This is a genomic window from Rickettsia endosymbiont of Cardiosporidium cionae, assembly GCF_015476335.1.
Classification (GTDB): domain Bacteria; phylum Pseudomonadota; class Alphaproteobacteria; order Rickettsiales; family Rickettsiaceae; genus JADHZC01.
Genome location: NZ_JADAQY010000001.1, coordinates 230,686 through 288,356 on the forward strand (window position 1 = coordinate 230,686; position 57,671 = coordinate 288,356).

Consider the following 57,671-nt stretch of genomic DNA (forward strand, 5'->3'; position numbering starts at 1 on the left):
TTTCAATTTAAATAATATTTACAAGTTTAAATCCAGTAAAATGTCTGAATAATATATTTTCATATTATTCAGCTTTGAATATTCTAGTATAAACTGCGGAATGTTGGTTTCAATAAATTCTGAGCTGGCCTTTTTAAGATTTTGATTTAATATTTGTTTAATTTGTAATCGGTACTGGTCTAGCTCTATCCTAATATTAACATAAGATACATTTTTTACTGAAGCTGGCATTTGAGTGACAAAATAAAAATCCCCTAAGTTATTGCTATAAGTCAGACCATTACCTTGAAAAGAAGATGGATTATTTTCTATTAGTTCAGTATCTCTAAATTTTGTTCTTAAAGGAATATATGGGTATTTTCCTTTATCATCCAATTGCCAAATAAATATCTTAGCATCTGAAACAAATTTACGATTTCTAGAAAATACTTTACCAAATATAATAATCTTATTACTATAATGGTTCTCCACTTCACCAGTTGACCTTAATAAATTGTTATTAGTAGCAAAATTTTTAGGTTCATAATTATTAATAGTATTTTTTTCTATTCCAGATATATAAACATTAACATTCACATCATTTACCGCCGCATTTACTGCAGCATTGACATTTGTAGTATTACCTGATGTATCACCGTTAGCTAGACACATATATATAAAACTACTAAATACACAAAATATTGTAAAAATTCTTAAACTATGTTTTAAAATAAATAACATAAAAGTAATATCTATAACTTATTAAAATATAACATTATACTAATAACTATAGTATAGATAATCTTAGTAGAAGTATTATACATTGTATAAATCCTGTATTAAATCATTCATGTAGTATAAACCACACGACTTTGAATTAATCCATCTTGCTCCTATCAATGCCCCATTAGCAAGAGCAGACCTATTCATAAATTGATGTTTAATTTCAATTAGTTCATTATCATCAGCGAATAATACCGAATGAATACCAGTAACTCCACCTGCCCTTATGCTAGATAGACTAATATTGTTATTTAATAATTTTTTTTTAAATTGATCACATTTTGTGAATCTCATACCATTTTTTTTATTAATCCTGGCTGATAGTACAGAATCCGCTACTAAAAATGATGTGCCTGAAGGAGAATCTCTTTTTTGTTTATGGTGTATATCAATAATTCCTACATCATGCTCTTTTAATATAGCTGCTATTTTTGCTGAAAAAATACTAATTAAATTCATACCGATACTAGTATTTTCTGTATATAATATCGGTATTAACTTTGAAGCTTTATTAATTAAACTAAAATGTTTTGCAGCCAAACCTGTTGTGCCTATTACTAGCTTAGTCCTGGATTTTGTAGCATAATATAATAAATCAGCAACTATATTAGGAGTAGAAAAATCTAATACAATATCTGAATTCTCACAAAATACTTCTAGATCTGAAACAGAGTTTTTACTATTAAATAACCCAGTGATTAGATATTCATTAGTACTGCTATTATTAATTATAGTTATAATAGATTGACATAATTTACCTGTATAACCACAAAAACCTAATTTAATAGCCATTTTAATATATCATGTAGCATTCATTTCACATAATCTCAACTAAATATTACTGATAAATATTCCATTTTTTTAACAATTTATCAATAGTACCATTTTTTTGTAAATGATTTATAGCATCATCAATCATAATCCTAAATGGATATTTTTTACGCATAGCAATTGAGAATTTAGTTTTGGCTTCATTTAAGATAAAATATGTAAGTTCTGGATGTGTATCAATAAAAACTTCTGCTTGTGATTGTTCTAAAATTATTGCATTTGTTTTATCACGCAATAAAGCTTGAATTGATAATAAATTATTACCAAAAAAATCTACATGGGATTTATATCTTTTAGTAATATTACGCGCAATATTAGCAAATATAGTACCCAACTGTACTGAAATAATTTTATCACCCAAATCAGCAACACTACTATAACCAGATCGTTTTTTAAAAATCAACACAGGTACTGTTTCTAGATAAGGTATAGAAAAATCAACTCTTTTTTTACGTTCTTTAGTTACACTAAGCCCTGCAATAACTAAATCTACTTTTTTACTTACTAAGCTAGTAATTAATCCTGAAAAATCAATATCTTTAAATACTAATTTCATATCAAAAGACTTAGCTATCTCCTTCATAAGGTCTATATCAAAACCTACTATTTGTGAATTTTGTATAAATTCATAAGGAGGATTATCCGCACTAGTACCAACCACTAAAACTTCATTTCTAGAATCTTGAACTTCACTACATCCAATAACAAACAACAAAAAAATAGATACCAGCTTATCCAAAAAAATATATCTTAAAAACTTGAACATAAATTATTGATGTTAAGTGCTAATAAAACCACAAATAAAGAAAACAACTAGATTATATATTAATATTAAATCTAAAGATATATCATATATCAAATGATTCTAAGAATTTTAATAAATCAGCAAATTTTTTTGGGATATCCTGAAAAAATTCCATTATCTTACCACTAGATGGATGTTGAAACTCAATATAAAAGGCATGTAATAGCTGTTCTGTATATAAATTAAGTAAATCACTAATGCTAGAAGATAGTTTAGGTAGATATGTAGTAGCACTTCCTCTATACACAGAATCTCCTACTATAGAATGCTTGATATACTCCATATGTACTCTAATCTGATGCGTTCTCCCAGTTTCTAATCTACATTCTACTAAACTAAATAAATCATTATAAAAATATTTTAATAACTTATAATGGGTAGTAGCATTTCTACCTTTAATATGGCGCACGGCCATCTTTTTGCGATTATGCTTACTCCTAGCAATAGGAAAATTAATACAACCTTGAGAATTAATTTTGCCCCAAATTAATGCATAATATTTTCTAGCAAATGATCTATTTTGTATTTGATGTGATAAATTAACATGTGATTTATTATTTTTGGCTACAACCATTAACCCTGAAGTATTCCTATCTAACCTGTGCACTATTCCTGGCCTTACTATACCACCTATATTCGATAATTCATCACTATGCTGCATCAAAGCATTAACTAGTGTATCATTGTAATGTGCCGCACCTGGATGAACTGTAAGTCCTGTAGGTTTATTCACAATAATTAAATCGCCATCTTCATATAGAATATCTATTTCAATATCTTTTGCTGTGATATCTACAACTTCCTGTAAATCTAACTTTAAACTAATCAAATCATCTGTGTTGATTAAGGTAGAAGAATCATTAGCTAAATGAGCATTTAAAGTAACATTATTATTTTTTATTAATTGCTGTATTTTGGTTCTAGAAATATGAGTATACATTAAAGATAAAGCTTTATCCAATCTCATTTTGTGGTATAAATTAGATACTCTAAATTCTAAATATTTCAACATATTTTATGATTTAAATAGATATAAAAACTGATATTTGATACAATTCGTAAGATATTACAAATATTACTAAGCATAAAAATATTCTACCAGGATAGCAGTATAATAGTAGTTACTTCTTATAAGTCAATTCTGTAAGTAATTTAAATCAACGCAATTTATCTTTCAGCATTTAGTTTATGAATTTCTCTAAAAATAAGCTTTTATATTTCAAATTTTTAAAAGAAGTTGATATTCAATATTATTTCACCAAAAAAAATTGTCTAAGTAATTTAAAAATAACACTAGATAAAAAACAAAATCAACTCAGTAGCGGCAATTTAAGTTGTAGTAAAACAAGATCTTTAAACACAATCAATAATATTCATTACAATATGGTAGGTCACTCAGAAAAAGAATTACAAGATCTAGATAAAAAAACTGTAGAAACTATAGAAATCATAAGAGATAAAATAAAGGATATTTCAGATATAAAACATCTTAAAAAGATGATCCTAAATTTTGATAAATGTGAATTAAAAAAATTTGCATCTAATACAGTATTCAGCGATGGTAACAATAACGCAAAAATTATGTTAATAGGTGAAGCTCCAGGAGCAAATGAAGATAAATACGGTATACCATTTTGTGGAGAGAGTGGAAAATTATTAGACCAAATGTTATCCAGCATCAATATTACAAGATCTAAAAATGCATATATAACTAATACTATATTTTGGCGCCCTCCTGGTAACAGAAAGCCAAGTAGATCAGAAACAGAAATCACAAAACCTTTTGTAGAAAAACATATTAGTTTAATCGATCCTAAACTACTAATATTCGTCGGTAGTACAGCAACCAATACCCTGATGCAAACTAATGATCCTATTAGTAAAATACAAGGAAATTTTTACTCTTATAATAATAGATACCTGAAAAAATCAATATGTACAACAATAATATACCATCCTTCATATTTATTAAGAAATCCTATTAAAAAAAAAGAAACTTGGTTTACTCTAATTAAAATAAAAGAATTTATACAAAAACATAATATATAAAAAATAAATAATTTGTAAAACTTGATATATTCATCAAAATTTTTAATAGTAAAGTATCTTATTTATGAACAAACAAAGTACAAAATTAAATAATCTTATTGAAGAGTTTATTACTGATAATAGCTATACAAAGCTGGACATTAAAAATTTTACTGCTTATATGCTACATAAAAAAGAAAGTTTAATTCCGGTATTAAATTTTCTAAAATTGAACACATATACAAAATTTACTATATTAACAGATCTATTCGTAACAGATTTTATTTCAAAACAAGAAAGATTTGAAATAACATATAATCTATTGAGTTTAAAACTAAATCAAAGACTAATATTAAAATTATCTACGATAGAAAATAAATATGTACCATCTATTGTTTCAGTATTTAAATCTGCATGTTGGTATGAAAGAGAAGCTTTTGACATGTTTGGTGTATTATTTGAAGGATTAACCGATAAAAGAAGAATACTCACAGACTATAATTTTGTAGGGCATCCATTACGTAAGGACTTTCCGCTAACTGGCCATCTAGAACTAAGATACGATACAGATCTCAATACAACAATATATGAACCTGTTAAATTAGAACAGGAATTTAGAGAATTTGACTTCGTATCACCCTGGAAGGGGCCTCAAAAATCTATATTACCAGGAGATGAAAAAGCTACTAAAAAACTAGGTAATGACTGATTGATCTAAGAATCATCTGTTTATAACTAATCTACTTAACTATTTGTGAAGCATATCCTTTAGTATCAAATTTACTTCTTCTACTGTTAGTATGACTATCATTGCTATTTCTCCTATTGTGAATTCATTTTGAAACAGTGAACTTGCTATCTAAAAAGTCATCTCTGTAGGAAAGCACTGCAAAAGTAGTGATGTCACTGATATAGCTATTACGTATATCAATATTTTTAGTGATGAGTTGAAGTTAATATGCTGACCATAAATTTATAGCTAATATTGACAATATTGAGAAAAATCATTCAAAAAAAATCAATTCCTATTTGCTAACATTAAAACTATAATATTAATTCCTCCTTAATGTAATTTATGAATAATTTTGGTGATGTGTTTTAGATTCTTTCTAACTTATCAATTTTCAGACTATCTGTTCATCACATTTATGTAAACTTAAAAAATAATTTGCTAATCTTAGACTCTTTTATATACTTCATGTTTTCTGCTGCAATTTACTAATTTTCGTTTTTTATATAGTTTTAAGACTTAAATACAACAACTAGTAGTTAAAATAAATTATTCTATATGATACAAAAACTTTATAATTGTTAAAGCTTTTTAAGCTTAATATAGTATCCATATTAGTAATCCTTTATATTAATACAATCAATCTCTTACTTATATGGATAATAAAACTGATAAAAAAAATAATGAAAGTTCAAATGCTATTACAGAGCATGCTAAGTTGGAAGAAGATACTAATTCTGTAAGATCTACTTCTTCAGAATATGGTGTTCAGAATGAAAATGAAACTCAGTATAAAAAATCTTATACAGGCAGCGAAATTGAAACAGTAAGTTCGTATGTAAGTTATACACCTAAAGAATTAGCAAAAATCAACGAAGAATTTTTGGAAGCATTTACAAGTGCCTTCTCTGAGAAGGATAGAAGTATTTTACAAAGTGTGCCAGAAATGTATGAATCACTTCAAGAGTATTATACCAATGATCGTACAATGCCAAATGCCTGGACTTCCTTAGTAGCAGAAGTAATGGATGAGATTAATCAAGATTCAGCTATGAAGTTACTGAATCTTGATAGGTTAACACACGATAGAAGGAAAATTGAGGATATAGGATATATTTTTTTAAAAGCAGTACATGCCAAACATTATGAAGTAGCTAACAAGATATTGCAGGATGGCAATGTTAACACTGCTTTACAAGAAGATTATCTGTACAACTCTGCACTAGAACAGGATACAGAAACATTTAAGTTTATTTTGAATAGTTTAGAGGATAAAGATTTTGTTGCAAATAACAGCAAAAAAATATTTTATATGGCAAGTAGGTATATTGGTGATGATGAAATATGCTATTTTCGTCCTGAGTTAATAAAGTTCATTACTGAAGAATTAATAAAATCTCTTGGTATTAAGGAAGCTCTAAAAGAATGTATCAGAAATTCAATAGATTTTGGAGGTAGTCATTGTACTGAACATCAGTTTTTTTCTGCTGTATTGTCGGCTTTTCCAAAACTTCAAAATAAGATTTCAGCAGAAGAAATGTTAACAAAACTTGAAAATGAAGAAAATTATTATCTAAATATAGAAGATAGTGGAATATTGACCTTAAACGAAGAAAATACCGAAAAATGCCTAGGAGAAATACTCATGGAAGCAGATATTGAAAATTGCTAAAAACTTGTTAATTAATCAACATAATAAAATGTTTAACTTGTTTAAGATACCAAAGGTTTCAAAGAGAAATACTCGGATAATAAACCTTTAATAGCAATGAGCACACGAAGATTCTTCTTAGAAATCAAGATCAGATTCTATTAGATATATTGGCAATGCTACTTACAGATACAGAAGGTAATGTCGCTCTGCTGTTTGCATCAATAAAAATAAGCTCGTTATTGCAAATAACGATGTAAAATATACATATGCACAAGATGTTTTAGATATTTTAAAGAATTTCACTTCTCCTACAAAGGACAAATATGTTGAAGAATTTTTTAAAAAAATGTTTAGAAAAATTACGAAATAATTACGAAATTAGAAGAATATAAAATCGAAGATTTATACATAGGAAGTGTAAAGGATGAGCTACTACAATTAAAGAGTGCTAAATAGCCCACAATAACGGGTAGCATCTTTAATAAATTACAATCTTTGTACAGAATGCCTTTGATCTGACAAAAGAAACGATATCAAAAAAGAAAAATTGTAGAAAGTATCAAAAAGAGAGAATGTAGTAGAAGAAGAAATATCGAAAAAATACTAGAAGAAATATATAGAAACATATAATGATTATGAGGGATTACAAAGATATTTTCCAAATTATTACCTGTAAGAGACTATAATCTTTGTTATTAAGTGGTAAATTAATGTTCTACTGACCTATGTGATAGAGTATCATGCTCTGTTAAACCGGTTATCACATTATTCATAGAATATATCCTAGATAATGTACGTTGAAATTCATTGATATATTTACCTGATATATATATAAATTTAGGATCTATTGTTAAGGTCAGATAAAGCCTTGTATCATTAAAGTAGCTGCTATCAATAAAATTAATAAATTTTATAATCATATTTTCTTCATATTCTTCTATAATTCTTATATTTTCTAATATTATTAATCTAAAATATTGGGTAATATGCATGTAATCTGCATAACCTAATGTTTTATTGAATAATTCATTAAAATCTGTAAATAATATATTTTTACTCATATTTTTAAAATAAAGATTTTTATGAATAATATTTATTGTTCCAGGTAATAACTTTAAATTGAGCTGGGTTTTGATATCACTTATCACCTGATTACTATATTGATTAATTGGGTATAGTACACGATTAATATATCGGTGTATTTTAGATATCCTGTAATCTCGATTGTAATTAAAATGGTATATCAAAAAATTTTTATTTAATATTTCAATAAAAGGTTTAAATGCATTATACTGTATGCCGTCTTTATATAGATTAGACGGAGCAATATTATTTGTTGTAAAAATGAATACATGCTTTTTAATAAGATATTGAAATAATCTCATAACAAGCATTGCGTCAGTGATGTCTCTTATTTCAAACTCATCTATACAAAATAATTTGATCTTATACTGCTCTGTAATTACAGATGCTAACTTGGCTATCACATTTATTTCTGGAATATTATGTATGAATTTTAAGTTAAGATGTACAAGTTCCATGAACTGATAATAATGTAAAAATTTTTTCTTACCTTTCACACGATTAAAAAACATTCTCATAATCATAGTTTTACCACTGCCTACTGTTCCATGCAGATATACTCCTCTATATTTATTACCATTTCTTCTGAATAATTTTAGTATTTTAAATAAAAAATTATCACCGTTATTTAGCTCTGTAAGAATCAGATCTAAAAGCTTAAGCATTTTTTGTTGAACAAAATTTAATTTTTGCATATCATCTAACTAGATCTAGTAAATAGTAAAAATTGTTGAATTAACAAGCAATTAGTGATAATTAATATGTTATACTGAATTAGATATAATCTCTATAACAAATACTACATATTCTATAACAATCACCAATATACATTAAGGAAATTAATTATTCATAAAGATATTTTATTATTTGACATAATTTAAAATAAAACATAGAATAACAGGCTCCTAAGGTTTGTTTGTAGCGGTACATATTTGGTATATATGGCTAGATTTCTGTAAATACACAAAGTCTTACTTAGTAAAATGTTGTATAGCTGTACATTGCTATAATCAATAATAATGCGGGATAGAGCAGTTTGGAAGCTTGTCAGGCTCATAACCTGGAGGTCGTAGGTTCAAATCCTACTCCCGCAACCACATCCATTCGTTTTATTTCTTATTTATCAGCAATTTATCACCATGTTAGTATAATATACCTTAATTTATTAATAAATATTGATTAAATTTTTCATTTATATTATAATTGTTAGTAATAAAGCAATCATTAATATACTTAATCAATATTATGCATGTAATTGGTTATTCACAAAACACATTATCCAATCCAAGATGGAATCTTACTAATAATGATACTGATGGAAATACAGATACTACAACTTCTAGCAGTGTCAGGACAACAAACTTACCAGTATTTCCGTTAAATGATACTGATAGAAATACATATACTACAACTTCTAGCAGTGTCAGAACAACAAACTTACCAGTATTTCCGTTAAATGATACTGATAGAAATACAGATACTCCAACTTCTAGCAGTGTCAGAACAACAAACTTACTAGTATTTCCGTTAAATGATACTGATAGAAATACATATACTACAACTTCTGATAGTTTCCGGACAACAAACTTACCAGTATTTCCGTTAAATGATACTGATAGAAATACAGATACTACAACTTCTGATAGTTTCCGGACAACAAACTTACCAGTGTTTCCGTTAAATGATACTGATAGAAATACAGAGACTACAACTTCTAATAGTTTCCGGACAACAAACTTACCAGTGTTTCCGTTAAATGATACTGATAGAAATACAGATACTACAACTTCTGATAGTTTCCGGACAACAAACTTACCAGTGTTTTCGTTAAATGATACTGATAGAAATACAGATACTACAACTTATGATAGTTTCCGGACAACAAACTTACCAGTGTTTCCGTTAAATGATACTGATAGAAATACAGATACTACAACTTCTAATAGTTTTCGGACAACAAACTTACCAGTATTTCCGTTAAATGCTACTGATAGAAATACAGATACTACAACTTCTAGCAGTGTCAGAACAACAAACTTACCAGTGTTTCCGTTAAATGATACTGATAGAAATACAGATACTACAACTTCTAATAGTTTTCGGACAACAAACTTACCAGTATTTCCGTTAAATGATACTGATAGAAATACAGATACTACAACTTCTGATAGTTTCCGGACAACAAACTTACCAGTGTTTCCGTTAAATGATACTGATAGAAATACAGATACTACAACTTCTGATAGTTTCCGGACAACAAACTTACCAGTATTCTCATTAAATGAAACTGATAGAAATACAGATACTACAACTTCTAATAGTTTCCGGACAACAAACTTACCAGTATTCTCATTAAATGATACTGATAGAAATACATATACTACAACTTCTAGCAGTGTCAGAACAACAAACTTACTAGTATTTCCGTTAAATGATACTGATAGAAATACATATACTACAACTTCTAATAGTAATCAGATGATAGATCAACAAGAGTTATTATCATCTGAAACTGCATTTCACAATATATTAGACAATAATCCTAGCCTATCAAGAGAAAATCGAGCAATAAACTTGCCAGCATTCCCATTAAATGATACTGATGGCAACCCAGGTACTATAATTTCTAATAATAATCAAACAGTGTTACCACAATTAAATGAGGAAAATAATAGACTAACATTTGTACCTAGCAATGGTGTATCAACAATATACTACCCACCACGATATTTATATTTGCCAGAAAACACAGATACTACGACTTCTAGCAATGTCTGGACAACAAACTTACCAGTATTCCCATTTAATGAAACTGATAGAAACACATATACTACAATTTTTAGCGATGGCCGGACAAGAAACTTTCTATCATTTCCATTAAATGAAACTGATGGAAACACATATACTACAATTTTTAGCGATGGCCGGACAAGAAACTTACTATCATTCCCATTAAATGAAACTGATCATAATATTTATGAGAATACTTTAAAGCCACAAATAACGCAAATAATAACCCATACTATAGCTGAAGATAATGCTGAAAACATGAATGCACTGCTTTCATTAGTACAGAATGATGAAATTAAATATAAAATTATTAATGATAAAATAATACATGGCAATGAATTAAGTCACTCAAACCTTTTCTTAAATGCTATAGTAAATAAATCGGAAAAGATAATTAATCTATTGTTACAACATAAAATAGATATGGAGCAAACTACTGGGGTAATATTTGGTAGCAACTCTATGCTACATCTATTGGCATCAAATGATGAAGACATAAGCGGAATTGGCATATATGATACTCAAGAAATTGCCGAACAAAATATAGAGATTATAAATAAAGAAAAAAGAATAATTAATCGGATTTTTGATTATCTGGTATCAAATTTCTTGGAGGATACTCAAAAAAATATCTTAAATTTGAAAAACACTCAAGGAAACTCTGTAATACATACATTATCAATTAATAAAAAAAATTATCTACTAAAAATGTTTACAGAAAATGATCAAATACAAAGAAAAATAAATTTTAATATTACAAATAACGATGGTGAAACTCCACTAACATCTGCAATTAAGTCAAATAATGAAGTTGCAAAGGAATTATTAGAAAATATTAATCAAAATCAATAATCTAGTAATTTGAATAATTTAGAATTAATAGTTAATAATTTTGCCATGACAATGTTTGTATTTTTTATTAGATCCACAAGGGCAAGGGCTATTTCTAGAAATTTTTTTCTTTACTAAAGGTGAGAGCTGACCTTTAGCAGATAAATCATCCTTATTATCAATATTTCTGTGCATAGTAATATTTGACAAATTATCATTCTTAAATTCACTAATATTATTTGCTAAATACTCGATATCAATATTCAGATAACATAACCTACTGACAAGTAACTGATACAAATTAGTCAACATGATTTCAAATAATTTAAAAGCTTCTTTCTTATATTCATATAAAGGATCTTGCTGAGCGTAAGATCTCAAATATATACCCTGCCTTAAGTGATCTAAACTACTAAGATGTTCTTTCCACACTTGATCTAAAGTACTAATAACAAGATACCTACAAGCTTTTGAAAATAATTCTATACCATATTTTTTTTGCTTAGCAACATAGATATTTGTAATGCTATGGTTCAAGATATCAATTATCTCTGTAGGTTCGCTATATTTTTCCTTTAAATCTTCAACAGAAATTTTTATTGAAAATAAGTTATATAGTATTTTCGATAATTCTTCTAGATTCCATTCTTCTTGATGGCTATTTTTAGGAATATACTGAAAAACGATAGCTGGTAACGCCTGAGAAATCATGTTATTCACTAGTATTGTAATATCTTCATTTTCTATAGCGTCATTTCTTTGATTATAAAATATCTTACGTTGCTCATTCATTACATCGTCAAATTTCAATAAGGATTTTCTCATTTCATAATGATTTGCCTCCACTTTTTTCTGAGCTTTTTCAAGGGAACTACTAATCATAGGGTGATATATTGCTTCTCCATCTTTTAACCCTATTTTTCTTAAAATATTTGAAATACGCTCTGAAGCAAAAATTCTAACTAAATCATCCTCTAAAGAAAGGAAAAATTTGCTCATACCAGGGTCACCCTGGCGGCCAGATCTACCCCTTAATTGATTATCGATTCTACGACTTTCATGCCTTTCTGTACCTATTACGTAAAGCCCTCCTAAATCTATTACCATCTTTTTTTCTTGCGAAACCTGGGTACAGATATCTTCCTTTTTTTGTATAGTAATATCTTTTTTACTACTACGAGCTAGTGAATTAATAATCATCTCTTCATTACCTCCTAGCATTATATCAGTCCCCCTTCCTGCCATATTAGTGGCTATAGTTACGGATTTATAACGACCTGCTTGAGCAATAATATGTGCTTCTTGCTCATGGTTTTTAGCATTCAGCACATTATGTTTTATAGCATTTTTATACAATATTTCTGAAATAGTCTCTGACTGTTCTATATTTACAGTACCAATTAAAACTGGTTGTCCTTTAGCATGCAATTCTTGTACTAGCTTTAGTATTGCTGCATATTTTTCCTTTTTAGAACCATATATTTCGTCATCAAGATCCTTTCTTTTGCTTTTATTATGGGTAGGAACAGATATCACGTCTAAATTATATATATCTTTAAACTCTGCTGCTTCTGTCATTGCTGTCCCAGTCATGCCTGATAATTTATCATACATACGAAAATAATTTTGAAAAGTGATTGAAGCAAGCGTCTGACTTTCTTCTTGTATAGGAACCTTTTCTTTAATTTCTATAGCTTGGTGTAGCCCTTCTGAATATCTACGACCTTCCAATGCTCTACCTGTAAATTCATCAATTATCATAATTTTAGAATCTTTAACAAGGTAATCTACATCTTTAGTCAATATAAAATGCGCCTTCAAGGATTGGGTAATGTAATGCACCAAATATAAATTTTCTAAATCATATAAAGAATGACCAGCTGTAGTAATAATTTTAGCAGTTTTTAACATATTTTCTACTCTATTAATGCCAGATTCTGTAAGATTAATAGATTTAACTTTTTCGTCTTTTTCAAAATCTTTATCACTAAGAGAATTGACTACAGCATCTATTTTGCTATAAAGATCTAATTTATCATTTATTGAACCAGATATAATAAGAGGAGTCCTAGATTCATCAATTAATATGGAATCTATTTCATCAATAATTGCATAATTTAAATTGCTTTGTACTCTGCAATCAGATGAAAATTGCATATTATCGCGCAAATAATCAAATCCTAATTCATTATTAGTAGCATATAATATATCGCATTTATAAGCTTTTTGCCGCTCTACATTATTTGTTTCAGATGTAATACACCCAACAGTTAAACCCAAAAACTGGAAAATCTGTCCCATCCATAAAGAATCTCTCCTAGCAAGATAATCATTAACTGTCACTATATGTACAGAATTACCTAAAACTGCATTTAGATAAGCAGATAATGTTGCTACTAAAGTTTTACCTTCTCCTGTTTGCATCTCAGCTATTGTACCTTTGTGCAAAATTATACCACCTACTAACTGTACGTCAAAATGTCTCTGACCAATAACCCTTTTAGCAGCTTCCCTTACTAAGGCAAAAGCTTCATGTAATAAAGCATCTGTACATGACTTACTGTTCATTAGTTTATCTTTTAACATACGCGTTATATTAGAAAATTCGTAATCTTGAAGGTCTAACATTCTGCACTCTAAAGAATTAATATGATCTACATGAGTACGAAGCTTATTAACTAACCTATCATTTGAAGTACCAAAAATTTTCGACAATATCTTTCTCACAGTATAACCACAATTAATCTGTAAATAGGAATAAACTATATAAATATTTTACATAATTAATGCTTGTAATATAACAAAGTAAATCTTAACAAACAATAACCATATTAGCAAATTACATTCCCCATATAAAGTAGAATATAATAACCGTCATAAATTATTGAAGTTGACTTTAATATGAATTCAAGATACAAATGTGGGTGGCGTGTTCATTAAGGATCACTAAAATATTTCTTAGATTTTGAGATACTTGGTATAGAATAATATGAAAACTAAAATTAAAAATATAAAGAATACATCAATAATAGTCTTGATTTTTGCATGTATTGCATTATGTATCATAGCAAATTTTAACTTCACGTTTGCTGCAAAACCTGAAACAATAGCTACTTATAACTGTAAAGATGGCAAAACTGTTAATATCACTTTAGAAGATTTATTAGAAGGAGCATCACGTGATGAATATAAAAAATATGAAAAAGAATGGAATGCAGAAAACAACAAAAGTAAACAAAATCTGATCTTAAATTTGGTTGTATACCGTAAGTTACAGTCCGAAATACAAAAATCTAACCTAGAAAAGTCAGATGAGTTTAAAAAAATCCTAGATCAAGCAAAAAAAAGTATATTATTAGAAATATTCATAAAAAAAACTGTGGAAAATTTAGTTACTAATGAAATGATAGAAACAACATACCAAGATGTTGTAAAATCTCTCAGAGAAAATAGAAGTACAGAGGTGAATCTCAGACAAATATTGGTGGATACTGAAGCACAAGCTAAAGAAGTAGTAAATAAATTAAAAAAAGGGGCTAATTTTATAGAATTAAGCAAAAAATATAATTCTAAAAAAAATCAAGCTGAAAATGTTAACAATATAATTGAAACTGGTTATATGCAAAAAGGTCAGTTTATAAGCAACGAATATGAAAAGATAGCATTTATACTGAAAAAAAATGAATTTTCTAACCCTATAAAAACTGACTTAGGTTGGTATGTAATACAAATGATAGACTCAAGGAGTGTAGCACTGCCTTCAGAAGAACAATTAAGAGAATATGCAAAAGATGCCACTAATAAAAAAGTTGCTGATAATTATATCAAAACCATAACTCTAGAAGAAGAGTCAAAAATAGTTTTTAAGTTCTAGCAGTGATTATTGGATTATTAAAATAAATTGACAATCTTATAGATTACTATTAGTTAGTATATATTAAAATATAAAACTATAGTCTATCTTCTTGCATAAGCTTAGTTTCTACCATAATTTTGAAAATTAATATAGAAATTGATGCGTCCTAGTATGATTTCTTTTATAACTAAGTAACAAATTTAGCATGTAAATTATGAGATTATGGCAAAAAGTTATTATAGGATTGGTTCTCGGTATATTATCTGGTATATATTATCCACAATACTCAAAATTGCTAGAACCACTCGGAGTCATGTTTCTAAACCTGATTAAAATGACTATACTACCATTAATATTTTTCACTATTATTTCTGGTATAACAAGCGTTAGTGATCCTAGGTCTCTTGGAAGAGTAGGCGCAAAATCAATATTTGCATATTTTAGTACTACCTTTTTTGCAGTAATATTTGGATTATGTGTAGCAATAATATTAAAACCAGGTAAAGGGTTAGATCTAGGCATTGAATTCTTAAACTATACTCCAAATATGACTAGCCATTTCGATTTAGTATATTTTATAGTCAACATAATACCTAATAATATTGTAAATTCTTTTACAAATAACAACATATTACAAGTAGTGTTTTTTGCGATTTTTACGGGTATTACTATAAATAAAATGCAGTCAAAAAATGCCGCAATAAAAAATTCTGTTGCAGTGCTTTCTAAATTATTCATAAAAATGATATCTCAGATAATTTTATTGTCACCCTATGGATCATTTGTTTTAACTGCATGTGTCATTGCAAACCAAGGAACAAGTATAATTTTTTGTTTATCTAAGCTGATAATAGCTATTGTTATAGCTATGATATTACAGTATATAATATTTGGCATACTTATAGTATTATTTGCGCGTATTTCACCAATACCTTTTTACAAAAAAAGTATAGATTATCAGTTAATAGCATTTTCTACTGGTAGCAGTAAAGCAAGTTTAGCAACTACTATGGATGTATGTATTAATAAACTTGGTATTTCTAATTCTAGTACTTCTTTTATCTTACCTCTTGGTGCATCTATGAACATGGACGGCATGGCCATAAATTTAGGATTAACTACTATATTTTTTGCTCAAACATTAGGCATAACACTCTCTTATAACGATTATATCATTATAATAATGATGGCAACACTAGGATCCATAGGGGGGGCAGGTATCCCGGGGGCTTCTTTAATAATGTTACCTATGGTACTATCATCAGTTAATATTAATATAGATAGCATAGCACTAATAGCAGGTATAGATAGGATTCTTGATTTATTAAGAACCGTTATTAATATAACAGGAGATGCAACTATTACTTTGATAATAGACAAAACTGAAGGCACTTTAGATGAAAAAACATATTATAATAATTTGTAAATGTTTAATATAGAGATAAAATACTGTTTTGTGTTATAATGTATAGTTGTATATATTCTGGATGGTTCTGCATATAAAAATAGAAGCCTATATGTTTAAAAATATAGTTGTACCAATTGATTTGCTGGATAATTGTTCTCGTAGTCAGTCTGTAATGTCTTCTGCATTGAAAATGGTAAGTGATTTTCACTCTAAAATACACATTATAAATGTTATACCGAATTTTGGAATTCAGATGTTAGAAGATTATTTACCAAGAAATTGGATAAGAGAACAAAAAAATGTTTCACTAAAAAAATTAAAAAATATTGTAAATAATTCTATATATGATAACAGTGTAGAAGTAGAATATTATGTATCTAGAGGAGTAATTTATGATGAAGTGATAAGATACTCTGAACAAGTAAATGCTGATTTAATAATGGTTTTAGCAATACGACCACAACTAGGTAATTACATGCTAGGATCAAATGCTTCAAAAATAGTAAGACACTCATCCATATCTGTTTTAGTGATCAGAGAATAAATATCAGGGTTTTACTACTAATTCATTAAACTCACTGAGTGTAGAGATGTTGAAAAGACTGACTTTTGACTTTACTGTGGTGTGGTGATCACACTTTAAGATATACCAAGTTAAAACACCTATTACTACATTAATATTCAGTAACAGCACTCAGCTCGTAGTAAGCTTATAACTCTTAATTCTATCTTCAATTTCACTTCTAAAATGTCTAATTAACCCCTGGATAGGCCAGGCTGCCGCATCTCCTAAAGCGCATATACTATTACCACCTGCCACTTGATATGTAATTTCTAATAATTGATCAATCTCTCTAATTTCTGCATTACCCTTAATAAATCTATTCATTATTCTCCACATCCACCCTGTTCCTTCTCTACAAGGAGTACATTGTCCACAAGACTCATGCATATAAAATTTACTAATCCTTGCAATGGCATATATAATATCAGTAGATTGATTCATAACTATTACTCCACCTGTACCAAGTGCTGAGCCTACAGAATGTAACGAATCAAAATCCATACTTAAGTCACCGCACATATCTTTTGGTATCAATGGTACAGATGACCCTCCTGGAATTATTGCTTTAAGATTTTCCCACCCTCCTAAAACACCTCCAGCATATTTTTCTATCAATTGCTTAAGAGAAATTCCTAACTCTTCTTCAACATTGCAAGGATTATTAACATGACCAGAAATAGAAAACAACTTTGTACCTGTACTGTTAGGTTTTCCTAAAGATCTAAACCAACTTGATCCTTTCCTTAATATTGTAGGTACTAGAGCTATTGATTCTACATTATTGATAGTAGTAGGACAATCATAAAGCCCTTTAGATGCTGGGAAAGGAGGCTTTAGCCTAGGGTGTCCTCTTTTTCCTTCGAGGCTTTCAAGCAAAGCTGTTTCTTCTCCACACACATAAGCCCCAGCTCCACGATGCAAATAAACATCAAGATTATAACCAGAATTACAAGAATTCTTACCTATTAATCCTAAATTATAAGCTTCATCTAACGCATTTTGCAATATAAATGACTCTCTAAAGAATTCCCCTCTTAAATATATATAACAAACATGGGCGCCTATAGCAACTGAAGCAAGCAAGCAACCCTCAATTAATTTATGAGGTTCATACCGTATTAAATCCCTATCTTTACATGTACCAGGCTCTGATTCATCTGCATTCACTACTAAATAAGAAGGTTTGTCACTATCTTTAGGCATAAAAGACCACTTAAGACCTGTATAAAAACCTGCTCCACCTCTACCTCTTAATCCTGAATTTTTAATTTCATTTACTATCCAATCCCTACCTTTAAGTATCAAAGATCTAGTACTTGACCAATCAGCTCTTTTCATAGAGCTACTGACATCTATATTATATTCGTTATATAAATTATGAAATACTTTATTTGCATACAACATTGCTACCGAACGAAAGAAATATAAAAATACCTAAAATAGAAAATGCTATAATTCTACAATATATGCAAGAAGAACTACTAAAGCCCTAATAATCAAGCGTTGATATTAACTTTGACCAATCTTAACCATCTTATGTTTGTCACGATTCCACGTATAATGAGTATTAACCACCTTGATCTCTGTGACAACAACATCCCCACTTGGTAATTGTGCTACGTCAAATCCTCTTTGTAAAGAATCCAATATCAAAGAAGTAGAACGACATATATACCTAATATCAGAAAATATATCAACCTTATCACTCTTTAGATCACTCTCAGAATCCACTATTTCACTAAAATCTTCTTTCTTTTCTATACTCATCTTATAAAAAATTTCATATTCATACAATTAACTGACACAAAGCATAGTAACACTACTAGATAAAATTATCAAGGAATATCAATTTGTTAGTATCTAACATTAATAAATTCAAAAATAAACAGCTATAATATAACTACGAACATATTATTTCCTTACTGCATTATTAACTACAATATTCCAAGTTAATAAATTGTTATGTTTATCTTTAACCAATTCACCAGAATCATAATATTCTGCAGCCAAACAAGACTTAAAATTATCAATAAACTTTACAGGCCTAACTTTTTGATTATTATAAAAATAATCTAATGACTGAGAACGACCTGAAGGATTATTTTTAGAACCAATTTTAGCTTTACTCATAATAAAAACGACAAAATAATTAATTAATAAAATACATTTAACAACAAAACTATATGCCCAACATAATATAACTATTCTCTTACAATTTTTTTATATTCCGAGATAACAGAATCTGTAGTTATATTATTAGGAAATAATAATTTACCAACTTTACTCAAAGTATCAATACAAGCAACTGCTTTCACCTCTACCGAACTACCGGTAACAAAACAAGTATCATAATCTACCAGCTGATCTAATGTAAGATCTAATTCACGAACAACAAAACCTAATTTTTTAGCTATTTTAATTATCACCTGTCTAGTAATGCCATTTAAACAGTTACGAACGGTAGGTGTAACTATTTCATTAGATTTAGCAAAAAAAACATTACTAACGCTGCACTCTGCAACATAATTGTTCAGATCTAAAAATAAACAATCATCATATCCATTAGAGAGCGCCAACTCCTGTTCAGGCACAGACATAATATAGCCTGCAGAAGTCTTACTTTGTATTGGTATAGAATCACAATGGATTTTCTTCCATTTTGAAACACAAAGCTTCATAGGTGTAGGAGAAGTTATAGAATCCTCATTAGAAAATCGTAATGCCAATATTGCTACATCTGCAACTGTATTTTGTACTTTATCACTAATCCTTAAAGAAGAAGTGCTACGCCAAACTATAGGCCTAACATAAGCATTATACAAATTATTCTTAATTATTAACTCTTCACTAGCATTAATAATTTCATCTACACTATACTTAATTTTTAAATTTATAGATAAAGCTGATCTTAATAATCTTTCTGAATGTTCCCTAAGCTTGAATATTTTACCATTATACGCCCTTTCTCCTTCAAACACAGAACCGGTATAATGAAAACTATGTGTTAATAAAGAAATATTACATTCTGAACTAAGAACAAACCGTCCATTTAGCCAAATAAATTGAGCTAAGTTATCCATTTCACAATACTAGCATTAATTAATTCAAACAACTGGGCTGATTATAATCAATTCTTGTATCATTAGCAAGAATTCTTACCAATGATTCTAAAAAATTAATGAAATAAATTATAGAATTCCAAGATAATCATTAATAAAAAAAATGTAGTAAAAAATTTCAATATATTTCTACTATTACAATATTTCATATTAGAAAATAATTTATTTTTATGATGACCATAATAAAATAATATCACAGGCAATATACCATTTAAAATAATTTCACCAAAACCTCCAGCAATGCCAAGTATAGTATAGAAAATATCAGGATTAAACATAGCCAAAACGCAAGGTGGTATAAGTACTATTAATGTTAAAATTAAATGTTTTTTAATATATCGACTATTAAAATAATTCAAGAAAATACTATCATTTAAGAAATCTAAAACAGAAAATGCAACACCTAACATTGAAGTACTAATAGCAAAAATGGCAAAATATTTCAATAATAACGCTACAATAGTATCAGTTTTAAATACCAACGCTATACTTGAACCGGTAAAAAAATATTGTTCTATTAATGATTTATCAATAGAGCCTATTATCACCCATTCCCATGCTATATAAATCAATAACACCAACATAGTCCCGGAAAATATCGATATCCTAATATAACGTGTATTATAGTCTAATAATCTACAAATATAAGGGATAATATTATGATATCCAAAAGCCCCAAATAATATAGGAACTCCAACAAAAATATTAGCAAAATCTAAATTGATTAAATTACCGTGTATTACATCACGAGATTGTATTGTGATTAATATTATCAATATCAAACATAAAAATAATGACATTAAAATATTTGATTTACCTATTAATTTTTCACCTAAATATATCAAAACAATAAAAAAACATAAAAAAATAATATAACTCAAGAAAATATTTGGTATTGATAAAAGCTCTCCTAATATTGGTACTCCAGCTGCAAAATAGGCTATCATCAAACAATAATAAAGAAACAAAAATATAAAACTGACTAGAACGCTATATTTCTTACCTAAAAATCTATAAACTATAGAAGGCAATTTTTGATCTTGATGTTTATTCCATACCACCACCTCAGATAAAATGATACCTGTACAAAACATAATATACCACACTGCTACAGTGGTGATTGCAGATATAATAAAGCCAGATCTACCAATAGATAGTGGTAACCCCAACATACCAGCGCCCACTGCTGTACCTAAAATCATTAATACAGCATTAACAATCTGAAAATACATGAAAACTAAAAATGCTTATATAGATAAGATATGAATTACAGTTATTCAGCAGAATATAGCCCATTCACCACATCTTCTTCAATAAGAGAAGCTGAAGCGACGTGATTATCTTTATCTGTATTAAATAATTTCACTCCACTACTAACACGCCCAGTAGCTCTGATAGCATCTAACCTTGACCTTATCACTTGACCTTTATTAGTGATAATCATTATTTCATTTTTTATATTTGCTTTGATAGCTAATGCTACTTGACCAGTTTTTTTTGAAATACTCATATTAATAACACCCTGCCCACCTCTAGATGTAACACGATATTCATACACAGAGCTACTTTTAGCTATCCCATTTTCTCCTATAGTAAGTATAAAATCTTCAGATTGAGCCATTTCTAAAATTTTGCTAAATTCCAGATTTAAACTAGAAGTATCTATATTAGATTTTTTAAGAATTGATTCTAAATTACTAGATCCAAAATTTTCTATATTACTCATAAATTTAATACGTTTGATAAATGGTATTGATAAATATGCCTCGCGTTCTTGGATGTTTGTATTCAAACCTTGAATAATTTCCATAGATATAACTGCATCTTTATCCTGTACTAGCTTTATTCCCTTTATACCTCTAGAAGTTCTGCCCTTAAATACCCTAATACTATTTACAGGGAAACGTATAGCCTTACCAAATCTAGTAGCTAAAAATACATGCTCATTTTTATTACATACTTTAACATCAACCAACTTTTCGCCATTTTCAAGAGATATAGCAATTTTGCCACTAGATAAAAGCTTAGTAAAATCTTGTAAAGCATTTCTCCTAACTAATCCACTAGAAATGACAAACATAAGATATAAACTATCCCAGCTATTTTGATCTTGGGGCAATGGCATGATAGTTGTAATTTTTTCACCAGATTGCAACGGCAATAAATTAATTATAGGCTGCCCTCTACTTTGTAGATTCCCTAACGGTAATTTATAAAATTTTAAACTATAAACCTTACCTATATTAGAAAAAAACAATAAACTACTATGGGTATTATCTACAAATATTTTTGTAGTAATATCTTCATCTTTCATTAGTAACCCTGCTCTACCCTTACCTCCTCTTTTCTGAGATTTATAATGAGCTAATGGTACACGTTTAATATAACCACTATGAGTTACTGTTACCACCATATCTTCTTTTTCTATTAGATCCTCTAAATTATGTTCTATATCTTCTAAGTAGATCTCTGTTAATCTTGAAGTATTGAATTTTTCTTTTACTTCTAGCAACTCTGATTTTAAAACAGATAATAATGTATCTCTAGAACTTAAAATGTTAATATATTTTGATATTTCATTTTTTAAAAACCTCAGTTCCTCTTCGAGCTTATTTTTTTCTATCATTGTCAAACGCTGTAATTTCATATCTAAAATTGCCTTAATCTGGTGCTCTGTTAAAGCAATTTTATTATTCTTGATTGTCACTAAATTTTCATCAATCAACATAATGATATCAAGAATATCAGTACAATCCCAAAATTTCTCTAATAACAAGCTTTTAGCTTCTGCTACACTAGCTGAATTTCTAATAATAGAAATCACCAAATCAAGATTATTGATTGCAATCATCAACCCAACCAATAAATGGGCTCTATCTTTAGATTTATTTAATAAGAAAATACTGCGTTTCGTTACTATTTCCTCTCTAAACTCTATAAATGCTGCTATAATCTCCTTTATATTCATTACTTTAGGCATATTTTTATCAAGGGCTAGCAGTGTGATTCCAAAACTACTTTGCAGCGGAGTATAAGAATATAGTTGATTAAGTAATAATTTTGGATTTGCATATTTTTTCATTTCAATTACTACCCTTATACCATCTTTATTTGATTCATCTCTGATATCACTTATGGAAACAATTTTCTTATCCTTGACTAAATCTGCAATTTTTTCTATTAACTTAGATTTATTAACCATATATGGTATTTCAGTGATAATAATAGTATTTTTATCATCAGCATTATTTTCTATATTGCATCTCCCCCTACAAGTTATAACGGATTTACCAGTTAAATATGCTTCTTGAATTGACTTAGCGCCTAATATTACCCCTCCAGTTGGAAAATCCGGACCTTTTATAAATTTCAACATATCAATTATGTCAATGTCATGATTATCGATATATGCCAAACAAGCATCGATGACTTCTCCTATATTATGCGTAGGAATATTGGTAGCCATACCAACAGCTATCCCCCCACTACCATTGACCAACAAATTAGGGAATACAGATGGCAGTACCCTAGGCTCATACTCAGAGTCATCATAATTAAGAGTAAAATCCACTGTATCTTTATCTATATCAGAAAGCAAAGAGGAACTAATTTTTGCCAATCTAGATTCAGTATATCTCATTGCAGCCGGAGCATCTCCATCTACAGAACCGAAATTCCCTTGGCCATCAACCAGAGGAATTCTAAGAGAAAATTCTTGAGCCATCCTTACTAAAGCATCATAAACTGCAACATCTCCATGAGGATGATATTTACCTATGACATCACCTACGATTCTGGCAGATTTTTTATAAGATTTATCATGGCTATAGCCCCCAGAGTGCATCGCGAATAAAATACGACGGTGAACGGGCTTCAATCCATCTCGTACATCAGGTATAGCTCTGCTAATAATTACGCTCATTGCATAATCCATGTAGGAGCGTTGCATCTCAGTTTCAAAACTTATAGGTAAAATATCTCTATCTGTTGATTCTAAATTATCATCCATATCTAACTATTTAATCTGTATAAATATTAAAACTATATGTATCAAAACAACAAATACTTGCAATAAAAACTGATACAAAACATTGAATAAATCTTTTTAAGATGCTAGATCTACACCCTAGATTTTCTATGCACCACAGACAACATTCTATTGCTATTAACAAAAGATTACAATAAGATAATTGATAATTTTGTTTATTTAATCTATAGTAAACAAATAGGAAAATAGACAAATAATATCAATTAAAATCCTCCAATTAATAATCTTGATAATTGAGTCAATAAAAATTACTACTAAAACTCTACAAATAACATCGATAATATTGTTAAGTAATTTTCATATATAGATACATAAATGTCACAGATTAAAATTATTTCTATATTTTATTGAAAAAAATACTAGATAAATTGATAAAAAAACATTATATTACGTGGCTGTCTAACTGTACTTAGTTAAAAACTAAAACATTTAGATGATAAATTGTTAATCTTATTCAATTAAACTTATATAAATAAACAGAATGAAAATTAAAAAAATACTAATACAATGCGGTATGTTGTCATTACTCTCTACAACAATTTTAGCAGATACAAATAATACTGCTCCAGATAGAAACGGGGTATATCTAAATTTCGGAGGTGGGATTAAATTTTTCTCTAATAAATTCAAACTAGTAAGTGAAAAAGGAACAAAGGATTTCAGTTCCAAGGTTGCCCCTATGTTTTTTGGAGGGATAGGATATAGTTTTTCAAATAGATTTGCAGCAGAGTTGAATTACACATACTATGATTTACCTTTAAAAAAATTTTCACTCTCTAAGAACAAACAAGAAGACATCGATAACTTTCTAAGAGTTACAGGTATAGATTCGCAGAATGAGGATGGCAACAAATTGAAATCACAGCAATTTAAATTCACATCTCATGCAATAATTATAAGCGGAAGATATAACTGGAATAATGAAGATTTCGGACCTATAAAATTGTCTTCTAAATTAGGTATAGGAATAAATTTTATGAACTTTAGTAGTAATACAAAATTATCAAATCCTAACGATAATAGCACAGCAATAACTGAAATTAATATGCAAGGCAAAAATGCAGTAGGTTTTGCTGCAACTGTTGATAACATTGCGTCAATACCTTTATCAGATAATGTAGATTTAGACTTGGGTCTACAAGTTGCTTTTTTAGGTAAACCTTCTGATAAAATAAAGAGCGTAAAAATTAAAGGCAATAACCTTGACTCAGAATCAACAAAAAAGTTACAAGAAGTGATAAAAACAGGATACAATGAAGCTCCAGAAATTAAATTTAAAAATAGAACTGTTGCTATGAGTGTACTTCTAGGTCTCAGGGTACATCTATAAAAAGATATGATTATAATAAGTTAAGTAAGAAGTAAAAGAAGTAAAAAGGGTAGGTTAGCCCCATTGTAGCACATAACTTACTTTGGCTGCAACTGCCCTTTTTAGGAGTTATTAATCAAATTAATTGTTGTTGTTATTTAGTAAATTTTAAAAATCGCTGATTTCACTTAGATAGATATTACATATTTTTTTTGAACCTCTTATATTTTATTATATTAATAAATATTAATTTTTTGATTGAAATAAAAGTAAATATATTTTAATATATATTTATACGGTGAATGAAAATTGTTAAGTTTACTGAACTAAGCAATAGTTTGTAATGTTTTTTCTCTCAGTAGTTATATTTATTATATCAATTCTATTGAATCCAACTGCTATATTTAAAAATATACTACCTTATAACTATCACATTCAAAAAGCTGACCTTAACACTGACTTTGTTTTAGATAATCTTATTGGGGCCTCTCAATTAAATAAAGAAAAACTAAATATATGCCCTATCACTCAGCTAAATGGAAGTGAAAAAGATAACGAATACCTGTATCTAATACTAAGCATCATTTTAATAAAATTAGCCCATAATAAAGTTATATGAAATATATTGCTAGTATATTATAGATCAACCTAAATCATGTTTTTTATCCTTATCAGCGTGATTTTGTATATAATACTCGTCAAGAGATGATTGCTCTGATTTTTTTTCTTGCTCTATTTGGATTTGTATATTATTCGCTAGCAATGTTTCATATTGCTTTAACTCAGTAAAATGCTTTAATAACTCATCTTGAACCAACGCTAGTTTATTGTTAATATCGGCAATTTTATTAAGTAAATCTGTATTTAAAGAATCTGTAGATGAGATATAATCATTCAATATAGGTAAATATTCTGGTGAATAATATTTTTGGATTTCATGTTTTTGATTATCCTGTAAGATGCATAATTGGCTTTTTAATGAATCTCTATTAGTATTGTATTTTCGAATAACATTTTGTAGTTCTAATATATCATTTTTTTTGATTTTGATTAAATTGTTTAGAGTATTACTGTGATTCACTAAACCCATAAACTCAATCAAAGCATTATTTAATTAGAGATAATTTGTTCCAGTGCTTGGTAAGCATCTTCAATAGAACAATACTCATCAGGCGCCTGCCTAATTAATTCATCTATTTTTCTGTAATATTTAATTGCAAGATCCACTTCAGGATTTGAATTATGTTTGTAGGCTCCTATCTTAATAAGATCTGACATATCTTCATAAAGTGCAATATATTTTTTAGCACGGTTAATATTCCTATTTTGCAACTCAGTATTACACCCAGGTAGCATCCTAGAAATACTTTTTAATATATCGACAGCAGGATATCTATTTCGTTCAGCAATACTGCGGTTCAATACTATATGACCATCCAACACACCTCTCATAGCGTCACTTATGGGTTCATTATGATCATCTCCTTCAACCAATACAGAAAATAAGCCAGTGATACTAGAACTTTTAGTACCAGGACCTGCTCTTTCTAGTATTTTTGGTAATTCACTAAAAACTGAGGCAGTATAACCTTTAGAAGTTGGAGCCTCACCAAGGGCTAAACCTATTTCTCTTTGTGCCATAGCAAATCTGGTCATAGAATCTATTATACACAACACTTCTTTATTTTGATCTCTAAAATACTCAGCGATAGTCATTGTTAAATAAGTTGCCCTCTTTCTCATTAGCGCAGATTCATTACCATTTGCTACAACTATTACTGCATTTTTAAGCCCTTCTTTACCCAGATATTTATTAATAAATTCTTTGCTTTCTCTGCTTCTTTCTCCTATTAATCCAATAATCTTTACATCAAAATTTGCATTTCTAGTTAACATAGAAATTAGCACAGACTTGCCTACTCCACTACCAGAAAAAATACCCATACGCTGCCCCCTACAACAGCTAGCAAATATATCTATCGCTTTTATACCCATTTCTACTTTATTTCCAACTATATTACGTTTTTGTGAAGGGATAACATTAGCTCTAAGCTGATACTGTTTTGTACCCCTTTTCATTATAGAATCTGCGTAATCATCTATAGGATTGCCAAAAGCATCCAGCATTCTACCAAGCCAGGTCATATCCGGGTATATGCTAGAGTATATATCCCCTAAGACCCGTACTTCAGAACCAGTGCTGAGACCTGCTATATCTCCAAATGGCATCAATATAGTAACATCTTTATTAAAACCTATGACTTCAGAAAGGATAATTTCTTTTTTATTCTTTTCTATACTGCAAATACTACCAATAAAAGAATGCCGCTCTATGCCTACACATTCTATAGTGGTAATATGTATTTTTATTATTTTACCATAGATACTTACTGCAGGAATCAGATCCAGTGAAAATTTCAAATCATCAATAACTGACATATTTCATATTAGTTAATTAATCTATTCTTTTATTTGATGCAGGCAATAAAAAATTACCTTGTATTGCATCTATATTCATATACTGTAAAAACTTTGCTACTTCAGCATTTTCAACAAATTCTGCTACAGTATTAAGTCCAAAATGATTGGAAATTTTAATCATTATTTCAACAAAAAATCTATTATGATTATTACTTAGTATATTGGTGATATAACTTCCATCAATTTTAATAATATCTATAGGTAATTTCCATAATTGCTTAAAGGAAGTAAATCCAGCTCCAAAATCATCTAATGCGAATGAACAACCTAATTTGTGTAATCTATTAATAAATTTTTTAGTTAGATAAATATTATCATTTAAATTAGTTTCTGTAATTTCTATTATTAAACGTACTGCAACAGATTTATCAGATAGTAACTCTTCGGCAACGTTCAGTACTTCTGAATCTACAATACCAATATTAGATATATTAATTGATAATTTTAATTTAGGATCTTTTTTTAGCTCTGTAATTGCCATATTAAATACCTTGATATCTATTATTGTACTTAATTTTCTAGTTCTTATGTAAGGCATTATAGAACCTACGGATATAAAATCATTTCCATCATAAACTCTAAGTAAGCATTCATAATAGACAATATGACCATTTTTACAATCCACTATAGGCTGATACATAAATTTTATTTTACTATCATCAAAAATAGATGACTTAAGTAAAGTAATTTTAGTATTACGTTCATATAGGTTTACAAATTCTAATAAATTTTCTTCATAACAATAAAATTTATATTTATGATTGAATATCCCATAATTCAGTAAATTATCTAGCATGACCACATCATAAGATGCGCTGCTATAGCTAGCACTAGAAGATACTACATCAATAATGATGTCAGGATATTCTATATTATAATACATACCTGTTTGCTCTAAAATTTTCAAAGCAAGCTTTTTAGTAGTTGAAATATCAAAATCAAGCAATATATAATGTTTAGAAATGTCATCTGAAGGTAACACATCAGAAATTCCAAAATCTTTGCAAACTTCTAATACAATTTCAGTAAAGATTTTTTTAATGTTAGTCACATTATGATTCAAAATAGATATCTCATAACGATTAACTAATTCTACCAACAAAACTCTCCTATCAATATTTTTACTTAGGGCACTCCGCATTTGAGATTCCAAATAATTATTCATTATATGCACTTATTTGTATGAGGTATAAAACTGAAATACAGTATAGATATAAATTATAATAACATTATTAGCAATAAATTATATATTAATTACTAAATCAAGTAAAAACTAACAGAAAATGATAGCATGTTATATATCAATAAGTAATACTACTAGATTAGTTAATCATTATTTACTCAAACACGCGATATACTAATAATGCATACAAAATAATAATTATGTTTACCAATTATGATAAACAAGCTATATTAATTGAATTTATTAGGATATTATGATAATTAGTTAAAGAATGCTTTACTTAAAATATAAATTTTGTTGCCAATAACAAAGAGGATAAGGAATTACAAAAAATATCATTCAATAATATAAAATGTTTAAGCTCTCAATTATTAATAATCATTATTCTTTGTTTATCCGATATTATATGACAATTGATTAATAGTTTTAAAAATTATTATGAACTAAATGTCTTATATATGCTTGAGTAGTAGCTCCTAAATCTTGCGATCTAATTTTAATTTCCTTATACAAATACGACTCAAAAGAGTCAAATAATTTTATTAGCTATAATTCAAATACAAAAAATATTATGAACAAAAATATTTTTAAAATTTTACGTGGCACAGGCTCAATAATAAATCAAGGAAATGAAATAATAAAAAAGACTTGTAATGAGTATTTAGAGCTGAATTTAATTAAAGGAAATTATGTAACTCGAGAAGAGTTCAACCAATTAAGAAACAGTTTTTTAAAATTAAAAAATGACTTTGAAGTATTGAAGAACAGTCATGATATAAAAAAACCTGATAAAACACAATAGACTTGACTCTATAATGTATAAAGATTTATGCATTTTTAATTGACATATATCATATTTAGTAATAGACTGCCGGGGTCAATGAGTGTGGGTTATAACCACCATACAATTTACAGTTTATAGTATAATGCAACATTATCCGATAAGATATTTTAATGCCTACAACTAATCAGCTAGTCAGATTCAATAGAAAATCCAAAATTCAAAAAAGTAACTCCCCTGCTTTGAAAAATAATCCTTTTTTAAAAGGAATTTGTACCTTGGTAAAAACTGTTACTCCTAAGAAACCTAATTCAGCTCAACGTAAAATGGCTAGAGTACGTCTTAGCAATGGAGAATACGTAAATGCATATATACCTGGCGAAGGCAATAATTTACAAGAACATTCCGCTGTCCTTGTAAGAGGGGGGAGAGTCCCTGATTTACCTGGAGTGAAATATCATATAGTACGTGGCGCTCTGGATGCGCAGGGTGTTAAGTCTAGAAAACAAGGCCGTTCTAGATACGGTACTCCTATTAAAGGAATTTCCTAGCATTTGGATATACATGAAACTTCTTCTTCAGTAAGAGACTCAACAACTACAGTGGGATGTTAAGTACTAATACATGAAGGTGCATATTTATTACCTTACCAGGGAGCTTAACAAGTGCATTAGAGGAAAAGTTAAATAATATATATTACTTATAGTATTGGTATTTTACTTTTTCCTGATTGTTCTACATGATTAAAAATAGTGCCGATTAATAATTACCACATGATGATGAAATATACTTAACAAGGACTCATCATCGTATATGAAACCCTTTCCAGCAGATTCTGTTAAGAAGAAAATTTGTATATTTATTTGCACACAGCTTTCTTTGAACTCTACCTATCTTCAATACTGATGAATTCACGATGCACTTGCCCTGTATACAGTTGCCTTGGTCTTGATATTTTTAAATGATTACTATTCCACATTTCTTTCCATTGAGCTAACCAGCCGACTGTTCTCGCTAAAGCAAATAAAACCGTAAACATAGATATTGGTATCCCTATAGCTTCATATATTATACCGGAATAAAAGTCTACATTCGGATACAACTTGCGTTTAATAAAATATTCATCACTTAAAGCAATATTTTCTAATTCTTGCGCAATTTTAAGCGAACTATTAGAGGAATCTAACTTCAATTCACTTAGTACTTTATAACATGTACTTTTTAAAACAACAGCCCTAGGATCATAATTTTTATATACCCTGTGTCCAAATCCCATTAATTTGAATAAATCATTAGGATTTTTAGCTCTATCGATATAATGCTGAATGTTATTTACATTGTTTATTTCTTTTAACATTCTTATTACTGCTTCATTTGCTCCTCCATGTAACGGCCCCCACAATGATGCAATACCTGAGCTAACACAAGCGAATAAGTTACTAGCAGAAGAACCGGAGTTACGGACAGTAGATGTAGAAGCATTTTGTCCATGATCTATATGTAATATAAGAATTTTTTCGAGAGCTCTTGAAAAAATAGGGTTTGTTTGGTATTCACTTTCATTACTAGAAAACATCATACATAAAAATTGCTCTACATATGTCAATCCACTAAAATTAGATAAAGAAGAAAAAGAAAAATCTTGCTTTATATGGTGTCTATATATCATAGCTACAATTACAGAAATTGTAGAAAGAATTTTAATAATACTTGCTTCTCTACTCTCTTCTGTATAGACATTACCATTATTTTCAAACAATGACATAGAACTTATTAGAGACATTAACATAGACATAGGATGGGCAGAATCAGGAAAGGACTTTAAAATATTTACTAAATCTTTATGAATTAAAGAATGATTAATAATTTTATCAACAAAATTTTTATATTCAGTTTTTGTTGGTAATTCCTTATATAATAATAAATAAGCTACTTCAATAAAATTAGAATTATTAGCCAAATCCTGTATATCATAGCCCCTATAACGCAATACCCCCCTTTCTCCATCTATATAAGTTATGCTAGATTCACAAGAAGCAGTAGATACAAAACCAGGATCATAAGTTAAATAACCACATTCAGCATATAAGCTGCTAATATCTATAACATCAGAACCAACAGTAGCATGTTTTATTTTACAATCATATGTTTTACCATTAATAAATAATTTAGCTGATTTAGTATTAGACATATCAAAAATATTAATATTTTATTGTATAAGTAAATAATTTACCGGAATCTCACTAGTGATCTATATCATAACATCTTTTAAAATTAGTAAAATGCTAATTGAGCAACTAAAGATAATATTATAGAAAATATAAAAAATCTTATTACTATTTTATTTTCTGCCCAACCCAACTTTTCAAAATGGTGATGTATAGGAGCCATTAAAAATAACCTCTTTTTGGTCAATTTATAATAGTAAACTTGTAATATCACTGAAATTGATTCTATTACTAGCAATGCACCTACTATAAGTAATAGAAACTCATTTTTAGTTACAATAACAATTGTACCAATTATTCCACCTAAAGCAAGGCTTCCAGTATCGCCCATAAATATCTGAGCTGGATTAGAATTATACCATAAAAATCCTAGCCCTGCCCCTATTATTGCAGCACATGCTATAATAACCTCTTTAATATTTTTAATCTGTATTAAATTATCCTCAATAAAGTCAAAAAGCCCACTATTATAATGATAATAAATTATAAACATAAAGCTAGTAATAATTATCATAGTAATACCAATACTCAACCCATCAAGGCCATCAACCAAGTTCATAGAATTTGAACTCCCTACTATTATAAAAACTCCTAAAATTGGATAAAAATACTTAAGATCTATAACATAATTAATAAAAGCTATTTTAACATTAGTAGTAAAAATTGTATGTTCCTTTGTATAAAAACAGATAATCATAATCAAAATTGCAAGTAATATCTGAAGTGATAATTTTTGTTTAACAGATATGCCCCTATGTGTATTAAGTTTGACTTTGCTATAATCATCATAGAATCCTAAAGCAGCAAACCCAATAGAAGTAAATATTAGTAACCAGATATAGATATTAGTCAAGTCAGCAAATAATATTAAAGAAAAATTTATAATGAATATAAGAATTATACCTCCCATAGTTGGGGTATCAGACTTGATCAGGTGAGTACTAGGGCCATCTAATCTTATTGGTTGCTTATAATATTTACTTTTTTTGATAAAAAAAATAAATACAGGATAGGCAAACATAGATATAATAAAATTCAATATAATAACTATTATAGTCCTAAATACTATATGCTCATCAAACAATAAATTATAAAACATCTACTACACCAAAATGCTCTACAATTTTTTCTAAGTTTAATTTTCTTGAACCTTTAATCAAAATTAATGAATCAGATAAAATAACTTTTTCGATCTCTGATATAAATTCTTTTACCTCGATATATGAATTATTCTTTATTTTATATTGACAAAATTCTTCTTGAAAAAGGTGAATAATAGATTTAAAAATAGAACCTATAAATACCACTTGCTGAACTGAAGATCTTAGTAACCTTTTTATAATATCGATATGAAGATTCACTTCTTGCTCTCCTAACCCCAGCATATCACCAACTACAGCAATTTTATGAGGGCTCTGCAATACATCCAAATAATTTATTACAGTTTTCAATGCATAGGGATTATTATTAAAATAATCACAGATAAGATTATGCTGTTTATTATACTTATTCACGTGAACTATCTTACCTCTAGATGCTCTTAACCTAAATTGAGGAATAACTTCCAAAGCTTTAGAGATATCCAGATTCAATGCATGCAATACAGCAAAGCCCGATAGAAAATTTTCTCCCATATGCTCAGCTATTAATTCTGATAGATCAAATTTGATATTTTTACCAGCAACTAAATATTCTAATGAAACACAGTTAGACAAAACTACATCACTATTTTGTACTAAATTTTTACCATTTACTACAGAAAGATCAGAAACTGTAGATTTATACGATACATAAACAACATCAGCATTTTCTGATCTACCAAAAGTTAAAATATTTTGTATATTTAAATCATTTAACTTATCACATAAGATATTGTAGAAATTGCTGTCTCTATTTAATATGGCAATACCTTTGTTATTATCTAGCAAGGAGAATATTTCAGATTTTTCTTTAGCTACTGTCTCCACATTTTTCAAGGATTCTAGATGAGTTTCAGATACAGAAGTCACAATAGATATATCAGGTTTAACTATTGTAGCATTCTTAATTATATCACCCTGATAAGCTACTGAAACCTCTAATACAGAATATTCGATATCATCTGGCATAGATGCCAAATTCATTAAAACCCCTAATTGATTATTAAAATTTCTTCTACCTCTGAATGTTTTGCCATAAGCACTAAGCATTAAAGCTACTAGATCTTTTGTAGTAGTTTTGCCATAGCTCCCTGTAATAGCTACAAATAAAGCTTTAGACTTAGCTCTTTTATATCGTGCAAGCAACTCTAATGAATAAAAGCTATCACTTACTTTAATCAATTGTTTAGGATCTATTTCACTAATAGCTTCTATATCCCTATCTAGAATAACTGCTGCTGCACCTTTTGCTAAAGCAGAAAACACGAAATCATGTCCGTCTTTTCCTCCTAGTGAACTTGCTAAGCTCCCTGGTAGGGTAACAAATATGTCACCTTCCTGTATATTTTGCGAATTAAATTCTAATCTACCTAAAAAACTATTCTTATTCATCAAAGGAAGCTTCATTGATAAAGCTTCTTCAATTTCTTGTACTGACCAAATCATAATATAAAACTATATTAACATTGCTAATAAATATATGCTTACTTAAAATAGGATAACTGTGGTAGTTTAGTATAAAATTAAAATAATTTTTATAAAAAACAGTAATAACAAAAAATTATTTAGCAAAAAAATAAAAAAAATCACACTCCTACTTAAAATACCTAATTCCCTAATGTTTGGGGAAATAATACTCATCATGTTTGATAATAATTTTGGATGCTATAAACTCTGTAGAATTTATAAAACTTCCTTCTACTACTATACCCTGTTTTTCTCGGAATAGGATAGGTAAATCTCCAATATAACTGACATTGATATCCTTAATATCATCTGTAATAATGAATCTACTATTGTCATGATGTGTCACTATAGATTGCTCCTTAATCACTCCTCCTAACCTTATACGAGAATCCTGCAAATCTCTGCTAGATAGTTTAGATGGATACTTAAAATACACTATATGTTCTTCTAACCCATGCAAGAGCCCTACTACACCCAAGATAATAAATATAAATAAAACAATAAATATTATCCTATTTTTTCTTTTTATTCTTACCACGTATTTTTATATGATCTAAGATAAATTTTATACATAACATCAATAAAGCAGTGTAAGTTATAGAATAAACAAAGATTACATACTTCATATATGATCAATTATAACTCTATGACAAACCATAACAAGACATCTAAAAGATTAAAGTGTATAAATGACTATTGTTGCATTTTATGTAAAAACATTTCTAGTTTTTTATTAGCTAACATTAACATACCGATATTGATATCTTGTAATTTTATTTCCTCTATAAAATCAAAAAACACACCCAACATACTCCTATGACTATCCATCCAGGATGATACATCAAAATTGCCATGTAACAAAACAGAATTCTTAATAAGGTGATCTACTATTCTACGTTGTTGTGAATAAAAATCTTCACATAAAGATTGTATAGAAATTTTACTCCAATATGAGATATCTGTTTTGATTTCTAATAATTTATCACGTAACCATTCTATTTTAAGATTTTCTCCTACAAAAAAATATACTTCTGCAATTTTTGCTATATCGCCAGATACTGTATTAGCGACATAAGATATATCCAATATAGACTTTAATAATTCCAGAGTGACTAATTTTTCTGCTAATATTTGTGGTATTTTTTGAGTAGTATACTGTTCAATAACTTTTCTATAATATTGCATCTTGCTCTTAGTTAAAATACCCCCACTATCGGTAAGTAATTCTTTACAAACTGAACTATACTGCCTAATCGTACTACTAATATCAAGTGGATGTTTGACATTTGTAACAATCCAATTGATACCAATTTTAACTAACTGAACTATCTTAGTGAAGATCATATTTTTTATCTTCATCCAATATTTACTATCTAACTGTGATACAGATTGCCATAAATGATCTATATCGAATAATTCGCATATTATAAAATATGCCCGAACTACATCACAAATTTTACATCCTGTTTCATATTGGATAGCTACAATTATAGTACCTCCTAACTTATTTACTATGTTATTAGCAATTATTGTAATTATTATTTCTCTTCTTAATGGATGAGAATTCACTTCTTCATAAAAATCCCTGACTATCACTTCAGGAAAATATTGATATAAATAATTTTGAAAATACTTATCATCAATTAAATCTGAATCTGCTAACAAAGATTTTAAATATATCTTACTGTAAGATAGTAAGATAGCAAGTTCTGGCCTAGTAATTTTTTCACGATTTGTATTACGCTTTTCTAGCTCTTGTCTATCAGGTAGAAACTCCAATTTACTGTTAAGTAATTTATTTTTTTCTAGTTCAAATATTAAATAACTAAATAGACCTATATTTAAAGAATATGAAAATTCAGTGATAGTTAATGATTGATTTTGATCATAGTTATCTCTTAATATAAATTTCTCCAATTGTGTGGACATATTCATTAATATTTGGTTTCTTTTAGTTAATGAAATTTTTCCTTTATCTAGAGCATTATTCAGAAGAATTTTGATATTAACTTCACGATCTGAACAATCCACCCCAGCAGAATTATCAATAAAATCTGTATTGATCATTCCAGAATTCATAGCATATTCAATTCTACCTAACTGAGATACCCCTAAATTACCTGCTTCTATAAATATTTTAGCCCTTAAATCTTTTGCATTACATCTAATATTATCATTAGTTTTATCTGCTACATCTATATTATTTTCAATAGAAGATTTTACAAATGTTCCTATACCGCCGTTCCATATCACATCGACGTCCAACTTCATAATTTTCTTTATCATTTCATCTGCAGTAAGAAAATCTACCTCTTGAACCCCCAAAAGTTGTTTAATTTCTTTAGATAACACCAAAGCCTTATCGAGCCTATTATATATTTGCCCTCCTGCTGAAAGAGCCTTTTTATCATAATCATCCCAATTACTCCTAGTTAAATCAAATAACCTTTTTCTTTCGTTATAGCTAGCAATGAGATCTGGATTAGGGTCTATAAGAATATGAGTATGATTAAACACGGCAACCAACTTAATATTTTTTGAAAGCAACATACCATTACCAAACACATCCCCTGACATATCTCCTATTCCTATAAAGCTTATGATATCATTTTCTATATCTAGATTAATATTATTGAGATGATGATTCAAAGATACCCAAGCTCCTTTTGCTGTTATACCCATTTTTTTGTGGTCATACCCGAAAGAACCTCCAGAAGCAAATGCATCTTTTAACCAAAAATTATAATCTTGAGATACAGAATTTGCATAATCAGAGAAGCTAGAAGTACCTTTATCTGCTGCTACTACTAAATATGGATCAAGTTCATCATATACTATACTATTGGTATCACATAATGTGATTTTACTATCGACAATATTATCTGTAATATCTAATAATCCTCTCAAAAAATTCTTGTAACATTCTATTACTTGTTTCAAATAATCTTCTTTGGAATTGAATGATTCTTCATCAAACTTAACATAAAAAGCTCCTTTTGCTCCACTAGGCACTATTATACTATTTTTTGTTACTTGAGATTTCATTAATCCCAATACTTCCGTACGGTAATCTTCTATACGATTGGACCATCTTATACCTCCTCTAGCGATTTTATTACCTCTTAAATGAATAGCTTCAAATTGAGTTGAGTAAACAAATATCTCAGCGTGTGGTAATGGTAATGGTAAATTAGGTACTGCTCTGGAATCAAACTTAAAAGATATGTAATCATCTACATGGTCTGAATTAAAGTATTTTTGATAATAGTTAGTCCTATTCATAGACTCTATTAACAAATACATAGAACGCAACACTTGATCTTCAGAAATTTTGATTACTTTATCTAAATAAAGTAAGATTTGCTTTTTGATTTCACTATAACTAAGTTTTAATGGAGAATTTTTATAAAACCTCACTTCAAATAATTCTACCAACATCAGTGAAAATGTATGATGCCTAACCATTACACATTCCACATAACTCGTACTATACTGAAAATTAGTCTGATGCAAATACTTGGTTAAGGCACTAAGTAATAGCAACTTATTCCAAGTAAGCCCTGCAAACAATAATAGTTTACTTAATTGATTAATATGAAAATTATGCTCTAGCATTTTACCTAAAGCTATTTCTAAATTATTTTTTAATAATTTAGAATCTAAAGTAATTTCAACATTTTGCGTAGTGAGACTAAATATATATATCCAACTTTTATGTAGTGATTTTGCTGGTTGAATAGAAAAATTTTGTCCGTCTTTTGCATAGAATCCTATAGATTCTATTATTGGCAATATTTCTGAAAGTGAAATATCTGTATAGGGTTTATATATTTTCAATATAAATTCTTTGCTACTAATAGATAATAAATTAAATTGTACTTTCTTTAACTCAGAAGCTTTCAATAAATATTGAATATCTTCTACTACAGAACTACCACTAAACTTTAATCGATAATCCCCAGGAAAAATACTTTTTATTTCTTGAAACAATCCTTCTCCCTTATAATTGCCGTATTCTTCACAAATTTTATTACGCACATTATCATGCCAGTTTACTACCATACTGATGACATCTTGTTCCATCTCATTACAGGATTTTTGGGGTGCTGTTACCAGAGATTTAGGAATTTTTGCAAATAGATGTATAATATTTTCAGAGATTACGTTAGTGTGATCAAAAAATATATTGCTACCGAATTGTTCAGAAAAATACTTACTAATGTTATTATGTACATCAGCTGTAAAGTCTTTTTTATTTAAAAAAATCATTATACTAACGAATGAAAGAGACCAATCTTCATATATAAAAAGTTTCCCTAAATTATTATGTATACTAGATAATATATACAAACATATGTAAGATAATTTGTCTTTATTTAACTGTATTAACTCATCTCTAGGTAAAGAAGATATAATATTTTTCATTTTTTTTGCATTATATCCATTCCTAGGGAATCCTGAATGATCTAGAACATATTCAGTATTACTCCTTAATATCGGTACATCCATAACAGAATTGAAATACATCGCACTGCCATATAGGCCAAGTACTATATACCCTGCGTTATATACTCCGTTATCATCAATAGTTTTGACTAAAATAAAATCTAAAAAAGCAGACCTATGTACAGGAGATTTTATACCAATTTTACCGGTTAAAATTTCATTAGGATAATTTTCGACATTCGGAGATAGTTTAATAATCCTGATTATTTCTTCATAATAATCTTGCCAAATTTCTTTTACGCCTAGATTATCTATAATTGATGTATTAGGTATTAGTTGAAATTCCACTATTCCAATTAGCATAAAATGCTCATGTGCTATCCAATTTAAAAATGATAAAGAATCCTTTAAAGATTGAGAAATATCATTTTTTTGAGGAGTATGTATAAGTAATTGATTTTGTATATAGGATAATTTTTTTAACAGTGGAGCCCACGCATTATAAGTGTTATCTACTAAATTGAGTAATTTATTAACATCATTTTCTAAAATAGACAATTTATCTTCACTGAACTCACCAGATATTTTAACAAAAATAAAACACTCTTTAGTGATATTTTCTAAATCAGAATTAATATCTAATATAATATCTTGTATGCAACCATCTTTATCCCTTATAGAATATAGTACAGGGTGTAGTAATAATAATAAATCTAATGATAATCTAGATATTAAGTTGTATATTGAATTTACTAAAAGCGACGTGTGATTACATAAAATTAATAAAGCGATATATGGCTGTTGATCTTTTTCATGATTTTTACTAAAAACATATAATTTGTTATTATTAGACTTTCTTTCTTTAATAAAATTGAATGAAATATCAACAAGTTCTTTTGAAATTAATTTTGTTTCACCTAACCTAAAATCCACAGGAATATATGTTAAAAACCTCTTAATAAACTTTTTATATAATTCGCAATTGTCCTCAATATTAACTGAACTTAATAAATTGGTACTAAAATCATCATCGTGATAGACAAAATCTGTAATATATTTATTATCCATAAATTTTCTGTATAAATCTAACCAATTATCAATATAATTATATTATTACACGTTACAAAATGCACATATTAGCAATCGAATTTACAACTATAACCTATGTATTATATATTGTCCATTAGTCTTAAACATTAATTATTCAAAATTATACATAAATTGTTTATGCTTACAGTGACTTTAATACATATTTTGATTACTACGAGTAATAGATTCATAACTCTAATTAACCATTAATATTTCTATAATAAATTAATCATCTATAAATCATGAAAAATTTAGACAATATTTTTGCTAACTCATCAGGTTTTTCAAAATCTGCAATATCAGTATTTCGTATTTCTGGTGATAAAAGTCTAGATATACTAAAACAACTAACAAAAAATTTTAAAATTGAATCTATAAAACCTAAACAAGTTTACTTAAGAAGTATATATGTACCCGGTACAAATTACCTAATAGATAATGCATTAATAATATTTTTTAAATCACCTAATAGCTTTACAGGAGAAGATTTATTAGAAATACACGTACATGGCAGTATCGCAATAAGAAAAATATTAACCAACACATTATCAGAGATGTCTGGAATGAGGGCAGCCTCCCCAGGAGAATTCACTAAAAGAGCATTTTTAAACGGTAAATTAGATTTAACTTCAGTAGAAGGGCTATCAGATCTACTGGAAGCTGAAACCGAAATACAGCATCAACAAGCAATTATACAAAATTCGGGCGCACTAGCTGAATTATATAATAAATGGAAAGAAAGATTAGTATATATTATGTCACTTATAGAAGCTAATATAGATTTTTCAGAAGATATCCCTAATGACTTGATAAAAAATATAGAACAAGAAATAAAAAAACTAACTGAAGAAATTTCTCAGTATATAAACGATAATAATAGAGGGGAAATAATACGTAACGGTATACAGCTAACCATTTTTGGTCCTCCAAATGTTGGCAAATCAAGCTTTACTAATTATTTGATACAAAGAGAAATCTCAATCATCTCCAACATACCAGGTACTACCCGTGATCTGATAGAGGGACATCTAAATATAGGAGGCTTCCCTATTATAATACAAGACACAGCAGGGATAAATCTAAATTCTACTGATATTATTGAACAAAAAGGAATAGAAATTACAAATAATGCAGTCCATAAAGCTAAAATAAAAATACTCATTCTTGATATTAATGACAAAACTTATGATTATCTAACTCTAAAACCACTGGTGGATAAAAACACCATTTTACTTTTAAATAAATCAGATATCAATAATTACAACCAGGATAACGCTAAATTTATAACAAATATTATCCCGCTTAATCCAATAATAATTTCTCTAAAAAATAATACATCTACTGAAAATATCCTATCCAAAATAATTGAAACAGCTAAACATATTACAGAATCACATGATACCCTACCCCCCATCACCAGAGAAAGACACAGAAATCATATACAAAATACTTTAAAATATTTATCAAATTTTTCTGCAGAAGATGAATTAGTACTCATAGCTGAAAATGTAAGATTAGCAATTAATCATTTTTCTAAATTAACAGGTCAGATTACAGTGGATGATGTATTAGAAAAAATATTCTCCAATTTTTGTATCGGAAAATAATATACTAAATGTAAATATATTATGTCTGTTTCAATAATTTCACGATATCCTCCACTACTTGTTTTGCATCCCCTAGTAACATCATAGTATTTTCCTTAAAAAACAATTCATTTTCTACATTAGCGTATCCGGTAGACATTGATCTTTTAATAAATAATATAGTTTGGGCAAAATCTACATTTAGTATAGGCATTCCATATATAGGGCTTTGATTATCTGTTCTTGCTGCGGGGTTTGTGATATCATTAGCTCCTATTACTAATACTACATCTGTAGTATTAAAATCATTATTAATATCATCTAATTCCAATATATATTGGTAATCTATCCCAGCTTCTGCCAATAAAACATTCATATGCCCTGGCATTCGCCCTGCTACAGGATGTATAGCAAATCTAACACCAACACCCTTTTCGCATAAAATATTAAATAATTCTTTAACGGCATGTTGTGCACGTGATACCGCCATACCATAGCCAGGTACTATAATTAAATTCTGAGACGTATTTAAGATAAAACTTGCATCTTCTGCATTACATTTGTTAAATGTCTTAGTATCAACAGTGGTTGATTGTGATGATTGGTTAGATATGACTCCTCCAAATATCACGTTTAGCAATGAACGATTCATAGATTTGCACATTATATAACTTAATATTGCTCCACTTGCTGCAACTATTGCTCCTGTAATAATTAATAATTTATTATTAAAAGTAAAACCTACTCCAACTGATGCTAATCCTGAGTAAGAGTTCAATACTGAAATCACTACAGGCATATCTGCTCCACCAATGTTCATAGTTAACAATGCCCCTAAAATAAAAGAAATCAAAGTCATTATGTTAAATAACACTACATTACAGCTATAAATAGAAATAAAGAATATAACTATTAATAATAAAAATAATATAAATATAACATAATTTTGTCCTATAAAACTCAACCTCTTAGCCTTAATTAATCCGTGTAATGTAGCAAAAGCAACAACAGAACCACTAAACGTGATAGCACCTATTATAGAACCAAGAGATATTTCTATAAATTTTATTTTAGAGATTGCTCCAGGACCACTAATAACTGAATATGAAACCAGAACAGCCGCTAAACCTACAAAAGAATGAAATCCCGCTACTAACTGTGGTACAGATGTAATAGGGGTTTTGATAGCTATATAAGAACCAATAATTGCTCCAAGCGCAATAATAATTAATAGCAAGAAAGTATAATTAGATCCTGCTATTAATAAACCAGCAATTAGTGCTAAAACTATACCAATTATGCTGAATAATATTCCTTTAACAGATGATTTAGGAGAGGATAATGATTTTAAAGTCAGTATAAAAAAAACTGATGAAAATAAACATAATATTTCAATCATCAGATTAGTATTAATATTAGAAATCATGAAAATTTATCATTTTATAACAATTAAACATTAAGTTCCATAGCACAGCAAAATTATACTAAAGTAAAATAGCTATACTGGCATTTTTATTAATACTATTACTGGTTGTCAAGTATACCATTACACAGAAACTCTGCCTTTGCTGACTCAGACCTTTTAATAGAATGCTCAGAACGATTAGGAAATTCTAAATCTAGCTGGTGTAAGATTTTACAAGCTTCTAAATTCTTATTAAGTTTACTAAAGGAAAAAGATGCTTTTAATAGAGAGTCTGCGGCTTTATTACCTTTTGGAAATTTTTTATACCCTTTAATATAATGTATAGCAGCCTTATTATAAATTTTACGTTGATAAAATGTCTCTGCGTACCAAAACATAGCATTACTTTGTAATATATTTTCAGGATATTTTTGTATAAAATTATAAAAAAGAGACTCAGCTAGTGTAAATTGTTTTGATTTTAATTCAGCAAGAGCTTTTTCATATTCCACCTTAATGGATAATTCTTCACTATTAGTAGTTGTAATGCTATTTTCCTCTATTAAGGCCTCTGAGGATGTTTTATTTTGATTACGAAAGCTATTGTCTATTATTTCTGATTTTTGGTATTTATCATTAATAACATCATTATTTGTATCAGGAGAGTTTCCAGATCTGTTTACTTCTAACAACTCCTTATTTATGTAGGACTTTAATTCTTTAATTTCATTCTCTAATAACAATATTTTAGATAATATATTTTGTATATTTTCTTGAGTGATAGGCTTAGCACTATAACTTGCTAATATACTGCTGCTGCTATGCACCGCAGATAAACTCAACACAAAAAAACAAAAAATAGACCGAAATAACATAAGCAACAATCAAATCATTGAATTATTATTAAGTAATACAATACTGAAAGAGTAAACTATAATCTATGACACAAGCTAGTAACCTACCCTACACAATAAGCAATAATTATAAATACTACGGTAATAAATTAAATTATAAAGGTGGCTGAAGGCAGAATTGAACTGCCGACACAAGGATTTTCAGTCCTTTGCTCTACCGACTGAGCTATCCAGCCAATAATCTCAATAATCCACACACCACATAAGTCACTACTCAAATCAAATGTTAAACAAAATATATAACAAAATTATAACCATCTAGACTAAATTATACTAACTAATATTCATTAACTATAGAAAAGCACTTTTATACTATACCTAAAAAAAATATCTCTAGCTAGTCTAACATGGCGGGGATGACGGGACTTGAACCCGCGACCTTCTGCGTGACAGGCAGACGTTCTAACCGTACTGAACCACACCCCCATATAAAGAAAAATTATACCATCTTAATTAACATAATTAATCAATCGAACTAAGTCTAAAACTTGTATTATCCGTGATGAATAACATATAATACGAACTATTTGATCTACTGTCAAATTCTAAATTAAAGATAATGTAATATACAAAATTCATAATGATTAATCTGATACAATGAGTGACATAACAAATTTAATTATAACTTACTTGTAAAAATTACTGTTAGTTATCGTAGAATTTTGTTAATATTAACGAGATACTGTTTATATAAGTAATAACAATTTTGAATTATGATTATCGTAATCAATCAAACAAAGTAATATAAATGCTAAAGCCCGCTGAAGATTTGATAGAATATCTCCCCATATTGATTTTGATATCGGTGACTATTGCTTTATCAGTATTTATATTGTTATTATCTAGAATTCTAGGAAAACCCAAACATATATTAGAGGATACTGATAATACAGATAAACTAGCTAGCTACGAATGTGGGTTTGATCCATTTGATGATACTAGAACAAAATTTGATGTCAGGTTTTATCTTGTTGCCATATTATTTATTATTTTCGATTTAGAAATTATGTTTTTAATTCCTTGGGCTATGAATCTTAAATCAATAGGAAGTACAGGATTTTATTCGATGATGTTTTTTCTTATGATATTAACAATAGGATTTGTATATGAATGGAAAAAGGGAGCATTAGAATGGTAATAAAAAATGATTCTTAAAAATAATAATTTTCTTGATGAAAATTTATCAGATAATGGTTACTTGCTTACAAAAGTTAATGATGTCATCAGTTGGGCAAGAGCTAACTCGTTGTGGCCTATGACATTTGGTCTTGCTTGCTGTGCAGTGGAAATGATGCAGGCGGCAGCAAGCCGTTATGATATGGACAGATTTGGGTTTTTATTTAGGCCTAGCCCAAGGCAAGCAGATTTGATGATAGTAGCAGGTACATTAACCAACAAAATGGCTCCAGCTATGCGAAGAGTATATGACCAAATGGCTGATCCAAAATATGTTTTGTCAATGGGGAGCTGCGCTAATGGCGGAGGATATTATCATTATTCTTATTCTGTAGTTAGAGGTTGCGACAGAGTAGTACCAGTAGACATATATGTACCTGGTTGCCCTCCTACAGCAGAAGCCTTAATATATGGATTGGTACAATTACAAAAAAAAATTATAAAAAATACTAAAAATAAATACATAGCAAATGAACAGTCATGATGCATGATTTATTCTACTGCGTATTTCATATATAATTTGGGTTAACTTCCCTATATTAACAAATCCTTTAAATATTTTACCATTAATTATATATGAAGGAACTCCGTTAATCCCCAAAGATGTTGCTAATGTTAAATTATTTTTAACAATATTACTAATATCCTGATCATTTATGAATTCCGAAATTAATTTTTCATCTATATTTAACTCAGTAAGAATTTTATCAAAAGTTGATCTGTTGATCATATTTAAAGCTACTAATTTTTGATGTAAAAGCAAAAATTTTAATTTACTCATTTTATAAACTGCTAAAGCAATTTTTGAAATTTCTAAAGAAAGCTGATCTACTACAGGCATAGGAACCATAGCAACAGATATATTTTTATCAGATTCTAGTAAAGCACTAATTACAGGATAAGCCTTATAACAAAATTTGCATTTATAATCATAGAATATCACAATCTGTATATCACCCTGCAAGTTACCTAACAAAATATTATCATGAACATTAATAATATTATTATGCAATAAATTGTCTGCCTCTAGATTGCTATTTTTAGTTTTATCTATAAGTTTTGATTGTATGTTTACATCATAGTGAGTTTTAATATATTCTTCGATATATTTATATAAATTCAACTTATCTAAAGGCTTGTAAGAAAAATTATCCACCCTGGAAACAACTTTAATTTCTGGTATTTTAATCGATTTATATATAAATAAACCAACTAAAATGATCAATATTAATATAAAAACACTATTTATAATTTTCATAAAATGCTGTGTCACTAAATCTTAATTAACAATTATTTATAAATTTTTAGTATTAACTAACAAAACTATCAACTATAGTACCTCAACATTTAACCAAATCATACTGAAACACTACTTAACATTATAATGTTAGATCTAATTTACAAAATATAATTATAGTATATACTAATATAAAATTGTTAATGATACAAAAATATTGTTTATGCTGTGGCATTTAAGAATAATTTTATTCTATTTACTGATTAGTTGTTTTTCTATTATATTTCTTGGTTTATTTGGTATCCTAATCAATATATTCAATGCAACTTATGATTTAAGATACAGAATGGCAGAAATTTTTTCTGTAGTATTTATCAAATTACTTACAATAATTTGTAACATTCATTATAAAGTAGAAAATATTAAAGAATTACCTGATAATTTTCCATATTTAGTATTAGCAAATCATCAATCTTTCTGGGAAAATATTTTTGTACAACTGATAATACCAAAGCATTCTTGGGTTATAAAAAAAGAGTTATATAATATCCCAGTGTTTGGCTGGGGATTAAAAACTCTATCACCTATAGCTGTAGATAGAAATTACAATGGCTCCATTACACAAATTTTAACAGAAGGACAAAAAAAATTTAAGCAAGGACTCAATCTCGTAATATTTCCAGAATCTACAAGAATACCAGTTGGCAAAAATGTTAAGTTCAAGGCAGCACCAGCAAAATTGGCTATAATGTCTAATGTACCAATAGTATTAATAGTACATAATGCTGGGCTGATATGGCCTAAGGGTTTTTGGTTTAAAAAACCTGGATTGATAACAGTAAAAATAATAGAAACAATTTCAATTGAAAAACTGCAGGAGTTTGATGTTAGATCATTAACACAATATATAGAAAATAGAATAAACACAGAAAAAAATAACTTAATATCTAAAGATTAATAATTAAGACTGTTGATCTTTAGATAAATATTAGTGAAAATGTAAAATTTCTGTAAGTTATGCTTCTTGATAAATGCTTCTGCTTCCATTAAGATTGTCAATATTTTTACTACACGTAGTAGAGAAGATTTTTTAATAATATTATCTAAATGCTCACTTCGCTTTATGAAAGACTTAGATTGTAAAGACTGAATAGCTGAATATATAGACATTCCAGATGAAACATGGGATATAATATAGTATAGGTTAGTATAACATTTCACTAAAATGCGTATTATATAAATAATACTAACATTATTCTGTTGAGCAACATTAATTAGCTTTAAAAAACCCTTGATGTCTTGTTGTTCGATAAGAAAAAATATTTCACTATAATGAGAAATATTACCAGTAACTATGCTAGAAAATATTTTGATATCATGGATAGATATTTTTTGTTTATCATGAGTATAATAGGTTAGTTGTAATAGAAAATTTTTTATATATTGATGATCATTATTCTTTAATAAGTCTATTAATATCCGTATAACAGCCTGGTCTAATATAATATTCACCTTTTTCATGTAAGATATAATATATTTTTTAAGTTCTAATTCATTACTATAACAACAATTAATAGAAGCTAATTTTGGACTATTAGTAAATAACTTATAATCATTACTTAAAAATTTTTGTTCATGCAGTATAAAACATAAAAAATTATCCCTATCCTCTAAAGATTGCAATAATTTCTGAAAGCCCTGATTTAAAGGTTTAATATCATCTATACGCAATAAAGTTTTGTTACTAAAGAGATCTCCATTTTTTGTTAAGTACGAAATTTCTTTAAGATTATTAGTAGAAATCCTTCTATAAGACATATTACATTTAGTAATAATCCTATCTATAATCACTGAAAAATACCCTTCATTACTACCATATAATACTATAGAAGCAATCATTTTTCGATCAATATGATCAATCAGTTTATTTAACTCTGAGTGAAAGAAATACATAGATTATTGCATAACATACTGCTGCTTAATAAAATAACATGATAAAGCCGATACTAAATCTTGTGCTAAACTAATTAATAAATCACTTTGTATAGTTTTAACATATAAAATATCGATATATGGCTCCGGATTAGTGTTATATGAGCTGTATCGGATTATTTTATCATTTAGTAGTTCAGCATTAGTATTAATATCAACCAGAATATATTCTAAGTTAACTATTTGCCTTTTTCTTAAAAAGTCTGAATCAATTGATAATATTAAATCTTCTTCACTAAAATTTAGTTTAGTTTTTAACAAAAATTTTTTCTTAACATCGTGATTTTTTACTATATGAAAAAGATAGCCATAAAATGCTATTTCATCAGTAGATTCTGGTTTCTGAATATCAATTGTATCAAAAAAACCTTGCACTAAAAGATTCTCTTTATAAACTGCACTAAACCCACATGATGCTAATAATAATAAGATAAATAAATAATAATTTTTAGCATTATTAAACAATGACATATTTTTATCTAATAGCTAATTCTATTATTTGTTCTACTTCTGATACTGCAATAATATTTAGCTGATCTTTAACAGATTTTGGTATTTCTTGTAGATCTTTCATATTATCTTCAGGAATCAATACAGTATCTATCCCCCCTCTGGTTGCTGCTAATAACTTTTCTTTTAATCCTCCAATTGCTAACACTTGGCCATGTAAGGTAATTTCTCCTGTCATAGCAACATTTTTTTTTACATATCTTTTTGTCATAAGCGAAACGATAGTAGTAAATATAGCTATCCCTGCAGATGGCCCATCTTTTGGTATAGCCCCTTCAGGTACATGTAAATGAATATCAATATTTTTATAATCCTTCACACTGACTCCTAAATCTTTTGCCCTGGATAAGAAGCAACTATAAGCTGTATCAGCAGATTCTTTCATTACATCACCTAAACTTCCTGTTGCCTTGATGTTGCCCTTACCAGGTAGTGATACTGCCTCTATTGATAATAGATCACCACCAACATTAGTGTAAGCAAGTGCTGTAACCATAGCGATGGTATCATTTTTTTTAGCCAATCCAAACTTATATTTTTTAATACCAAGATAAGATTCCAAATCTTTAGCTTCTATTACTATCTGAGTTTGAACTTTATTTAATGCCTTATCATTTAATATTTTGACCAATGATTTTCTAGCCAATTTTGATATTACTCTCTCTAATTCTCTCACTCCAGATTCTTTTGTATAAAATCTTATTATATCTATTATGCTTTCATCAGTGATAAGCAATTCATTATTCTTTAATGAGTGGATCTTTAGCTGTTTTGCTATTAGATGATGTTTAGCAATCTGTAATTTTTCTTCTTCTAGATATCCAGAGATATCAATTATTTCTATTCTATCTAACAGTGGTAAGGGTATATTATATGAATTTGCTGTAGCAACAAAAACAATATTAGATAAATCATATTCTACTTCTAAATAGTGATCTACAAAACTAGAATTTTGTTCTGGATCTAACACTTCAAGCAATGCAGAAGCGGGATCTCCTCTAAAATTAGAACACATTTTATCTATTTCATCTAGCAACATGACAGGGTTATCAACCTTAGCTTTTTTTAATAAAGTAATAATTTTACCAGGCATTGAACCTAAATAAGTTCTGCGATGCCCTCTTATTTCTGATTCATTATCTACCCCTCCAAGCGCAAATTTTGTATATTTACGCCCCATAGCATTTGCAATGGATTTTACCAATGATGTCTTACCCACTCCTGAAGGCCCTATGAAACAAATTATAGGGCCTTTAATTTTATTAGATCTTTTCAGTACAGCAAGATATTCTAAAATTCTTTCTTTAATTTTATCTAATCCATAATGCGCTTCATGTAATTTTTGTTCTGTTTTTAATAGGTTGATTTTAGTTTTAGTAACCTTTTTCCAAGGCATGCTCAGTAAAGTTTCAAGATAATTTTTAACTATAGAGGATTCTGCAGAGAATTGATGTATAGATTTAAGTTTTTTTAACTCTGATTCTGCTTTTTCCTTAGCTTCAGGAGATAATTTAGTATTGTCAATCATTTGCTGAAAATATGTAAAATCTGATTTCTTATCTTCTCCTTCTAGTTCTTGTTGAATAGCCTTTAATTGCTCATTGAGATAAAACTCCTTTTGTGTTTTTTCTACTTGTTTCTTAATTCTTTGCTGTATGGATTGCTCTGTATGAATTTGTATATTTTCTTGTATTACCAACTCATTGAGTAGCTTACATTGCTTATCAATATTAGTTACCTCTAATATTTCTTGTTTCATAGATATAGGAGATTTTAAGCATGACACTATTAAATAAATCATATCTTCTGCATTACTAGTATCAAAAAATGATATATTATCAAATAAATTTCCTTTATTTAGCTGCAAATATTCCTTAAATGATTTAGTTAATACTGATAGTATTAAAGATGACTCATGATGATCTACAATGGCAGTATTATTTAGTAAACTATAGCACGCTAGAAAAGCTCCAGATTTTATAGTAATATTTAACAATTTAACTCTTTGAATGGCTTCTACTAGAATCTTAATATTTTTACCTGGTAATTCAATAATCTGGATAACCCTAGCTACTACTCCTATATTATACAGATCTTTTACTCCAGGATTTTCGATGCTGTCTTCCTTTTGCGTAGTTAACAGTAAGCTGTTTTCAGTTGCATCTTTTTGTACTAACTCAATAGAGCGTACTGAAGTACTTCTTTTTACCAATACAGAAACGACAGTCTTAGGGAATACGACTATATCTTTCAATACAATAAGCGGCAATTTGTTTAGTTGTTTATACATTATTTAATATGTTAATTCAATTATCAATAGCACACGCACATATACGCATCCATTATTCTGGAATAAAACTCATAACCCCCTGTTATCATAGCTAAATATTCAATAATCTAAAAAATAAAAATTTATGATATACTAACAAATAATTATGTAGTTATAACAAAAGACAAGATATTGTATATTATATGTTATATATAAGTCAATTCATACACTCTCAATTAACTAAAATTAAGTTCATTACAACACTAATAAATATAGTTAGTATTTTATAAATCTTAATTTAACTGATATACTAAAATTAAAATATTTTTTATTAAAACTAATTCTAAGAAATAAAATACGCTACTCAAAATGTACTACACATTACAAGATCCATCTACAATTCTAGAAGCTCATTTTAGAATTAAAAATTATGTTAATAATACTCCTATTATAGACTCAAAAGCACTAAATAAATTATGTGAAAATAATCTTTATTTTAAAGTAGATTCAGTTCAAAAAACAGGAGCATTCAAGATTAGAGGAGTACTAAATTATCTACTATATTTTAAAGAAAAATATACAAAATTCCCTAAAAAGATAGTAACATATAGCACAGGCAATCACGCTTTGGCTCTATCTTACGCTGCTGATTTATTCGATATAAATGTAAGGATATATCTACCTCAAAATATCTCTAGCCTAAAAAAATACATAATCAGTTGTTATAATGTAGAATTGATAGAAGTAACAACAAGAAACGAAGCAGAAAACAGAGCTATATATGATATAAAAGATGATTTTTTATTTTTACATCCTTCAGATAATGAACAAATCATCTCTGGTGCAGGAACAATGTGCTACGAGGCTATCCATTCATTAAATCAAGAATATAACATAGAAAAAATTGATGCAATATTTGCTCCATGCGGTGGTGGAGGGTTACTTTCAGGTACATATCTAGCAAAAGAATTACTATCTAAAAACACTCTATTAATAGGAGCAGAACCTAAAATGGCTAATGATGCTTACATTTCATTACAACAGAATAAAATATATGAATTTCAAGAATCACCATCAACAGTAGCTGATGGATTAAAAGCATTACGTATAGCTGAATATAATTTTGAATATTTAAAAAAATTAAATGATTTTTATTTAGTAACTGAAGAAATGATATATTTTTGGAGTGAAAAATTAATAAAACATCTACGTATAACATGTGAACCCTCAGCTGCTGTAGCTATGGCTGCGACATATAACTGGATAGTAAAGAATGGTTACAAAAATAAGAATATTATTATACTTATCTCTGGAGGTAATACAGACCCGAGTTTTTCTTACAAATTATTCACTTGATATTGTAATAATATAAGACAACAAACTCAAAATTCATTTATTAGTCTATATATGAATAAAATATCAATATCAACATTGCATTAAGATGAACTATGATTCATAGATTTATTCTGAGATATAGCTAGCAATAAAATGCTAGGAAATGCTAAAATCATAGTGAATAAAAAATAATAATCCCATCCAATATATTTTAATAGTACTCCACTATACATTACGACTGTTCCATTAAGAATACTCGATGTACTAGAAAAAAGCGCATACTGCACAGTAGAATATTTCTTATTACATAAATTACTCAAATATGCTACGAAGGAAGTAGCCCCCATAGCAGAAGCAAAATTTTCAATAGTAACAGTAATAACCAAAGCAAGCAGGTTGTTACCTATATGGTTTAACCATATATACATTATATGTGCAACACTTTGGATAATACCAGATATAATTAAAGTATTAAAATATTGAAGTTTTTTAATCATATAACTAGTAAAGTATATCCCTAGTATAGTGGCAACAAAACCGTATAAATGAGTTATTGATGCAATTTGTGATTTATTAAACCCTATAGTAAGATAAAAAGGGGTTAATATTACATATAACATAGATTCCCCTAGTTTAAAAAAAAACACTGATAATAATGTAAGCCAAGAATTTTTTCTAATAAAAAATTCTTTAAATGGTGCAAAAATATTTTTAATAGAAATAGTTTTAGAAAAATAATATCTATTATAGATATTATTTTCTCTAATACTGAATACATAAATAGTACAGCTAGTATATAGGATAGAAAAAATAGTAAAACTACTTGACCAATCATAAATATCCGCTAGATACATGGAACCTGCGCATGTAATGATCATACCGAATTTATGACCAAAAACTGAATGAGTACTGGATAAAATCTGACTCGAATGCTGTTCTGCAAACTCAATTCTATATGTATCATATACTATATCAAAAGTTGCAGAAGTGATACCCAGCAATAAATTGATTAGGTAAATCTCCAATAAAGAATTTTTTGGATCCAATGTACCCATAATATAAATTAGCATTCCTATTATTAACATTGATAATAACATCCAACTTTTTCTTTGTCCTACATAACATAATAAGGGAATTTTATAGTAGTTAATAATATGTGCCCAAAAAAACTTCAAAGAATAAGGTATTCTTGACAAGGTAAAACTAGTGATTATAGCTATATCTACCTTTGCTTCTTGTAACCATGCAACAACACTAACTAAAATTATTGCCAATGGTATACCACTTATAACTCCTAAAATAAATATAGTTAAATTTTTATTAACATTTATCATATAATATGATCTAATATATCAATTAAATATTAATCTTAATATTCACAGTGATATTAAAAAAACAGTTTTTAATTAAAAATCACAACTTGCATAATCAAAGCAAAACTTGAAAATATTAAAATCAATAACTTTTTCTGTATAATTATATACCCATTACTCACAATAATATATTGATACCACTTGAAACGGCAATTTAATATATAAATATTATAATCAGATTGTTAATTAAGCATTTAGCAAATATTTATACTAAATTACTAATATTATCAATTTAGTAACTGAATGTTTGAATTTTTATTTTATTAATACTATAATCTACCAGGATTATTTTGACTAATATCACTAACGTGTAGATATTAGGATCTTAAGTCAATAAATACCAAATAGGTCTATTTATACTAGCAAATGGCAGATTTTAATACTGTTTGAATAAATATAATTAATGAAAGTAAACAAAGATAGAATGATATTGCTGGCAATTATAACTTCTACCCACGGGATCAATGGCCACGTTATAGTAAAATCTTTTACTGAACCTATAGAGAGTTTATTTGATTTGCCATTATTAGATAGTTTGAATAATAAAGTTGAATTAACGTTAATTAAAATATTAAAAAATGGTAGATCGTTATGCAAAATAAATAATTCCATATCTATAAATACATCAAAACAATATATAAAAAAATCTTTATATTGTTTAAGAAAAGATCTACCAAATACTAATGATAACAATATTCATTATATTGAAGATCTGAAGGGTATGCCAGTTTTAGACCAAAATGAAAATCTTTTGGGATACATAAGCGATTGTATGAATTATGGAGCATCTGATATCGTAGCAATAGTAATGAAAAAATCTAGCTGTACAGAAATGTTCCCATTTACCAAAGAAATATTTCCTATTATTACTAAAGATCATGTTATTCTGAAACAAATAGATTCTATATAGCACGATAAATAATCATAATATATATTTATAAAAAGTAATAAATTAATCAAATTTTTAATAAGATATTATGCAAAATCAATCGATATTTAATACAAAATCTAATGCTGTTATCTGTGAAGGATTTTGCTCTCCATATGATCACCCTAAAATATATCTATATATTGATGATAAAATAGGAAGCATCAGATGCCCTTACTGTTCTAAACACTTTCAATTGATTAAAAATTGAATTTAAAATATGAAAACAATATCGTATAACAGAAAAATTAAGTTTGAATATTTTATTAAGTCTACAACAGAAGCAGGGATAGTATTAACCGGTAGTGAAGTAAAGTCTGTACGTAAGTCAATGATAAATATCTCAGATGCTTATGCAGTCATAGAAAATAATGAAGTCTGGTTATATAATTTTTACATAGCGGAATATAAAGAATCCAGTGAATTAAATCATTCTTCTATGCGTATTAAGAAGCTGTTATTAAAAAAACTAGAAATAAAAAAATTGCTTGGAAAGCTAAAGATAAAAGGATATAGTCTTGCTGTAGTTTCAGTATATTTCAATTCAAAAAATTTAATAAAATTAACACTAGCTTTAGTCATAGGCAAGAAACAATATGATAAAAGAGCTTCAATTAAAGAAAGAGAATGGAAAAGAAAAAAAAATAAAGAAATAAAGTTAAAAGCAATATAACATATATTATATGAGATATACCAAAAATCAAAAATCACCTAATAAACTTTTGATAGAGCATTTGAGTAAAAGGCTAAGCTATATAGCAAAAGATGATCTAATAGATTCTGTAAATCTAGTACAAAATTATATTATATCTGAATTAAAAATTGGTAACAGGATTGAAATTAGAAATTTTGGCAGTTTTTTTACTAAGAAAAAAAAGATAGTTAATAGTGATGCATCTTATAATAAAATTTATTATCGTATGTCAAAAAACACCAAGAATATTTTAAATACTTAATAAGTATCAGTAAATTAACTTCATCAGCGCAATGAAAAAACATATAGTATCTGGAATACAACCTAGTGGTGCAATACATATTGGTAATTACCTAGGTGCAATAAAGCAATGGATCAACCTACAAAATGATTTTAAATGCTTTATTTTTCTAGCTGACTTACATTCTATGACAGCGAACTTAACAGATTTTAAACAGGATAAAACACAATTGTTATTTGAAACATTAGCAATTTATATTGCTTCTGGTATCGACTATAAGAAATCCACTATATTCTTACAATCTACAATCTCAGAACATACAGAGCTGGCGTGGTTACTAAATTGTATTACTCCTATCGGCAAATTAAAGAGAATGACACAATTTAAAAGCAAATCAGATATAAATAACATACAATTTCTAAACACAGGAATACTAACCTACCCACTACTAATGGCAGCTGATATCCTGCTATACAAGGCTTCTTACGTCCCTGTTGGCAATGACCAAACACAACATTTAGAATTTGCTCGAGATATTGCTTCTATTATTAATAAACACTCAAGTAATCATAAATACTCAAGTAATCATAAATTCCCTATACCTGAAGCTACATATCAAAAATATTCCTCCAGGATAATGAGCTTAAAAGATGGTACTAAAAAAATGAGTAAATCTGATATTTCAGAGTTTGCTAGGATTAATATTTGTGATTCAGCAGACTTAATAACAAAAAAAATTCAAAAATCTAAAACAGATAGCATAGAACATATAAGCTATGAACCAAAATTAAGGCCTGAAATAACTAATTTGATTAATATATATTCAGAATTTTCTTCAATTAGTATACAAGATATAGTATCTCAATACGAGAATAAAAATATATCTATATTCAAACAAGATTTGTCAGAGATAATTATTAATAAATTGCAACCATTACAATCAGAATATTATAGATTAATATCTGATAAGGGATTTCTATCTAAAATAATAGATGAAGGACAAAAAGAAGCTACAAAGATTGCTCATATTAATTATCAAGAAATAAAAAATATATTTGGTTTATATGATATAATGAGAAATAGAGCCGGAAATTAGTATTTTAGCAAAATATTGTTGCGTTTTTTAAATGGATATCAGTTACATTAGATTTTATCCAATAATTTTAATCTGTTATTGTTGTTTATTATTTAATATTACACATAATAACTTAGCATTGGCAAAATCATCCAAAAATCAAATTGATATTCAATATAATATCAACGAAGAATTACAACCATTCAAAACTAAAATTAATTCTATAATCAAGAAATTACAAAATACTGTCGAAACTTATTCAGAAGATCAAAAAATTGCCTTTTTATCTTCTGAAGGTAAAAA

49 protein-coding genes and 3 tRNA genes (1 of these 52 running past the window's edge) are annotated in these 57,671 nt (G+C 28.1%); 23 read left to right on the forward strand and 29 right to left on the reverse strand.

The features are described from left to right. Nucleotides 1-18: 18 nt before the first annotated feature. From IHI24_RS00930 to IHI24_RS00945, 4 genes are all read right to left on the reverse strand, one after another. The gene (locus IHI24_RS00930; RefSeq protein ID WP_194966194.1) at nucleotides 19-651 is read right to left on the reverse strand and encodes a peptidase associated/transthyretin-like domain-containing protein; all 633 of its coding nucleotides are present in this window, start codon (nucleotides 649-651) and stop codon (nucleotides 19-21) included. Nucleotides 652-795: 144 nt separating this feature from the next. Next, nucleotides 796-1,554: a 4-hydroxy-tetrahydrodipicolinate reductase gene (gene dapB / locus IHI24_RS00935; protein WP_194966195.1), complete on the reverse strand. Its 759-nt coding sequence runs from the start codon at nucleotides 1,552-1,554 to the stop codon at nucleotides 796-798. Between the two features lie 46 nt (nucleotides 1,555-1,600). Further along, nucleotides 1,601-2,359: an ABC transporter substrate-binding protein gene (locus IHI24_RS00940; protein ID WP_194966196.1), complete on the reverse strand. Its 759-nt coding sequence runs from the start codon at nucleotides 2,357-2,359 to the stop codon at nucleotides 1,601-1,603. Nucleotides 2,360-2,441: 82 nt separating this feature from the next. Further along, nucleotides 2,442-3,410, reverse strand: coding sequence for an RluA family pseudouridine synthase (locus IHI24_RS00945; protein WP_194966197.1), 969 nt, complete (start codon nucleotides 3,408-3,410; stop codon nucleotides 2,442-2,444). Between the two features lie 176 nt (nucleotides 3,411-3,586). Here IHI24_RS00945 and IHI24_RS00950 point away from each other — a divergent pair, with 176 nt between their 5' ends. From IHI24_RS00950 to IHI24_RS00960, 3 genes are all read left to right on the forward strand, one after another. Then, nucleotides 3,587-4,447, forward strand: a complete 861-nt coding sequence (locus tag IHI24_RS00950; protein ID WP_194966198.1) for a uracil-DNA glycosylase family protein — start codon at nucleotides 3,587-3,589, stop codon at nucleotides 4,445-4,447. 64 nt (nucleotides 4,448-4,511) lie between these two features. Further along, a complete protein-coding gene (locus tag IHI24_RS00955) occupies nucleotides 4,512-5,135 on the forward strand; it encodes an NADH-quinone oxidoreductase subunit C (RefSeq protein WP_194966199.1) in 624 nt (207 codons plus the stop codon). 676 nt (nucleotides 5,136-5,811) lie between these two features. Then, nucleotides 5,812-6,828 (forward strand): hypothetical protein, encoded by a 1,017-nt coding sequence (locus IHI24_RS00960; protein WP_194966200.1) that lies wholly within the window; start codon nucleotides 5,812-5,814, stop codon nucleotides 6,826-6,828. A gap of 689 nt (nucleotides 6,829-7,517) precedes the next feature. On the opposite strand, the gene zapE is transcribed toward IHI24_RS00960, so the two are convergent. Continuing rightward, entirely contained in the window at nucleotides 7,518-8,588 is a 1,071-nt protein-coding gene (gene zapE / locus IHI24_RS00965; RefSeq protein ID WP_194966201.1) for a cell division protein ZapE, read from the reverse strand. Between the two features lie 325 nt (nucleotides 8,589-8,913). On the opposite strand from zapE, the gene IHI24_RS00970 reads away from it, so the two are divergent. After that, nucleotides 8,914-8,990 (forward strand) — tRNA-Met (locus tag IHI24_RS00970). A 148-nt stretch (nucleotides 8,991-9,138) separates the two neighbouring features. Next, nucleotides 9,139-11,535, forward strand: coding sequence for a hypothetical protein (locus IHI24_RS00975; RefSeq protein WP_194966202.1), 2,397 nt, complete (start codon nucleotides 9,139-9,141; stop codon nucleotides 11,533-11,535). Nucleotides 11,536-11,559: 24 nt separating this feature from the next. On the opposite strand, the gene secA is transcribed toward IHI24_RS00975, so the two are convergent. Continuing rightward, nucleotides 11,560-14,241, reverse strand: coding sequence for a preprotein translocase subunit SecA (secA, locus tag IHI24_RS00980; protein WP_194966203.1), 2,682 nt, complete (start codon nucleotides 14,239-14,241; stop codon nucleotides 11,560-11,562). A 262-nt stretch (nucleotides 14,242-14,503) separates the two neighbouring features. On the opposite strand from secA, the gene IHI24_RS00985 reads away from it, so the two are divergent. From IHI24_RS00985 to IHI24_RS00995, 3 genes are all read left to right on the forward strand, one after another. Next, nucleotides 14,504-15,388: a peptidylprolyl isomerase gene (locus IHI24_RS00985; protein ID WP_194966204.1), complete on the forward strand. Its 885-nt coding sequence runs from the start codon at nucleotides 14,504-14,506 to the stop codon at nucleotides 15,386-15,388. A 196-nt stretch (nucleotides 15,389-15,584) separates the two neighbouring features. Beyond that, the gene (locus tag IHI24_RS00990) at nucleotides 15,585-16,796 is read left to right on the forward strand and encodes a dicarboxylate/amino acid:cation symporter (RefSeq protein WP_194966205.1); all 1,212 of its coding nucleotides are present in this window, start codon (nucleotides 15,585-15,587) and stop codon (nucleotides 16,794-16,796) included. Between the two features lie 61 nt (nucleotides 16,797-16,857). Beyond that, complete coding sequence (locus tag IHI24_RS00995; protein ID WP_194966206.1) at nucleotides 16,858-17,322, forward strand: universal stress protein; 465 nt, start codon at nucleotides 16,858-16,860, stop codon at nucleotides 17,320-17,322. A gap of 150 nt (nucleotides 17,323-17,472) precedes the next feature. Here the strand turns inward: IHI24_RS00995 and nuoF are convergent, their stop codons facing one another. The 6 genes from nuoF to gyrA all read right to left on the reverse strand — a co-directional run bounded on the left by nuoF (nucleotide 17,473) and on the right by gyrA (nucleotide 24,471). Next, on the reverse strand, nucleotides 17,473-18,747 hold the full coding sequence (gene nuoF, locus IHI24_RS01000; protein WP_194966207.1) for an NADH-quinone oxidoreductase subunit NuoF: 1,275 nt from the start codon (nucleotides 18,745-18,747) through the stop codon (nucleotides 17,473-17,475). Nucleotides 18,748-18,852: 105 nt separating this feature from the next. Further along, nucleotides 18,853-19,110, reverse strand: coding sequence for a DUF2671 domain-containing protein (locus tag IHI24_RS01005; protein WP_194966208.1), 258 nt, complete (start codon nucleotides 19,108-19,110; stop codon nucleotides 18,853-18,855). A 144-nt stretch (nucleotides 19,111-19,254) separates the two neighbouring features. Continuing rightward, nucleotides 19,255-19,473, reverse strand: a complete 219-nt coding sequence (locus IHI24_RS01010) for a hypothetical protein (protein ID WP_194966209.1) — start codon at nucleotides 19,471-19,473, stop codon at nucleotides 19,255-19,257. A 71-nt stretch (nucleotides 19,474-19,544) separates the two neighbouring features. Continuing rightward, nucleotides 19,545-20,423, reverse strand: a complete 879-nt coding sequence (locus IHI24_RS01015; RefSeq protein WP_194966210.1) for an aminotransferase class IV — start codon at nucleotides 20,421-20,423, stop codon at nucleotides 19,545-19,547. Nucleotides 20,424-20,518: 95 nt separating this feature from the next. Beyond that, nucleotides 20,519-21,694 (reverse strand): aromatic amino acid transport family protein, encoded by a 1,176-nt coding sequence (locus tag IHI24_RS01020; protein ID WP_194966211.1) that lies wholly within the window; start codon nucleotides 21,692-21,694, stop codon nucleotides 20,519-20,521. A 41-nt stretch (nucleotides 21,695-21,735) separates the two neighbouring features. Further along, complete coding sequence (gyrA, locus tag IHI24_RS01025; RefSeq protein WP_194966212.1) at nucleotides 21,736-24,471, reverse strand: DNA topoisomerase (ATP-hydrolyzing) subunit A; 2,736 nt, start codon at nucleotides 24,469-24,471, stop codon at nucleotides 21,736-21,738. Nucleotides 24,472-24,991: 520 nt separating this feature from the next. Between gyrA and IHI24_RS01030 the strand changes: the two genes are divergently transcribed. Both IHI24_RS01030 and IHI24_RS01035 read left to right on the forward strand, forming a co-directional pair. Then, nucleotides 24,992-25,840, forward strand: a complete 849-nt coding sequence (locus IHI24_RS01030) for a hypothetical protein (protein WP_194966213.1) — start codon at nucleotides 24,992-24,994, stop codon at nucleotides 25,838-25,840. 322 nt (nucleotides 25,841-26,162) lie between these two features. After that, complete coding sequence (locus tag IHI24_RS01035; RefSeq protein WP_194966214.1) at nucleotides 26,163-26,438, forward strand: hypothetical protein; 276 nt, start codon at nucleotides 26,163-26,165, stop codon at nucleotides 26,436-26,438. 24 nt (nucleotides 26,439-26,462) lie between these two features. On the opposite strand, the gene IHI24_RS01040 is transcribed toward IHI24_RS01035, so the two are convergent. Genes IHI24_RS01040 through IHI24_RS01050 form a run of 3 tightly spaced genes read right to left on the reverse strand, consistent with a single transcriptional unit; the run spans nucleotide 26,463 to nucleotide 29,465 of the window. Then, nucleotides 26,463-26,909, reverse strand: coding sequence for a flagellar FliJ family protein (locus tag IHI24_RS01040; protein ID WP_194966215.1), 447 nt, complete (start codon nucleotides 26,907-26,909; stop codon nucleotides 26,463-26,465). A gap of 20 nt (nucleotides 26,910-26,929) precedes the next feature. Continuing rightward, on the reverse strand, nucleotides 26,930-28,258 hold the full coding sequence (locus tag IHI24_RS01045) for a FliI/YscN family ATPase (protein ID WP_194966216.1): 1,329 nt from the start codon (nucleotides 28,256-28,258) through the stop codon (nucleotides 26,930-26,932). Between the two features lie 16 nt (nucleotides 28,259-28,274). Then, a complete protein-coding gene (locus tag IHI24_RS01050; RefSeq protein ID WP_194966217.1) occupies nucleotides 28,275-29,465 on the reverse strand; it encodes an EAL domain-containing protein in 1,191 nt (396 codons plus the stop codon). 589 nt (nucleotides 29,466-30,054) lie between these two features. On the opposite strand from IHI24_RS01050, the gene IHI24_RS01055 reads away from it, so the two are divergent. Beyond that, a complete protein-coding gene (locus IHI24_RS01055) occupies nucleotides 30,055-30,285 on the forward strand; it encodes a hypothetical protein (RefSeq protein ID WP_194966218.1) in 231 nt (76 codons plus the stop codon). Between the two features lie 152 nt (nucleotides 30,286-30,437). Then, on the forward strand, nucleotides 30,438-30,815 hold the full coding sequence (gene rpsL, locus IHI24_RS01060) for a 30S ribosomal protein S12 (RefSeq protein ID WP_194966219.1): 378 nt from the start codon (nucleotides 30,438-30,440) through the stop codon (nucleotides 30,813-30,815). 335 nt (nucleotides 30,816-31,150) lie between these two features. Here the strand turns inward: rpsL and IHI24_RS01065 are convergent, their stop codons facing one another. From IHI24_RS01065 to IHI24_RS01085, 5 genes are all read right to left on the reverse strand, one after another. Next, complete coding sequence (locus IHI24_RS01065; RefSeq protein ID WP_194966220.1) at nucleotides 31,151-32,455, reverse strand: citrate synthase; 1,305 nt, start codon at nucleotides 32,453-32,455, stop codon at nucleotides 31,151-31,153. A gap of 83 nt (nucleotides 32,456-32,538) precedes the next feature. After that, on the reverse strand, nucleotides 32,539-33,591 hold the full coding sequence (gene mraY, locus IHI24_RS01070; protein WP_194966221.1) for a phospho-N-acetylmuramoyl-pentapeptide-transferase: 1,053 nt from the start codon (nucleotides 33,589-33,591) through the stop codon (nucleotides 32,539-32,541). Next, nucleotides 33,581-35,077 (reverse strand): UDP-N-acetylmuramoyl-tripeptide--D-alanyl-D-alanine ligase, encoded by a 1,497-nt coding sequence (locus IHI24_RS01075; protein WP_194966222.1) that lies wholly within the window; start codon nucleotides 35,075-35,077, stop codon nucleotides 33,581-33,583. Before IHI24_RS01075 ends, mraY begins: the two co-directional genes overlap by 11 nt. A 169-nt stretch (nucleotides 35,078-35,246) precedes the next feature. Continuing rightward, nucleotides 35,247-35,636, reverse strand: a complete 390-nt coding sequence (locus IHI24_RS01080; protein ID WP_194966223.1) for a cytochrome c maturation protein CcmE domain-containing protein — start codon at nucleotides 35,634-35,636, stop codon at nucleotides 35,247-35,249. A gap of 155 nt (nucleotides 35,637-35,791) precedes the next feature. Further along, nucleotides 35,792-40,612, reverse strand: a complete 4,821-nt coding sequence (locus tag IHI24_RS01085) for an NAD-glutamate dehydrogenase domain-containing protein (RefSeq protein WP_194966224.1) — start codon at nucleotides 40,610-40,612, stop codon at nucleotides 35,792-35,794. A 263-nt stretch (nucleotides 40,613-40,875) separates the two neighbouring features. Between IHI24_RS01085 and mnmE the strand changes: the two genes are divergently transcribed. Further along, entirely contained in the window at nucleotides 40,876-42,240 is a 1,365-nt protein-coding gene (mnmE, locus tag IHI24_RS01090) for a tRNA uridine-5-carboxymethylaminomethyl(34) synthesis GTPase MnmE (RefSeq protein WP_194966225.1), read from the forward strand. A 19-nt stretch (nucleotides 42,241-42,259) separates the two neighbouring features. Here mnmE and IHI24_RS01095 read toward each other — a convergent pair whose 3' ends face one another. The 4 genes from IHI24_RS01095 to IHI24_RS01110 form a co-directional block, all read right to left on the reverse strand. Then, nucleotides 42,260-43,645, reverse strand: a complete 1,386-nt coding sequence (locus IHI24_RS01095; protein ID WP_194966226.1) for an NAD(P)(+) transhydrogenase (Re/Si-specific) subunit beta — start codon at nucleotides 43,643-43,645, stop codon at nucleotides 42,260-42,262. Nucleotides 43,646-43,743: 98 nt separating this feature from the next. After that, nucleotides 43,744-44,499, reverse strand: coding sequence for a tol-pal system protein YbgF (gene ybgF, locus IHI24_RS01100; RefSeq protein WP_194966227.1), 756 nt, complete (start codon nucleotides 44,497-44,499; stop codon nucleotides 43,744-43,746). Between the two features lie 142 nt (nucleotides 44,500-44,641). After that, nucleotides 44,642-44,714 (reverse strand) — tRNA-Phe (locus IHI24_RS01105). A 172-nt stretch (nucleotides 44,715-44,886) separates the two neighbouring features. Then, a tRNA-Asp gene (locus IHI24_RS01110) sits at nucleotides 44,887-44,964 on the reverse strand. Between the two features lie 322 nt (nucleotides 44,965-45,286). On the opposite strand from IHI24_RS01110, the gene ndhC reads away from it, so the two are divergent. Further along, the gene (gene ndhC, locus IHI24_RS01115) at nucleotides 45,287-45,676 is read left to right on the forward strand and encodes an NADH-quinone oxidoreductase subunit A (RefSeq protein WP_194966228.1); all 390 of its coding nucleotides are present in this window, start codon (nucleotides 45,287-45,289) and stop codon (nucleotides 45,674-45,676) included. A 6-nt stretch (nucleotides 45,677-45,682) separates the two neighbouring features. Further along, nucleotides 45,683-46,198, forward strand: coding sequence for a NuoB/complex I 20 kDa subunit family protein (locus tag IHI24_RS01120; RefSeq protein WP_194966229.1), 516 nt, complete (start codon nucleotides 45,683-45,685; stop codon nucleotides 46,196-46,198). Here IHI24_RS01120 and IHI24_RS01125 read toward each other — a convergent pair. Continuing rightward, nucleotides 46,193-46,972, reverse strand: coding sequence for a DsbA family protein (locus tag IHI24_RS01125; protein WP_194966230.1), 780 nt, complete (start codon nucleotides 46,970-46,972; stop codon nucleotides 46,193-46,195). The genes IHI24_RS01120 and IHI24_RS01125 overlap by 6 nt on opposite strands. A gap of 202 nt (nucleotides 46,973-47,174) precedes the next feature. Here IHI24_RS01125 and IHI24_RS01130 point away from each other — a divergent pair, with 202 nt between their 5' ends. Further along, on the forward strand, nucleotides 47,175-47,909 hold the full coding sequence (locus tag IHI24_RS01130; RefSeq protein ID WP_194966231.1) for a lysophospholipid acyltransferase family protein: 735 nt from the start codon (nucleotides 47,175-47,177) through the stop codon (nucleotides 47,907-47,909). Here IHI24_RS01130 and IHI24_RS01135 read toward each other — a convergent pair. Genes IHI24_RS01135 through lon form a run of 3 tightly spaced genes read right to left on the reverse strand, consistent with a single transcriptional unit; the run spans nucleotide 47,906 to nucleotide 51,743 of the window. After that, entirely contained in the window at nucleotides 47,906-48,904 is a 999-nt protein-coding gene (locus IHI24_RS01135; protein ID WP_194966232.1) for a DNA polymerase III subunit delta, read from the reverse strand. The genes IHI24_RS01130 and IHI24_RS01135 overlap by 4 nt on opposite strands. Before the next feature lie 3 nt (nucleotides 48,905-48,907). Continuing rightward, on the reverse strand, nucleotides 48,908-49,414 hold the full coding sequence (locus tag IHI24_RS01140; RefSeq protein WP_194966233.1) for a hypothetical protein: 507 nt from the start codon (nucleotides 49,412-49,414) through the stop codon (nucleotides 48,908-48,910). 4 nt (nucleotides 49,415-49,418) lie between these two features. Further along, nucleotides 49,419-51,743, reverse strand: a complete 2,325-nt coding sequence (gene lon / locus IHI24_RS01145) for an endopeptidase La (RefSeq protein ID WP_194966234.1) — start codon at nucleotides 51,741-51,743, stop codon at nucleotides 49,419-49,421. Nucleotides 51,744-52,091: 348 nt separating this feature from the next. On the opposite strand from lon, the gene IHI24_RS01150 reads away from it, so the two are divergent. After that, nucleotides 52,092-53,078, forward strand: a complete 987-nt coding sequence (locus IHI24_RS01150) for a serine/threonine dehydratase (protein ID WP_194966235.1) — start codon at nucleotides 52,092-52,094, stop codon at nucleotides 53,076-53,078. A gap of 80 nt (nucleotides 53,079-53,158) precedes the next feature. On the opposite strand, the gene IHI24_RS01155 is transcribed toward IHI24_RS01150, so the two are convergent. Next, complete coding sequence (locus IHI24_RS01155; protein ID WP_194966236.1) at nucleotides 53,159-54,391, reverse strand: MFS transporter; 1,233 nt, start codon at nucleotides 54,389-54,391, stop codon at nucleotides 53,159-53,161. A 442-nt stretch (nucleotides 54,392-54,833) separates the two neighbouring features. Here IHI24_RS01155 and rimM point away from each other — a divergent pair, with 442 nt between their 5' ends. The 6 genes from rimM to IHI24_RS01185 all read left to right on the forward strand — a co-directional run. Then, complete coding sequence (gene rimM / locus IHI24_RS01160) at nucleotides 54,834-55,340, forward strand: ribosome maturation factor RimM (RefSeq protein WP_194966237.1); 507 nt, start codon at nucleotides 54,834-54,836, stop codon at nucleotides 55,338-55,340. 67 nt (nucleotides 55,341-55,407) lie between these two features. Further along, nucleotides 55,408-55,569, forward strand: a complete 162-nt coding sequence (locus IHI24_RS01165) for a zinc-finger domain-containing protein (protein WP_194966238.1) — start codon at nucleotides 55,408-55,410, stop codon at nucleotides 55,567-55,569. A 9-nt stretch (nucleotides 55,570-55,578) separates the two neighbouring features. Further along, the gene (smpB, locus tag IHI24_RS01170) at nucleotides 55,579-56,031 is read left to right on the forward strand and encodes an SsrA-binding protein SmpB (protein ID WP_194966239.1); all 453 of its coding nucleotides are present in this window, start codon (nucleotides 55,579-55,581) and stop codon (nucleotides 56,029-56,031) included. 10 nt (nucleotides 56,032-56,041) lie between these two features. After that, nucleotides 56,042-56,314, forward strand: a complete 273-nt coding sequence (locus IHI24_RS01175; RefSeq protein ID WP_194966240.1) for an HU family DNA-binding protein — start codon at nucleotides 56,042-56,044, stop codon at nucleotides 56,312-56,314. Nucleotides 56,315-56,345: 31 nt separating this feature from the next. Beyond that, a complete protein-coding gene (gene trpS, locus IHI24_RS01180; RefSeq protein WP_194966241.1) occupies nucleotides 56,346-57,389 on the forward strand; it encodes a tryptophan--tRNA ligase in 1,044 nt (347 codons plus the stop codon). A 31-nt stretch (nucleotides 57,390-57,420) separates the two neighbouring features. Further along, a protein-coding gene (locus IHI24_RS01185) for an autotransporter assembly complex protein TamA (RefSeq protein ID WP_194966242.1) crosses the window boundary here: on the forward strand, nucleotides 57,421-57,671 show its start. The gene runs 1,579 nt beyond the window's last position; only the first 251 of its 1,830 coding nucleotides appear in the window; its start codon is at nucleotides 57,421-57,423; its stop codon lies beyond the right edge, outside the window.

Coding starts and splice junctions, on each gene's coding strand:
- IHI24_RS01165 (WP_194966238.1), top strand. CDS start 55,408: ATGCAAAATCAATCGATATTTAATACAAAATCTAATGCTGTTATCTGT.
- IHI24_RS01065 (WP_194966220.1), bottom strand. CDS start 32,455: ATGTCTAATACTAAATCAGCTAAATTATTTATTAATGGTAAAACATAT.
- ybgF (WP_194966227.1), bottom strand. CDS start 44,499: ATGTTATTTCGGTCTATTTTTTGTTTTTTTGTGTTGAGTTTATCTGCG.
- IHI24_RS01140 (WP_194966233.1), bottom strand. CDS start 49,414: ATGTCATTGTTTAATAATGCTAAAAATTATTATTTATTTATCTTATTA.
- gyrA (WP_194966212.1), bottom strand. CDS start 24,471: ATGGATGATAATTTAGAATCAACAGATAGAGATATTTTACCTATAAGT.
- IHI24_RS01175 (WP_194966240.1), top strand. CDS start 56,042: ATGAGATATACCAAAAATCAAAAATCACCTAATAAACTTTTGATAGAG.
- IHI24_RS01085 (WP_194966224.1), bottom strand. CDS start 40,612: ATGGATAATAAATATATTACAGATTTTGTCTATCACGATGATGATTTT.
- IHI24_RS00990 (WP_194966205.1), top strand. CDS start 15,585: ATGAGATTATGGCAAAAAGTTATTATAGGATTGGTTCTCGGTATATTA.
- IHI24_RS00945 (WP_194966197.1), bottom strand. CDS start 3,410: ATGTTGAAATATTTAGAATTTAGAGTATCTAATTTATACCACAAAATG.
- IHI24_RS00985 (WP_194966204.1), top strand. CDS start 14,504: ATGAAAACTAAAATTAAAAATATAAAGAATACATCAATAATAGTCTTG.
- IHI24_RS01015 (WP_194966210.1), bottom strand. CDS start 20,423: ATGGATAACTTAGCTCAATTTATTTGGCTAAATGGACGGTTTGTTCTT.
- trpS (WP_194966241.1), top strand. CDS start 56,346: ATGAAAAAACATATAGTATCTGGAATACAACCTAGTGGTGCAATACAT.
- IHI24_RS00960 (WP_194966200.1), top strand. CDS start 5,812: ATGGATAATAAAACTGATAAAAAAAATAATGAAAGTTCAAATGCTATT.
- IHI24_RS00940 (WP_194966196.1), bottom strand. CDS start 2,359: ATGTTCAAGTTTTTAAGATATATTTTTTTGGATAAGCTGGTATCTATT.
- zapE (WP_194966201.1), bottom strand. CDS start 8,588: ATGCAAAAATTAAATTTTGTTCAACAAAAAATGCTTAAGCTTTTAGAT.
- smpB (WP_194966239.1), top strand. CDS start 55,579: ATGAAAACAATATCGTATAACAGAAAAATTAAGTTTGAATATTTTATT.
- IHI24_RS01035 (WP_194966214.1), top strand. CDS start 26,163: ATGTTTTTTCTCTCAGTAGTTATATTTATTATATCAATTCTATTGAAT.
- IHI24_RS01095 (WP_194966226.1), bottom strand. CDS start 43,645: ATGATTTCTAATATTAATACTAATCTGATGATTGAAATATTATGTTTA.
- IHI24_RS01130 (WP_194966231.1), top strand. CDS start 47,175: ATGCTGTGGCATTTAAGAATAATTTTATTCTATTTACTGATTAGTTGT.
- nuoF (WP_194966207.1), bottom strand. CDS start 18,747: ATGTTGTATGCAAATAAAGTATTTCATAATTTATATAACGAATATAAT.
- IHI24_RS01135 (WP_194966232.1), bottom strand. CDS start 48,904: ATGTATTTCTTTCACTCAGAGTTAAATAAACTGATTGATCATATTGAT.
- IHI24_RS01055 (WP_194966218.1), top strand. CDS start 30,055: ATGAACAAAAATATTTTTAAAATTTTACGTGGCACAGGCTCAATAATA.
- IHI24_RS01155 (WP_194966236.1), bottom strand. CDS start 54,391: ATGATAAATGTTAATAAAAATTTAACTATATTTATTTTAGGAGTTATA.
- IHI24_RS01045 (WP_194966216.1), bottom strand. CDS start 28,258: ATGTCAGTTATTGATGATTTGAAATTTTCACTGGATCTGATTCCTGCA.
- ndhC (WP_194966228.1), top strand. CDS start 45,287: ATGCTAAAGCCCGCTGAAGATTTGATAGAATATCTCCCCATATTGATT.
- IHI24_RS00955 (WP_194966199.1), top strand. CDS start 4,512: ATGAACAAACAAAGTACAAAATTAAATAATCTTATTGAAGAGTTTATT.
- rpsL (WP_194966219.1), top strand. CDS start 30,438: ATGCCTACAACTAATCAGCTAGTCAGATTCAATAGAAAATCCAAAATT.
- IHI24_RS01075 (WP_194966222.1), bottom strand. CDS start 35,077: ATGATTTGGTCAGTACAAGAAATTGAAGAAGCTTTATCAATGAAGCTT.
- mnmE (WP_194966225.1), top strand. CDS start 40,876: ATGAAAAATTTAGACAATATTTTTGCTAACTCATCAGGTTTTTCAAAA.
- IHI24_RS01125 (WP_194966230.1), bottom strand. CDS start 46,972: ATGAAAATTATAAATAGTGTTTTTATATTAATATTGATCATTTTAGTT.
- IHI24_RS01005 (WP_194966208.1), bottom strand. CDS start 19,110: ATGAGTATAGAAAAGAAAGAAGATTTTAGTGAAATAGTGGATTCTGAG.
- IHI24_RS00995 (WP_194966206.1), top strand. CDS start 16,858: ATGGTTCTGCATATAAAAATAGAAGCCTATATGTTTAAAAATATAGTT.
- IHI24_RS01040 (WP_194966215.1), bottom strand. CDS start 26,909: ATGGGTTTAGTGAATCACAGTAATACTCTAAACAATTTAATCAAAATC.
- IHI24_RS01030 (WP_194966213.1), top strand. CDS start 24,992: ATGAAAATTAAAAAAATACTAATACAATGCGGTATGTTGTCATTACTC.
- IHI24_RS00930 (WP_194966194.1), bottom strand. CDS start 651: ATGTGTCTAGCTAACGGTGATACATCAGGTAATACTACAAATGTCAAT.
- IHI24_RS01150 (WP_194966235.1), top strand. CDS start 52,092: ATGTACTACACATTACAAGATCCATCTACAATTCTAGAAGCTCATTTT.
- mraY (WP_194966221.1), bottom strand. CDS start 33,591: ATGTTTTATAATTTATTGTTTGATGAGCATATAGTATTTAGGACTATA.
- IHI24_RS01010 (WP_194966209.1), bottom strand. CDS start 19,473: ATGAGTAAAGCTAAAATTGGTTCTAAAAATAATCCTTCAGGTCGTTCT.
- IHI24_RS00950 (WP_194966198.1), top strand. CDS start 3,587: ATGAATTTCTCTAAAAATAAGCTTTTATATTTCAAATTTTTAAAAGAA.
- IHI24_RS01020 (WP_194966211.1), bottom strand. CDS start 21,694: ATGTATTTTCAGATTGTTAATGCTGTATTAATGATTTTAGGTACAGCA.
- IHI24_RS01050 (WP_194966217.1), bottom strand. CDS start 29,465: ATGAATAATTATTTGGAATCTCAAATGCGGAGTGCCCTAAGTAAAAAT.
- dapB (WP_194966195.1), bottom strand. CDS start 1,554: ATGGCTATTAAATTAGGTTTTTGTGGTTATACAGGTAAATTATGTCAA.
- rimM (WP_194966237.1), top strand. CDS start 54,834: ATGAAAGTAAACAAAGATAGAATGATATTGCTGGCAATTATAACTTCT.
- IHI24_RS00975 (WP_194966202.1), top strand. CDS start 9,139: ATGCATGTAATTGGTTATTCACAAAACACATTATCCAATCCAAGATGG.
- lon (WP_194966234.1), bottom strand. CDS start 51,743: ATGTATAAACAACTAAACAAATTGCCGCTTATTGTATTGAAAGATATA.
- IHI24_RS01120 (WP_194966229.1), top strand. CDS start 45,683: ATGATTCTTAAAAATAATAATTTTCTTGATGAAAATTTATCAGATAAT.